Here is a 57,671-nt window from a genome sequence, read left to right as displayed (position 1 = left end):
ACAGTTCCGAAGTAGTTTCCCCCGTTCCCCAATTAGAAAAACTCATTATCGGATTAGCGGATGCTTTAATCAAAACATTGGTCCCTTCTTCATATTTCATCACAGCTCCCACTTCAGTACCTGCGGGAGTCGCAGTTACCATATACTCTTTACCACCGTTCACCGTCAGGTTAAGTGCATAGGTGTTTCTTACATTAAAAACTGCTTTTAGCGATGTATCAGCTGCTATGGCAAAGGTATAAGGATTGTCTGTCGATATTTGTTGACCAGCCGGGTTTTCCCAATGTGAAAAAGCATAACCAAAGTTTTTAGCAGCAGTAACTGTAATCGAAGTTCCTGCATCATGAATGCTGCCTACCGGAAGATTACTGACACTCCCTCCTGTTTCTGGAACAGCTGAGGTTGTTAAGGTATAAGTTGTTACAGCAGCAACACTTCCTTTAATAGTTCCATTGATTTTTATATTGGACAGACCAACTGATTTTCCGGAACCCAGACTATGTATATAGACCTCTAAAGTACATTCTTTTGTAGATGTTGGTAAAGCCAATGATGCTAAATCAATATTTACGGAGGTGGTATTATCTCCCGCTACTATAGCTCCATCACGTGCGGGTTTAATATTAGCCTGTATTAATGTTGAGGTTGTAGTAGTTCCGTCATTAGATTTCCAATACAAATCAATAAGACCGGAGCCAGTACCAAAACGCAGACAATTGAACGAAATCGAACTAGGTTTAAAATCTAATCCTGTTACCGGTGTAATACTATAAGCTAATAAATTTTCTGCTACTGCTCCTACGGGAGAGTTACCTGATGCTAAGGCACATTTTATATTTGTAAAAACCACGCCCGCTAAAGTGGGGTCGGCTGTTACAGTGGACGCATTGGGAGTGGTTGTACCGTTATAAACATAATTGCTTGCCAGTGTAACCAAAGCCGGTTTAAAATAACTCTCAGTTCCGGAACCATAAGTAGGAAGCTGGTTTGCCGTTCCTGAATTAAATGCCCAGCTGACTGTTGCCGTGGTATTTACCGATTGAGCAAAGGATTGACAATGCAACCCCAAAATCAGAAAGAGTATTCCGATTTTAAAAAAAGTAATGTTTTTTCCCATAATTGATTGAAAATAAACATAAGAGAATAGTAATAGCAGCCCGGGATACCGGGCTTATAAAAATAACTTTATAGCATAAAAAAAGTATTGAGCTATTACTATTCTCTTTTTGGTTGGTTAATGATGGTTTTTAGTTGGTCAAATTTTATAAAAAAATCTTAAAGTAGATTCATTTATAAACCATGTTTCGCTTTCCAATTGGTATATTCTGAACCAATTAAACCGGATGGCCAGTTACCGTACCAGGAATACCCTACCCTTCTCTCATTTTCAATTTCTGCCAATGTAGTTTTTGGAATTCCATCTCGACCGCAAAACATTGGTAAATTATTCGTTAAATCATAAAATCTTGCCCAGATTACATTGCCGGGTGCAGCAACCACCACAACATCCTGACCTGACGGCTGAGAAGAATCATTAATTTTTTCTGTCTTGATATCAAAAATTTTGGCTCCGTTAAACCAGTCAACGGCATCTTTCACCGCTTGTTTTACTGCTGCAGATGGTTGTTCTACAAGCATCAAAACACGTACAATAGCCACAGATTCTGAGCCACTAAAAGATGGCAGTTCATAGGATCTGGCTAATGCAGGCAGCAGTGTTACTTCATCATGTTGTGCACACCACACTGTTTTCTTGCCTTTATACGTAATTTGAGTTTTCAATATAATATCAATTCCTTTGTTAAAAGCGGTAGTTGCTTTCTCTTTATAAGCTGTATTTACCAGATCTAAATTGTTTTTCCCTTTTATAATATCCCACATCAAATTCATCACATTCGCAATAGCATTATCATTATAGGTTATCTGATGTCTGTAACCACTTTTGTCCGGATAGTATTGTGGCCAGCCACCATTAGCATATTGTGCTAAAAACAGCCAGTCGATTGCTTTCTCGGCAGCAGCCAAATAATTCGGGTTCTGAGTTGTTTTATAGTCGGCCAGTAACCATCTCAATTCCGTTACCACGTGTCCGTTATCGATGGTTGTATCGGTATTGTTTTTTGTAGCCAATGCAGTAGTTTTTTCCTGAGCTGTTGGTGCTACATTGTAATCATTTAAATCAGGAATAGCTTTTCCCCAGCCTCCATTACTTCTTTGCCATAACAAAATGCTTTCGCCTCTTACTGTCGTTTGGAACGAAACGCCCGAAATAGTTATATCAATTTGAGTACTTTTTCCACTTCCATCAGTAGTGGTTGCTGTTACAGTTACCGTACCATTGGTTTTAGGGGTCAATAATCCCGTAGCACTAATAGTTGCTATAGCCTGATTTGAAATAGTCCAGGTAAGCGTTTTGTTAGTCGCATTTGCAGGAGTAATCTGTGTTGTTAACTGTAATGGCTGACCGTTGGAGATTGTAGCTGCTGTAATCGTTATATTTTCTACAAATACTGTAGGTGTTGTTATACCCGAAACAGTATACGTTTTGCTTCCTTTAACCCCTGATCCGTCTGTAGCCTTGGCAGTAACCTCTACTGTTCCGTTTTTTATTCCGGTTAGTATTCCGGTTTCGGTAATTACTGCAACTTCAGAATCAGAAACGCTCCACTCTACTTCTTTTTGACTTGCATCTGTAGGAAGCACAGTCACTGTAAGCGGCTTAGGTGTACTGGTCAGTGCATTATTACCATTAATTACAATTGTTTTTACTTGTACTTCTTTATCCATATCGTCGTCTTTCGAACAGGAAAACAAAAACAAGAATACTAAACCTAATAAAGCTATACTTTTTTTCATATTTTTTATTATTAAATATTATTAAAATCAATTAATTGTATTGTCCTGAATTTACTGCGTCAACTAAGCTGTTAACATATACTTCTATATTATCATAAGCGGTACTGAGTTCCTTTCCGTTAGCATTAGCCTTTTTAGGATTAAGTTTCATTTTAACTTCCCATTCGTCCGGCATTCCGTCATTATCGCTATCTAACAAAGGAGTTGTACTTTTTAGTTCAGGCCATCCGCCTACATCCTTTTGAGAATCAATAGCGCCTTTAGTTCCTCCATTTGAACCTTCAAATGAATAAGTATTGTTTTTAACATTGTCTACAATACGTTTATCAACAGCATCCCGTACTAAATTAGCCCCACTATAGGCCAGCACTCTGTCGTAAGCAACAACAGCAGTATGGGTGGTCACATTATTTTTTATATCTAATGGCTGAGCTAATTTCATTGCTGTTTTATCTGCATCAGAAACAGTCCCATAACTGGAGTGAAATTGATTGTAGACTCCTAAATCCCAATTGTTTTCGGTTGTAGCCGGACTTCCATCCACATAATTTCCGCTGATATAAAATTTGCCCCAAATATTGTAGACTTCAGTTCCAGAAATTTTATTTTTATCAATGGATACAATACGTGTTGTTTTAGAAGTCATTGGACCGGGTTTGTAATAACAGTTGATGATGTTTACATTCATCGCTTCGCCTCCATAACAGCTGTTTCCTCCCCAATTGTAGATTACGTTATTTCTCAAATCGACTAAATCTGTCAAAGCAAATGCTTTGCCTGCTTCTTCGCCTAATCTTGGATTCCGGCTATCGTGATGTGCTAAAAGATTATGATGGAAAGACGCATTTCTACCTCCCCAAACGCCACCATAACCATGAGAACCCTTGACATGAAAGGAAGTTTTTAAACTTTCGGAAATAATACACCATTGAACACTGGTATTTTCATTGGCATAAAAAGAAACACATTCATCGGTACACCAGCTCATAGAACAATGATCTACAATGATATTTTTATGAAACCGTCCGCCTAATGCGTCACCTTCCTGCTGAGCTTCATCGCCCATTCGGAACCGTATATAGCGAATAATAACATTATCAGCAGCTACAGTAACAGGATAATCTTTAACACAGATTCCGTCACCCGGAGCTGATTGACCAGCTATAGTTATGTCGGGATTGTTAATTTTTAAGGCTGATTTAAGACTGATGTTTCCTGATACTTTAAAAAGTATAATACGTGCTCCGGTTGTTTCTACAGCGGCTCTTAGGCTCCCTGTACCGGAATCATTTAAATTAGTAACAAATAAAACTTTTCCACCTCTTCCTCCGGTTGTTTTTTGTCCGAATCCCTGAGCTCCCGGAAAAGCAAAAGCTTCTTCATTAGTTTGTACCGGCTTTTCTGTTACTTCCTCAATAACAGTTTCTTTTTCGGAGCCGGAGTCCTTGCTACAGTTAGTGGTTAAGAATACTAAAAAAATAAGGTTTATTAATTTCATCTTTTTAAGGTATTTAAATTATTTAAATTTGGGGCATACATAAAGAGGCATGCATATTAAATAAGCATGCCTCAATAAAAAAACTAACAAACTAATTATTGTTATTAATAGGTCTTTAAGATTTCTGCAATACTAGAAAGTATTGCAGAAACTAAGTAAATGATTTGTTTTAGAATTCACCTAAAAGTGATACAAACCAATAATTATAATTTCAATCTCCATCTAGGATCACCCGCAGTTATTCTTCCTATAAAAGATTTATCCTTAAAATTGAAATCATTATTTTGTGGATCTACCCATAAATCGCTTTGATTTTTAGAGTATGTTTTTGGAGTCAAATTAGGAACCTCTTTACTCCAGGTAATATCAGATGTAGTATAGCTGTTACTCACATCAAAACTGGTATTAGCTAAACCATTAACAATCCCTACAGTTGTCCAGGTCGTTGCTGCACCGGTTTCATCCCAGGCGTGACCAAAAATAGAATTTTTAATAGAAATTCCGTTAGTCACATTTTCATTACCCGCACCTCCAAGATAACGGAAATAGTTGGTTACATTAGCAAAAGTAGATCCTTCAATTGCTATGCTTTCGGAATTGTTTCTGGAAACAATCAAATAGGTAACTTTATTAAAAGTACTGTTTGTTAATTTAATATTCTTAACAGTAGCTGTTTGTGGAGTACCCGGATTAGTATCACAGGTTAATAAACCGTAACCTCCGATACTATCTACTACAGAATTTTTAATTTCATAAGTATTAATAAGCGCATTTGTACCTCTTAATCTTACTACCCCTCTTAATGTACCTATTTTACAATTGTCGAATGTTAATTCATTAATGACGGTATTCCCACTAGATGGATTAAAAACATAATTTCCAGCATAATTTTTACCTCTTATTTCCAAATCGATAAAACGAATATGATCAATATTAGTTCCGGATGCAATATTCATATTACCATCTTTGTATAATTTAGCTTTTTGTTCGCCAAAACCATAAGCCGCTCTAATAGTTACTGATTTATTCATTGCATAAGACGGCATATCATAAGTCATCCCTCTTTTTATTAATATAATTGCACCTTCCGGAGCCGTTGCTAAAGCATTATCTATCGCTGAAGGACTCGTATCTGCTCTAATATCAATAACTCCCGGACCATTAGGGTCTATATCAGCTACCTTGGTTTTATAATCAACCCAACCTCTAAGTGTCGTACCACTATAAATAGCAATCTGATAACTTGTTTCCGGAGATAATCCTTCAACAAATGAAACTCCGGCTAATTGTTCTTCAGAAGAAACAGATTTTTGAGGAAACAGAGGTGTCTTAAGTTTTAAATCGTCCCCTGCAAAAACTTTGATTCCTGTCACAGCCTCACCTGCTACTGTCCATGATACTCTGGCAGCGATATCAGTCACATCAAAAGTAGCCGGAATATTTAATATTGTTGGAAAACGTTCTGTTTTCACATTCCCTAGGTCAGAAACTTTACTATCATACTGAGGGTCTTGTGCATGAGCAGTTGCTCTAATCTGATACAAGGTGTTCCAAAATAATTCTTCACCAATAAGTTCCTCGTTAATTTCAATACGGCTTACTTCAGTATTTATAGTATAATCAATGGTTTTAAAAGTATCTCTACTCACTTCTACAGTATAACCAATTGCCTCTTTTAATTTTCCCATGTTAACAATTACAACATTACCTTCAGCAAATAAATCTTCTGAAAGAACTGGTCGAAACAAACGTGTCTTTGCAAATACTTCTTCGTCTGCCTGACAAGCATTAAAGACTATAACGCTTAAGCATAAAAACAGAATTATCTTTACACTTAAAATATTATTTATATTTTTCATCTTTATATTTTTATAACTGGTTATTTAAATTCGTACCCATCATTTTTGAGTGTACCATCACTATTTGCTATATTAATTGCAGGTATTGGAAAGATATATCTAGCTACACCTGGTTTCGGTCCATCTAAATAATATTTTGCATAATCCTTAGTAATCCACTCTTGATAAGTAGTTGTACTGTTATACAATTGTATTAAAAACGGCTGTCTTTTCCATGTATCATCAGGAGCAGTGGCAACTTTAGTATCTGGATTTAAAACTACAAAATCACCATTTTCATTCAACTTCCAATACATATAATCAGGTCCTGTACCTGTACCTGAATTTGCCTCATCTGCTAATTTCTTCAGACCTTCCACAGTTTCTTTCACTTTATCTGAATAAATACCCCATCTAATTAATTCATATTTACGTATCATTTCTCCACCAAATTCCCAAGCACGCTCATCAACAATTGCATCAAAAAAAGCTGCTTTAGATCCTGATACCTGAGCAACATATCCATCCACTTTAGTAATCCAATCCGTTTGATCAAAAGCTCTTTGACGTACTCTTTTAAGTGCATATTGAGCTTCAGCAGTAGGACCATTTAATTCATTTTCAGCTTCAGCATACATCAATAGAACGTCTGCATAACGCATCATAGGCCAGTTAATACCTGTACCTTTAGCAGATTGTTTCCCTGGAGGTGTATCTAAAAAGTGTCTGCTCCATTTTCCTTGAGCAATGTTATTTACATTGGAAATAAATTCCGGAACAAAATCTGTATTAATTTTATATAAAGCACAAGTAACTTCTCTACGTTTATCTTTACTATCAAAAGACAAATAATAAGTAACAGGGATTCCCATGTAGTTACCACCCGAACCATAATCATGTTTAGAAGTTGGTCCTCCATCTACTGTTATTCCGATATTCCATGCTACATCACCACTTCCTTTAGGAAATGGAACTTCCCATAAAATTTCTTCATTTAAAGGAGTTAAAAACTTACATTGATTCATGAATATCTTTCTAAAATCTGTAGGTAAGACTCTGTCCTTTAATGTAATTAATTTTTCAGTATAATCTTTTGCAATTTGATAATAATCTAAATAATCGCTATCTCTTACCATATTCAATTCCGGAGTCAAATAATATCCGCCTCTTTGTAATGATAGTCTGGCAATCATCCCTAAAGCATATTCGCGATTCACTTGTTCAATACCGTATGGAAGCTGGTCAGCCCATAACATACTCTCTTCTATATCAATTATATTTTGAATTTCCTGAGTTAAAATTTCATTTCTGTTTGATTTAGGAAGATTAAAATTCATCCCTGAGACAGGGGCTTGCGTCAAATAAGGTACATCTCCAAAATAATAGGCTAACATACTGTACCAATATGCTCTGAGTACATAACATTCCCCTAATAATTGATTAAAAGTTCTTTTTACACTTGCATCTGAAGATTCTAAATTACCGCTTTGCTTTATTCCGTCAATAGCTATATTAGCATCTCTGATAGCTCTATAGGCGTATGTCCATACAATATTTAAATCCCCATTTGTATCTAAAGCATTTAAATCCCAAATTTGGTATCTGTCTGCTGTACTATTCCATCCGGAATTTCTTTCAATATCAGTATTACCACACATATTATTTGATAGTCTGGATCTAAAGGCATCCTGTTGAAAATAAGAATACACTGCGTTAACGCCTTTTCTGGCATCATCAACATTAGAAAAGATATATTTATTATCAACAGTTGAAAGAGAATCTGGGTCTAAAAAATCTTTTTCACAGGAGGCTAATAGCAAAATTGCTAAAAGGGCCATTATATATTTTGTTTTCATATCTAAAATATTTTATTTAAAATGTTACGTTTAAACCAAGCGTGTAGGAACGGCTTTTAGGAAAAGAAGAATAATCAACACCTGGCGTAAGAGGATCTCTGGACTGTGAATTAACATCCGGATCATAACCGGAATATTTTGTCCAAATATGTAAATTTCTACCTGTACCAAATATTCTGAATTGTGATAAACCAACTTTTGAGATTAATTTTTTAGGTAAACTATATCCTAATGTTAAATTGTTTAATCTCAAAAAGGATCCGTCTTCAATAGCAAAATCACTAATAACAGCCTGAGCAATACCAAAACTACTATGCGACCATATATTCTTCCCTTCGTTCATTTCTGCTAATTGCGTCAGGTCAGTCACTATACCTCCAGGAGTTCCGGTATATTGACCGTCTATATCAACATAAGTAAATCTGTTATCTGAGCTCATTGTTGATAATAAATTACCAAAAGTAACTCTTCTGAATTGATTGTATTGAATCTTCCCTGTATTATAAACCTCATTACCAACCTGGTAGTCAAAAAATGTAGATAAATCAAAACCTTTATAACTTACATTAAAACCAAAACCACCCTGAAAATCTGGTGTAGCATTTCCTAAAACTTTTCTATCATTATCATTAATTTCTCCATCTCCGTTTAAATCTTTGATTTTCATGAAACCAGGTCTGATATTAGCATTCCCTACAAGAGCGCCACTATTTGGTACACCTTCTTTTAAAATGTATTTTCGAGTAGTTTCATCATAACTTTGAAAATCATCAGTTGAGTAAAATCCATCCGTTACAAATCCATAAAAATCTCCGATTTTACCACCTACTTTTACATAGAAATCATTAATGTTTTTTAAATCGGTACTTGCCCAATTGGATCTGATGTTATTCAATTCGGTTATTTTACCATCCAGTTTATCAATTTTAAAATCGTTTTTTCCAATATTAGCATTAATCGAAAAATTAAAATCATCTGAATCAACTACTATAGCATTAAGTGCAAGTTCAAAACCTCTGTTTGAAGTATTACCAATATTAGCATATTGTTTATCAAAACCAGAACTAAGAGGTATATCTACCTGATAAAGCAAATCCCTTGTTACATTTTTATAATAATCGATACTACCACTTAATCTTCTGTTAAAAAGTCCAAAATCCAAACCAACATTCGCAGTTGCAGTAGTTTCCCATATTAAATCAGGATTATATAAAATATTAGAAGGTGTATAATACAGATTATCCACATTTCCAAAACCAGGTCCTCTTAAGGTAGAACCGGTGAATAAAAATTGGGATCCTTCAGTTGAAATACCATCATTTCCTGTTTCTCCATAACTTAATCTCAACTTTAATTCATCTACGAAATCTACATCTTTCAAGAAATTTTCATTATTCATTTTCCAGGCAAATGCTAAAGCTGGAAAAAGCCCTAATCTGTTTTTTCCTCTAAACTTACTCGATTCGTCAGCTCTTCCCGTAAGTGTCAAGATATACTTATCATTTAGCTGAAAATCAAATCTCCCAAAAAAAGAATTTCTGTTAGCTGGAGTAGATTCACCACCTGCAATTCTATCTACTCTTCCAAATTGCATGTTTGCAAATAATTCCTCAGGGGTAATTGATAATCTATAATCTTCACCTCTCAAGAAATTATCTTTACCTGTTTTTGAGTAGATCTCATGCCCTACTAAAATATCTAATTTTAGCGCATCCCATTTTTTTCTATAATTCATGGTATTTACTAAACGTAAGGTCTGACCTTCAGCAATTGTTCTTTCCCCTAGTGGTAAACTTCCTCCATTATTAAAAGACTCCCCAGTAAGTGGTCCGTAGAATCTTAACTGTTCAGAATATGCTCTGGATGTAGTAACAGTTGACTTAGCATCCAAATCTTTTAAGATAGACCAAGTCAATCCAGCAGAAAAAACATATTCATTCGTCGTTCTTTTTCTCCAATCCTGTTTTATTAATTCGCTTGGATCTACTAAACTCAGGATAAATTGTTGAAAATCATCATCACTATTTAGCTGAGTAAGATCGATATCCAGATCATCAGCAATACCATTTATAGGTCTTGCCTGAACTGCATCTTTTATTTTTAATTGTGCATTTGTAGAGGTGCCTGCACCATCTATCACAGTATTAGTAATTCTTGCCGTAAAGTCAGCCTTAAGATTTTTAAATACCTGCTGATTTAATTTAAAGTTAATGGCTGTTCTTTCAAGTCCGGATCCATTTAATAAGCCCTCATCTTTATTATTTGTAAGACTTAAATTAGCTTTAGTAACTTCATTACCTCCTCCAATACTTAAATTATGAGATTGAGAAAGCCTGGAAGCTCCAAAAATTTTATCCTGCCAGTCCGTCGCTCTTTTTTGTTTATACAATTCTAAATCATCATACTTTCCATAGAATTTTTCAAAATTTTCTAACTGAGTCGTTCCCTGAATCGCTGCATACTCATAATTAGCCAATGCAAATTCATAAGGACTTAATACATCATATTTTCTGTTTTTAGGTAATTCACTAAATTGGAAAAAATTATTGTAAGATACATTTACCCTACCTGCTACAGGATCTTTAGTAGTTACTACAATTACCCCGTTAGAACCTTGCGCTCCGTAAATAGCCGTAGCCGCAGCATCTTTTAAAACATCAATACTGGCAATATCATTTACTGGAATATTATCGATACTTCCCACAATAAGTCCATCAACAATAAACAAAGGATCATTGTTTTGCGAAATCGAAGTCCCTCCACGAACTCTAATCCTGATACTTGCGCCTGGCTCACCATCCGCTGAAGTAACATTTACACCAGGTAATCTTCCTTTTAAAGCTTCGGCTGCATTAGTTACCGGTATTTTAGAAAGCTCTTTACTGGTAATACTCGCTGTAGCACCAGTCATATCAGCCTTTCTTACTTTTCCATAACCATAATTAACAACTATTTCATTTAATTCGCTAATATCTACCTGCATGGAAACATTGATAACAGTTCGGTTTTTTACTTCAACTACCTGGTCTTTATAACCAATATAAGAAAAAACCAAAGTAGCGTTTGGACTAATTGAATTAAGTTTAAAATTACCATCCATATCGGTACTTGTTGAAACAGAAGTACCTTTAACGACAACTCCTAAACCTGGCATTGGCATATTATTTTCATCTTTTACAACTCCAGATACCGAAATAGCATCCTGCTCATCAGCTGTTTTCACTACTGTATTCATTTTTACCGGAACGAGCTGCTCTTTCTTTTTTACTAATAATATCTGGCGATCATTGATAGTATATACAATGTCAGTTCCTTTAAATACTTTTTCTAAAATTTCAGTTATTTTCTTTTTTTCAACATTCAGGGAAACCTTTCTGTCTAAATCAATCAAACTGCTTTCAAATAAAAATCGATATTCTGAAACAGACTCTATTTTATTGAATAACTGTTCAACAGAAGTATTAGTCACATTCAATGTCAGCTTTGTGTTTTGTGAATAGGTACTGGCTTGGATTCTCACCAAAGACAATATCAACAATAGTGTGGTTAGTTTCATTTTCAGGCTAATTTTAGGCAAATACGGACAAAGCCATTCACCTTTAATTATTTTTTTCATAATTTTGGTTGTTTTTTAAATGATTTGATTTCTACACGTCGTTTGAAAGCACATTACTAAATCGGGAAATACTGGTACTATTTTCCGATTTTTTTTTATGTACTTCTTCTTTTAAAAAATTACACTCTCATTTCATAAATTAGTTTTAGTCGTTATTAATTAGTTAGTTTATTGTTATTTGTTTTCCTTCTTTGCTGAAACTAAAATTCTGAATCTTACTCATTGCCATCAGCACTTCATCAATACTTTCTATATTTTTATTAAAGCTGGCATTAAATTTCTTCTCGAAAAGATCTGTTTTCTGATTATTTATAGTAACATTATAACTTCGTTCCAGCTTTATAATAATGTCCTTAAATGCTGTTTTTCTAAAAACAATTTCACCTGTCATCCATTCAGTATAGTTTCGGGTATCTACTTTTTTAACTGCTATTTCTGTTTTCTGGCTATTCCAGGTTCCTTTTTCTCCAGGAACAAGCATTGTATTTTTGTCCGGCATACCAACATTCGATAAGCTAACTGATCCTTCAACCAATACCGCATTGATATCAGCATCTTCTTTATAGGAACTCACATTGAATTTTGTCCCTAAAACTTTAACATTCATTCCTCTTGTTTTCACTACAAAAGGATGCATTTTATCTTTGGTAACATCAAAAAAGGCTTCTCCTTCCAAAATAACTTCTCTGTTTTGACCTTTAATAAACTGAACCGGATATTTTAAAGACGAACCTGCATTCATAAATACCTGTGTACCATCAGACAATGTTATTTCAAAAGTTTTTCCATAAGGAATTTTTATTTCGTTATATACTAATTTATCTACAGAACCAGATGAGCGGTAACTAATCTTATTTTCTTTTTGAGAAGCAACAACAGCTCCGTTCTTTTTTATAATTTGCTGTACTCCATTAGGATTCAAAATCTGAATATCACCATTTTCTAAAACCAACTGGATGGCATCATCAGGAATTACTGTTTTCGTTTGCGTATCTGTTTTATACTGAAAGATATAAACCAGACTTAATAAACCAATAAAGATTGCTGCATACTGAAAAATATTTCTCCAGTTAATAAAAACAGGATTTTTCTTAACATTTATTTTTTCTTTTAATTCCTCCCAGTTTTCTTCAGCATTTAGTGATTCAACGTATACTAATGCTTCTTTCAACAAACCATTGTCCTGAATCTCTTTTATCAATTCCTGCTCTTCCTGAGACAACAATTCCATCCTAGCAGTATCAATACTGCCATTACTTACTATTTCTTTAAGAATATTAACCAAATTTGGGTCAGAGTCCATATATTTTTCTTGTATGTTAAAGTTATGTTAGGGAAATATTATTTTAGGGTGACAAGATTATTAAATATTTTTTATTTATTTTTACAGATAATGAAAAAAAACCAAGTTTTTATTTTACATTTGAATTAATGTAATCCATTACAATAAGAATAAACGCTATTTTCAGATGCCAAATCACAGAGATTTAAAAATATTTGAAGACTTATACAAAGAGCATTTTGCCTTTTTATCTTTAGTTTCTTTTAACATAACTAAAGATAAAGATGTCGCAAAAGACGTTGTACAGGATTTTTTTATTTATCTGTGGGAAAAAGAGGAAGCAATAAATTTCACTATTTCTTTTAAGGCCTATGCCTCAAGAGCAATTAAAAATTTAAGCTTGCAATATTTAGAAAAAAATAAAACAATCAGCTTAGAAACAAAAAAAATTGTCCTTCCAAAATCAGAAGAACAAGATGTTTTTGAAAAAGCAGAGGAAAGCAACAGTCCTAAAATACTTACACTAGTAAATCGAATCCCTCAGGCGAGAAGAGAAATCTTTATGTCACATATTGTAGAAGGCCACAGTTATGCAGAAATCGCAGAGATGTACAACATATCTGTTAATACAGTGAAGACACAAATGAAGAGAGCTTATGCTTTTTTAAGAGAATTTGAAAACACAAGTACATTAACGATAGTATTGTATTTTTTATTCCATAATTAACTAATCGTAAAAGATTATTTTACAGAGCTGGGAACTCCGATTTTATCACCAATTATAATTTCGTTTACACTAATATTTTGTGTATTGGTTAAAGTCATTCCGTTTTTAGCCGATTTAACAGTAATTGTATCTAAAACAATATTTTCGACTTTCTTTTCCGGAAAGCCTTCGATAACAATGGCAGCATTAGAAGCCGATTCACAACTGATATTAGAAATAGAAACATCCGAAATTTTAGAAGGATGTAAACCGCTACCTTCTCCATGATAATTTGCTGTCATGTAAATACAGTCTTCTACCTGACCGAATGCAATATTTGAAAAATACAAATCCCTCACATATCCACCTCTGTCCGAATTTGTTTTGATATAAATTCCTCTTTTTAAATATCCGCCTGCTTTGCAATTGTCAACAAACACATTGCGAACTCCGGCCGACATTTCGCTACCAATAACTACAGCATGCAACCCTTTGAATTCACAATTTCGAATAACAATATTTTCTGACGGGCTATTAGAATTTCCACGACCTTCATCATCGCGTCCGGCTTTTATAGCCACATTATCATCTCCATTATTAAACTGAATGTTTTCGATTAAGATATCACTGGAATATTCAGGATCGATTCCGTCATTATTGTTATTGTGGGCATCATATTTCAAACCTCTCAAGGTAATACTTTTTGACTTCAACAGATGTACACACCAGAACGGAGAATCCTCAATAGTTACACCTTCAATAAGTATATTCTCAGAATTTAAAAACTGAATTAATTGCGGTCTTAAGAAATGTCCTTTACCAAAAACACGCTCTTTTAAAGGCACATTCGTATGATTCATTTCTCTGCTTAACAACTTGTCTTTTTCTTCAAGGGGCTTCCATTTTATCCAGGTATTTTTAGCTTCACCATCAATAATTCCATTTCCTGTAATAGCTACATTTTCTACATTATTGCCATAAATCAACGGACTGTAATTATAAAGCATAGTACCTTCCCAGCTGGTTAAAACTAAAGGATAATCTTTTGGATTAGAACCAAAACGAATTTTAGCTCCCGTTTCTAAATGCAATTCTACGTTACTCACAAAATGGATAGGTCCATTGATGGTATAAACACCTTTAGGAACCACAATAGTTCCTCCATGGTTTTTAGAACAAGCTTTCATAGCTTTATCAAAAGCCGGTTTACAATTGGTTACCGAATCCCCCTTAGCACCAAAGTCGGTAACTTTAATTTTATAAGCTGGAATAACTGGCAACTGAATACGATTGACAATTCTTTCCATTTCAAGCTTTTTATCCACAATTTTAGTTTGCGAAAACAGCGCATTAAAACACAATAACAAGACGATACAGAAAGAATTGCTTTTCATAATCTAATACTTTATTTGATATGTTTTTTTAAATCTAAATCCGTTTTTTTCAATTCGGAAATGAACAATTTAGAAATTTCAGTTGCTCCTAATACTGACAAATGGGTATCGTCATGCTTTTCAGTTTTGTAAAAAGGACTTTCGCCTGCAGCAAAATGCAAATGCAGTTTTTTAGAACCTTCTACACCGTAGGACTCCTCTAACAATTCCGTTAAATACTGCAAATCAATAAAAGTCACTTTATAATCAGTAGCTACCAATCGGGTTTCTAATGGATAAAGTCCATGGGTATCTACCAAAGTTCCTTGTTCGTTAAAGTTTCTTCTGACAATAGAAGATAACAAGATAGGAGTTGCTCCTTTAGCTCTGGTTTCTGTCACAAATTTTATTAAATTCTGACGATAAGCCGTACGTGGATTGGTATACACACTAGGTTTATTTTCTTTCTGGTCATTATGTCCAAATTGAATCAAAACATAATCGCCTTTTTTCAGAGTTTTTAAAATGGAATCCCAACGTTTTTCGTTAATAAAACTACGCGTACTACGCCCATTCATCGCTCTGTTATCAACTACAACCTCATCATCAAAAAACTGCTGTAAAACCTGAGCCCATCCATTTTCAGGATTTTCTGCCGGATTGGATTTATTAGCCATTGTAGAATCACCAATACCATAAACTGTTATTTTTTGAGCAAAACAACTCGTGGCTATCAATAAAAAAAGCACTAATTTAATTCTCATCTTTTTTATTTATTTAAAATTTGAATACCAATTTCTATTTTCTTTCGCATTTGAATCTGCCAGAATTTTATCTAAAGTATATTCTTTAGCTTCTGATTTTTTAAGCTGATGTGACCAGCTCACTCTGTTTTGAGGCTGAAATCCCGGACCGGAACAATTGTATTCAGCATATAAAGAAGCTTTTTCAGCATCTGCTTTTGACCAGTTGTTCCAACCTTCTTTTCGAATATGACTTCCCATTTCACAATTCAGAAAAACTGTTTTAGCATAGATACGCCAAGGCCTGCCAAGATAAACCTCAGTAGCTTTTTCGTCAGCAGTCAATTTACAGTTCATAAAGACAAACCCATATTCAGAACTTTCAGCAGTGGAAGCCGCAGTTAAATAAGCATTGCTTTTAGCATGAATATTGCAATTATCGAATACTGCAGTTGCACCACCAAAAATAAAATCGACTGTCCCTGCAATAAAGCAATTTTTGAAATAGCTTTTAAAACCTTCACCAGAAGTATACAAAGTATCCTGATTACCCAATATATTACAATTAGAAACCACTACTCGGTCAGCAACAACAGACAAAGCAATTGCCTGCCCCACAGGACCTGCGCTGTTTTCTATTGTCAAATCAGAAACTACAAAATCATTTGCTTCCACTAATACTGTGGGTGTCATAAAAGTACTATTTCGGCCTAAATTGATTTTCCCGAAATAATCATCATAACTGATAATAGTTTTTTCTTTGCTTTCACCCACGAATGAAATTTTAGTATTCCATTCCGGAATACGTACTTTTTCATGATATACACCATTCTTAATTGTAATGGTTACTCTCTTATAAGGAAAAGAAGGTGAATTGTAAACTGCTTCCTGAATGCTTGTATAATCTCCGCTGCCGTCTTGTGCAACTATTACATTATACTCATCTTTAGCAGTATTCTTAACCACTTTAAGAGTGTGCTCTTTTTTCCATTTCGGATATTTTTTCAACACTTCTTTTGGTTCATTAGTATACCAGGAATACCCGTTTCTTCTCTCTTCACCTATTTCAGATAACGAATATTTTTTTATACCGTCTCGATCACAAAAAAACGGTCTGTTATTATCCAATTCCATAAAACGAGCCCAAATAGGAGGTGCATCCGCATCGACTACCATTTTTTTATCTGCTATTTTGCCGTTTATGACCGTACGCTCTTCTTTTAATCCTGTAACTTTCACTTTTTCAAACCAGCTAACCGCTGCATTAACAGCAGCAGTTACTTCTTTGGAAGGGTTTTTAATATCCATTAATAAAAGTACAATCTTAGCAGATTCTTTTCCGCTTAAGGAAGGCAACTCATAAGCACGGGCTTTTGCCGGCAACAGAGTATTCTCATCATGCTGAGCACACCATGCAGTCAAAATTCCATTTTGTCTGTATTGTGTTTTTATAATACAATCAATTCCTTTATCAAAAGCAATCTTACATTTTTCAACAATAGCTTCAGATGGTTCTATGGAGTAATACCCCGTTTTATCCTTAATCTCTTTTAGAATACTAAGAATTCTCACCATCGAATCGTCATTATAAGTAATATGTGTATAATATCCTTTTCTTAATGGATAAAACTGCGGCCATCCTCCATTGTCATATTGTGCTTTAAGCAAATAATCTACCCCTGAAAGAAATGCTTTTTTATACCTTTCATCCGGCTGCTGCTCATAAATTTTGGAAAGAAAAAGCATTTCCTGACTCGTTGCACCATTATCGGTTGTACAATGATCAGGATCATTCTTCAAAGCCAGAAGTTCTTTTTTTTCAGCATTCGAAAGCGGTTTCTGCATTTGGATATTTTTATTCCAGCCACCAATATTTCTTTGGTACAATAAGACATTCTCCGCAACAGCTTTAGCTTCTGCTGAGGCAAACCAGGCATCATTATCCATTTCGGTAATACTCTTCCATGATTTATCCAGAATTTGTGCCTGAACACTCATTACGAAAGTAAAACAAAGAAAAAGAGCTATTCTAATTTTCTTTAAAAAAGTCATACTATATTTTATTAAATCTGAACCAGTCAATCGCTACACTTCCTGCATCATTAATTTTTCCTTCCCTAAGGGCCGTAAATCCAACTTTTGCACCAATCCATTTTCCTTCACGGGATTTAAAATCTTCGCCTATGGATTGAAACTTTTTACCATCTAAACTGTAGGAGAAACTACAAATTCCTCCTTCTTTCACTTGTACCTGAAGATAAAATGATTTGCTTCCTAATTTCACAGCTTTACTTTCTGTCTCCACTCCTTTTTTATCGGCATTTTTACAAGTTGCCTGAGAGATAAACAATTCGCCATTTTGTTGTTTCACTTTTAGATGACTATAATCCAGCCCCATAATTACCAGACTTACGCTCTCACCGTCAAAACGAGAATTGAAAGTCATTTTGGCAGTAGCCTTAAACTCATTAGCGGGGAATTTTTGAGCTAAAATATTAGGAACATCAAATAAGTTTATTGCTTTTTCAGGCATTGGGCGACAAAATAAATTATAATACCCCATGGATGTTGGCATTCCCCAGTACACCTGCGCATTGGCATGCCATTGCCATTGGAGTCCTAATTTTGGTGTATTAAACTCATCTGAATCCGGCGGCGTCATTATTGGGTATGTTTTTCCAACATTCGGTTTTTTATAAACAGCCACTGGTTCTCCTGTTCCGTCTTTGTCTTTATCCATCCCGATAACAGGCCAGTCATTAATCCATTTCATAGGCTGTAAATGGACAATTCTTCCATAAGCACCTTTATCCTGAAAGTGAAAAAACCAGTCTTCACCAGTTTGTGTCTGTACCCAGGCTCCCTGATGAGGCCCATTAATAGCTGTTTTTCCCTGCTCTAAAACTTTTCGTTTTTCATACGGTCCAAAAACGTTTTTAGAACGTAAAACCGTTTGCCAGCCAGTAGGAACACCTCCTGCCGGAGCAAATATGTAATAATATCCGTTACGTTTATATAATTTTGGTCCTTCTACAGTGGCTTCATCAAGATGACCGTCAAGAACCATTACAGCATCATCATTAGCCACAGTTCCTTCAGGATTCATAGAACAAACAGCTAATAAACTTTTGGCTCCGGCACGGCTTCCTGCAAAAGCAAATCCTAAATAAGCCTTGCCGTCATCATCCCATAAAGGAGCCGGATCAATCAATCCTACTCCGGCTTTTACTAATACGGGTTCTGACCAAAGTCCTTTTGGATTTTTGGTTTTAACCATATAAATTCCGTAATCAGGATCCGGATAATAAATATAAAACTCTTCGTTGTGAAAGCGAATGCAAGGTGCCCAGACTCCGTTTCCGTGTTGTGGTTTATCAAAAACATCAAAAGGAGGTTGTTTTTGAAGCGCATAATTTACTAATTCCCAATTGACCATATCTTTAGAATGCAAAACCGGCAATCCCGGAATACAGTTAAAAGAAGAAGCAGTCATATAATAATCGTCACCGACTCTAATGGCATCCGGATCAGAATAATCAGCATGTATAATTGGATTTTTATAAGTTCCGTCGCCATTATCAGCAACCCAGACTTTAGAATATTCGGTTGTTTTTTGCGCTACGATTACTTGGCTGGAAATCACAACTAATCCTATTGCTACAGCATTATTTATAAACTTCATAACAGTAAAAAAGTGGTTGGTTAATATTTGTAACAGAAATTGTTTATCGGTTTAATTCGATAGCGGCTAAGATAAAAGGACCTGTTGCTTTAGGATCATTGTCTTTCTTTTTCTCATTTACATAATATTCATAAGAACCATCTCGGTATGGATTTCCTCCTAAACCTGCTACCTGACAACATTGCGTCAAGGTAATTCCGCCATCGGCATCAGTTCTGATTAATTTAGTTGTTAATCCGTCAAAAGCGTGATTCGCTACTTTTTTAAATTTAGCAGGCAAATATCCTTTGTTTACTCCTTTTGCCAAAGCATAAGCAAACATTGAAGAACCAGAAGCTTCGAGGTAATTCCCTTCTCTTCCACCCATATCAGTTACTTGATACCATAATCCAGTTTTAGGATCCTGTACTTTTTCTAAAGCAACAGCTAATTCATTTAAATAACCTACTAATTCTTTTTGTTTTGGATGATCTTTAGGGAAATTATCCAATACATCAACCAAAGCCATCGCATACCAGCCTAACGCACGTGACCAGAAATTAGGCGATTTACCGGTTACTTTATCCGCCCACGGCATTTTTCTGCTTTCATCCCAGGCATGATATAACAAGCCTGTTTTAGGATCTTTATCGTTTTTTTCCAGTAATTCAAATTGTTTTGCAACATCATCCAGTTTTTTTCCATTTTCAAAAGTGGTGGTGTATTGCGTATAGAAAGGCTGTCCCATATACAATCCGTCTAACCACATCTGGTTAGGATAAATTTGTTTATGCCAGAATCCCCCGCTTGGAGTTCTAGGCTGATCATCTAATTGCTTTCTGATGGTTTGCATAGCAATTAAATATTTTTTTTCTTTTGTCCTGTCATAAATATCAAATAAGATATTTGCTGCTACTACCATATCAATATTGTACTTATCCATATCATAAGTAGCAATTTTACCGTTTTCATCAATTAAAGCATCAGCATATCCTTTTGCATATTCATAATATCTTTCATCCCCAGTTTTTTTGTAAAGCTCCTGAATAGAACTCGCTACTAAACCGTGAACATAATCCCATTTAGGAGTAGTTCTGTCATCAATTTCATAAGCATTAGGGTGACGCTTCATTAAAGTTAAGGCCATTTTTTCTGACCATTTTAAATTCGGAGCACCTAACTGTTTTGGAGCCGAAGTAGCATTTGACTGTGACTTACAGCTTGTAAAACCAAACGCAGCCATTAAAATAAATGCGAAAATAAACTGATTTCTTTTCATTAATTTCATTCTGTTTTATTTTTAAATTGATTATGTTTTAATTTTTTTAAAAGTAAAATATTACTGAGGACTTTCTGCTTTTTTCCCATTAATATAAGTATTGACAAATTGAATGTTTTTTACGTTTTCTATTGAAAATGCTTCTTTGACTCTCTCTATAGTGACATTTTTTAAAGTGACATTTTCAATAGGCAATTCTGCATATCCTTTTGCTAATACTCCATATTTACCACCATCTTTAACAGTAATGTTTTCCAGCAACACGTTTTTTACCTGAGGTATAAAGTTACCTGTTTGATTTCCATACACATTATAGAACATGTTAATTCTCAAAACAGCTTCTTTAACCTGTCCTACCTCAATATTTCTGACAAAAACATTTTCTACAATACCACCTCTTCTGGAATTTGATTTGATACGAATAGCCCGGTCTAAATTAGGACTATCCATTTCACAATTTTCAACAAATACGTTTCTGATTCCTCCGGTCATTTCGCTTCCCATCACTACACCTCCGTGTCCGTCAAGCATCTTACAATTTTTTACAATTATATTTTCGCTTTTCATTGCTACGCGTCTACCGTCACCATCTTTTCCTGCTTTTATAGCAATACAGTCATCTCCGGTATTAAAAGTACAATTTTTAATAATTACGTTTTTAGAATATTCCGGATCACAACCATCATTGTTAGGTCCATGACTTTCAACAGTAACACCATCTACAGTTACATTCACAGATTTCATTGGATGAATAACCCAAAATGGAGCATTTATAATTTTTATATCTTTAATTAAAGCATCTGTACATTCAAAGAACTCTACAAAACTAGGTCTTAAATAAGATCCTTCGCCATAAATTCTTTCTTCTACAGGAACATTTTGTTCTCCTGATTCAATTAAGCGAACACGATTTTGGGGATCATTCTGATTTCCTTTACCTTCTGTCCAGCCGTATTTTTTAGCACCACACCAATACCACCAGTGTTCGTTATCTGCCTGACCATTTAAAATTCCTTTACCCGTAATAGCTATATTCTTTTTATTGTAAGCATAAACTAATGGCGAATGGTTCATACATTCTGTTCCTTCAAATGTAGTTTTCACTAATGGGTAATCTGAAGATTTAGTACTGAACAAAATTTCCGCTCCGTCCTCTAAGTGAAGATTTACATTATTATCTAAATGAATTGGGCCAGTCAAAAATTTACCTGCAGGAACCACAACTTTACCACCTCCATTTTTCGTACAGGCTTCAATAGCTTTTTTGAAAGCTTCAGAACTATTGTACGTACCACCGCTTTTAGCGCCATAATCAACAATATTATAAGTCTTATTAGCAAAGACCGGAACTACAACTGATTTTTCTATTTGTTCTTTTACTTTCCATGGGTTTGCCAAAACATCTGTAGCTTTTTGTGCAGAACAATTAACAAAAAAAGCTGACACCAAAGCGGTTGAAAAACAGAAAAGAGAATTATAAATTTTATTTTTCATTGATAAAAAATTAAAGAAGATTAAAAATCCGGAAAACAATTACTGTTTGAAACCGACTATTTTATGTAATCGATTACACAAAGCTATAGCAATTTTTCATATTAAACTATAAAATTCCACAAAAAAAACAGATTTACACAAAAAAAGAATATTTATTTTTATTTAATAAAAAAAGAATGCTTTTATTAGTAAAAAAATCTAAAAAAACCATCTTTGTATTAAAAAAATCAATTAATTTTCAAAACCTTATCAATATACATACCAAAGAGAAAAATAATATATTAAAAAATATATTATTTTTACCGAGACAGACTAATTATAATGAGTGAAAAAACAACAATTTATGACATTGCTAAAGAGCTGAATATAACAGCAGCAACTGTATCGAGAGCATTAAATAATAACCCGAAAATAAGTCAAAGCACTCGAACATTAGTCCTTGAAACGGCTAATAAAATGAATTACAAGCAAAATAAATTAGCATTAGCATTACGAAGTGGCAAGAGCAATAATGTGGGCGTAATTGTACCGCGTATTAATACCAATTTTTTTGCTTCAGTAATCAGAGGTATTGAAGAAGCCCTGCATCCTGAAGGATATCAAGTAATTATATGTCAGAGTCATGAAGACAAAACCAGAGAAATTGAAAACATTAACACTCTATTAAACGCTCAGGTTGACGGCATTTTGATGTCAATTTCCAATCTCCCAAAAGAAAACAACCATTATCTGGAACGTGTAATTCAAAAAAACATTCCTCTGATCTTTTTTGACAGAAAAAAAGAAATGGACAATGTGAGCTCCGTGATCATAGATGATTATCAGGCATCGTATCAAATCACCCGGCATCTTATTGAACAGGGTTGCGATAAAATCGCATTTTTATCGGGGGATCGTACTTTAGAAATTTACGAAGACCGGTTTCGGGGTTACCAACAGGCATTAACCGACCATAATATTGAAATAAATGAAGCTTATATTATTCCGATAAAAAGTAACGTTGTTGAAGGCCGCGACGCAGTAGATAAATTATTAGCGTTAGAAAATCCTCCAAATGCTATTTACTCTACGAGTGATTTTGCTGCACTAGGCGCCATTCAGAAACTAAAGGAACGTAATATAAAAATTCCGGAAGATTTTTGCGTTTTCGGTTTTGGAAACGAACCTTTTACTAAATTTATGGAATTAACAATTTCTACAGTTGACCAGGCACCTCTGGAAATGGGAAAAATAACCGCCCAGGTTTTTTTAGACAAAATAAACAGTGTAGAAATAAAAAAAACAGGGAAAACTGTCGTTTTAATGCCTAAATTATTCGTCAGGCAATCATCTACCAGAATAAGAGAATAAAAAAAGGGAGGCATTATAAAAAACACCTCCCTTTTTAACTAAAAACAAAATCTAAAAACAGTCTTTATAGCGATACTCCACGTTTCCAAGGAATAAAGTCATTTTGATTTAATATTGCAGCCTTAGTTTTCACTTCACCACTAGCTACTTTTATAATATATTCTAACATTTCGTCAGCTGTTTCTTCAATCGATTTGTCTCCAGTGATAATTCCACCGGTATTGAAATCGATAATATCTGACATTTTTTGAGCCAATTGTGTATTTGACGATACTTTTACAACCGGAGCAATTGGATTTCCTGTTGGAGTTCCTAAACCTGTTGTAAATAATACCATATTAGCACCTGATCCAACCATTGCTGTAGTACATTCCACATCATTACCCGGAGTACATAATAATGTAAATCCTGGCTCATTGATGTATTCACCGTAATCGTATACTCCTACAATTGGAGAAGTTCCTCCTTTTTTAGAAGCACCGGCTGATTTCATAGCATCTGTAATTAAACCGTCTTTTATGTTACCCGGAGAAGGATTCATGTCAAATCCGGAACCTGCATCAACAACAGTTTTTTCGTACCATTTCATCAGGTCTAAGAAACGTTGTCCGTCTTTATCATCGATACAACGGTTTACTAATTCCTGCTCCACACCACATAATTCCGGAAACTCAGAAAGAATAGTTGTTCCTCCAAGAGCTACTAATTTATCTGATAATACTCCTAATGTTGGGTTAGCAGAAATTCCAGAGAATCCATCTGAACCACCACACTCTAATCCAATTCTTAATTTAGATAATGGAGCCGGAGTTCTCTTAATTTCATTCGCTTTTTTGATAGCCTCAAACGAATCTTTCACTACACTGTTCAACATCGCTTCGATAGTACCGATAGATTGTTGATCGTAGATTAAAACCGGTTTTTGGTTATTAGGATTAATTGCTTCTAAAGCCTCTTTAAAAATTGAGATTTGCAGGTTTTGACAACCTAAACTCAATACAGTAGCTCCGGCAACGTTAGGATTATTCACATATCCAGCTAATAATTTGGCTAAACTATGAGCATCCTGACGAATTCCTCCACAACCACCCTGATGCGTGATAAATTTCACTTCTATATTATTGAATAATTCAGCATCATTTGAAGCGGCTTCATTACCAGCTCCTCCTGTTTCTGATTTCACTAAAGAACGCAGTAACAATTGATAATCGTTTTCTTTTGGCTTCATTAATTCTTTTTCAAAAATATCTTTTAAGATTTCGATATTTCTGTTTTCACAAAAAACCAAAGGAAAAAACAACCAAACATTTTCAGTACCTACCTGACCATCTGCACGATGATACCCCATGAAAGTTTTATCTTTCCATTTATCCACATTAGGAACTTCCCAACCAATAGTTTCTGTTTTACCAGTAACCTTAGCACTTTCGTGTTTCACATTAAGAGTCGTAATCACATCTCCTTTTGCAATTTTCTGGTTAGCTTTCCCTACGATAACACCGTACATATAAATTTTGTCTCCAGATTCAAAATCTTTCATCGCAATTTTATGCTTCATTTTAGTATCTGATAATACTAAAACATCTTCTCCTTCAAATGAAATAGTTTCTCCGGCAACCAGGTCAACCAGAGCTACAGCCACATTATCCGAAGGATCTACTTTTATTAATTTCTTTTGCATCTTACTTTACTTGATTTTTTTTTGTTTTTTGTCTTATTTTTTTTGAGAAAAATTGATATAGCCTTGTTCAATCCCATTGGCTTCAATTTCGTTTAAAGCAAGCACTAAAGCTTGTGATAGTCCGTCTACTTTATTTAAATCTTCATCCCAGAAATCAGTATTCGCCAAAACTGTAGTTACCACTGATTCTAAATTTCCTAATTCCCAAGCTTTTTTGAATGCTTCCACTAATTCCGGAGTATCTTTTACCGGCAGAGCCTCATTATTCCAATTTCCTTTATAAAACTGGATTAAACAAGCTAATGAAAAAGTCAAACTAGTTGGAAGTTCTTTTTTAGCATTATAATACCCTAATAAACTTGGCAATACTCTTACTTTAAATTTTGAAATAGAATTTAAAGCAATATCAGCTAAAGCATGTTTAATAAATGGATTTTTAAAACGGTCCATTACTTCTTCAGCATAAGCCGTAATTTCATTTTTATCCATCGGAAGTGTTTCGCTGATTTCACTGATTACGTTATCAACAAACGGTCCGGTAAAATCACCATTAACCGTTTCCATAACTAATTTGTTACCAAATAAAAGTGAAACAGGAACCATTGCTGTATGCGCACCATTTAAAATACGCACTTTGATCATTTTAAAAGGACGAATATCATCAACAATCTTCACATTCAAATCTGTTTTGTGGAATGGTAATTTTGCTTTCAAATCCTCACCACCTTCAATAGCCCAAAGGAAAAATGGCTCAGCAGCAACAATTAAATTATCCTGGTAATCCAATTTGTTGTTGTATTCTTCAATTTCAGCTCTTGGATAACCCGGAACAATTCGGTCAACCAAAGTACTGTGATATGTACAGTCTTCTGAAACCCATTTTACAAATGTCTCCTCTAATTTCCATAAATCACAATATTGTAAGATACATTTTTTCAAGGCTTCTGAATTGTAATCAATTAATTCACAAGGAATAATAGTTACTGCCTTAGAAGCATCACCGTTAAAATGTTTGAATCTTTCGTGTAATAAAACAGTTAACTTTGCAGGAAATGAAGCTGGTGGCTGCATATCCGGAGTATCAGTATTAAGGAATTCAATTCCGGCTTCAGTAGTATTAGAAACAATAAATTGTAATTCTTCTTCTTTTGCTAAAGCTAAAAAATCTGCAAAATTACTATAAGGATTTATAGCTTTTACCACATTATTAATTAGCTGAATATCTTGAATTTTCTCTCCTTTTTTGATTCCATTCATGAACAAGGTATACAATCCATCCTGATCGTTAATCATGTCTACCATACCAGCTGCCAAAGGCTGAACCATTGCAATACCGGCATTGAAATCAACTTCATTGTTTAATCTTTGAAAAACGTAATCCACAAAAGCTCTTAAGAAGTTACCTTCACCAAACTGAACTACTTTTATTGGGTTTAATTTTTCTAACCCTCTGTTTTTTCTATTTAATTTTTCCATTATCTCTTCTAAAATCTTATTGTACTTAATGTTATTTTTTGCGTAAATCAGCAATAATTGCTAACGTTTCTTTCACTTTCTGAGCTAAACCAGCATAATCTTTGCTTTGTAAAACAGAAGCAGAAATTAATTGAGATCCAATCCCCACACAAGTTGCACCAGCATCAAACCATGATTTCAGGTTATCTCTTTCAGTTGAAACACCACCAGTAGGCATGATATTAGTCCAAGGACATGGTCCTTTTACCCCTTTTATAAATTGTGGTCCGTAGATTTCTCCCGGAAACAATTTTACAATTTCACAACCTAATTCTTCAGCTCTTGCAATCTCAGATAAAGTACCACAACCCGGAGACCATAATACTTTTCTACGGTTACAGGCAATAGCAATATCTTCTCTAAAAACAGGAGTTACAATAAAATTAGCACCTATTTGCATGTACAATGAAGCAGCTGCAGCATCTGTTACTGAACCTACTCCCATGATCATTCCCGGTAATTCTTTGATAGCATATTTAGTCAATTCAGCAAAAACTTCGTGAGCGAAATCTCCTCTTGCTGTAAATTCCATCAAACGGGCGCCACCATCATAACAAGCTTTCAAAACATTTTTACTTACTTCAATATCATTATTAAAAAACAAAGGAATCATCCCTGTTTCTTTCATTGCTGTTGCAACTTCTATTCTTGTAAATTGAGCCATTTTATTTTCTTTTATCTTGAAACCTTACCTGTGAAATCACCATCCAGTAATTTTTCAATTTCATTTTTAGTAATTAAATTATAATCTCCGAAAATTGTGTGTTTTAAACAACAAGCAGCAACTGCAAAGTTTAATGCTCTTTCTTTATCCAAAGGTTCTTCGTTCAATCCGTAGATTAAACCACCCATGAAAGCATCTCCGCTACCTACTCTATCCACAACAGGAGTTACATCCTGAACAGCAGCTTTGAAAATTTCTTTTCCATCATAAAGGATTCCTCCAATGCGTTGGTGAGAAGCACTTACTGAATAACGCAAAGTAGTTGCCATGAATTTTAATTCAGGACACAATTTGAAAACAGTATCATATACAGCTGGTAAAGTTTCTGGCTTTTGATAATCAGGATCTACTTTATCCAAACCTAGCATGAAGTTAGCTGTATCAATATCCCCTAAGATAATATTGCTATACTTCAACATTTCCGGCATTACGTCTTTCGGTTGTTTGCCATAATTCCAGAGTTTGGAACGATAGTTTAAATCCGTAGAAATAGTCAAACCTAATTCGTGTGCCACTTTTATAGCTTCAAAACAAGCTTCGGCTGCAGTTTCAGAAAGTGCAGGAGTAATCCCACTCCAGTGAAACCAGGTTGCATCTTTCAGGATTTCCTTCCAGTCAAATTCTCCTTTTTTCAAAGTAGACATCGAACTGTTCGCTCTGTCATAAATTACATTACTGGCACGGGTACTGGTTCCTGTTTCAAGGAAATAAATCCCTAAACGATCTCCACCTTTCATTACGTTCTGACAATCTACATCCAGTTTGCGCATTTCGTGAACAGCACAATTCCCTAATTCATTATTAGGTACTTTAGTAACAAATTCTGCTTTCATCCCGTAATTTACAAGCGAAACAGCAACATTAAATTCTCCTCCTCCATAGGTTGCTTTATACGAATCGGCCTGAGCAAATCTCAAATGCCTTTCAGTAGATAAACGCAGTAGAATTTCTCCAAAAGTGACTACTTTTTTCAAGTGAACAATTTTTATAAATTATACGTTATTAATTTTTTAGCCTTTTACCGGAAATTTAAAATATTCCTTCGCATTGCCATAGCTAATGTCTGAAACCATTTTTCCAATCCATTCCATTTCAGAAGCAGGCAATTCACCTCTTTTGATTTCGTCTCCTAAAAGATTACAAAGAATACGTCTGAAATATTCGTGTCTTGGAAAAGACAAGAAACTTCTGGAATCCGTCAACATCCCCACAAAACAGCTAATCAAACTCATGTTAGACAATGCGTTTAATTGTTTTGTCATTCCGTCTTTTTGATCTAAAAACCACCATCCAGAACCAAATTGCACTTTACCTCTGACACTTCCGTCGTTAAAGTTACCAATCATAGTAGCCATCACTTCGTTGTCAGCAGGGTTAAGATTATAGATAATTGTTTTAGTCAATTTATCTTTACTATCCAATGCATTCAAGAACGCAGATAGTTTTTGAGCTTGCGGATAATCACCAATAGAATCCCATCCGGTGTCAGGACCTAAGATACGGTGCATACGGGCATTGTTATTTCTTAAAGCTCCTAAGTGAAATTGTTGAACCCATCCAAATTCATGGTAAGTTTCACATAAAAACACTAAGATAGCACTTTGAAACTTCAATGCTTCTTCATTACTGATAGCTTGGTTTTCTCTTTTCTTTTTGAAAATAGCGGCTACTTCAGTCTCTGTATAATTTTCAAAATAAATTTGATCTAATCCGTGGTCACAAAGCTGGCAACCATTCGCATTAAAATATTCAATTCTGTTTCTCAATGCCGCTTGTAAATCAGCATAAGTATTGATTTCAATAGATGCTTTTTGTCCTAAAACATTCAAATATTCGTTGTAACCATCATTAGCAATCAAAATCGCTTTATCAGGTCTGAAAGCTGTACTTACAGTAGTTTTAAAATCACTTTTAGCTAATTGCTCGTGAAAATCCAGACTATCAATCGGATCTTCAGTTGTACAAACTAATTCCGCATTTACTTTACGCAACAAGTTTCTTGTACTGTATTCAGCAGAATTTACTTTAGCCGAAGTTTCGTCGTAAATTCTTTCCGCTGATTTTTCGTTTAATAAATCAGTAATATCAAAATAACGAGCTAATTCCAGGTGTGTCCAGTGATACAAAGGATTACGCATGGTATAAGGAACTGTTTTTGCCCAGTTCAAAAACTTATCTTTATCAGAACCATTTCCTGTAACAAATTGCTCATTAATCCCTAATGTACGCATGGCGCGCCATTTGTAGTGATCTCCTTTAATCCACACATCAGTGATATTGTTAAAGATTTTATCTTCGGCAATAAACTGAGGATTCAGGTGATTATGGTAATCAATAATCGGTTGGTTTTTAGAATAATTATGGTATAATTCTTCTGCGAATTTATTTTCTAATAAAAAGTTATCGTTTATAAAAGTGCTCATTATAATTTACTTAAAATATTAATCTTCATTTGATGGTTTCCCAATGGTAGCCAAAATTCCACCATCAACATATAGAATATGTCCGTTTACAAAATCACTTGCTTTAGAGGACAAAAAGATAGCTGCTCCGGCTAAATCAGATGGATCACCCCATTTTGCCGCCGGTGTTCTGCTAATGATAAAATCGTTAAACGGGTGTCCGTCAACGCGAATTGGTTTTGTTTGTTCTGTAGCAAAATACCCAGGCCCAATTCCGTTTATTTGAACGTTATATTTCGCCCATTCGGTCGCCATATTTTTAGTCAGCATTTTCAAACCACCTTTGGCTGCAGCATAAGCCGAAACGGTATTACGGCCTAATTCACTCATCATAGAGCAAATATTGATGATTTTACCAGCTCTTCTTTCAATCATTCCCTTAGCAACATGCTTCGAAACAATAAACGGGCTTACTAAATCAATATCTACAACTTCTCTGAAATCAGCTACTTCCATATCAATTAATGGAATTCTTTTGATGATTCCGGCATTGTTGATTAAGATATCAATAGCACCAACTTCACTTTCAATTTTAGCAACTGCAGTTTTTACTTCCTGCTCATCGGTTACATTAAATTTATAACCTACCGCATTAATGCCTTCACTTTTAAGTGCCGCTACAGCATCATCAATTTTTTGTTGTGAGGAATTTCCATTTACAACAATTGTTGCTCCTGCTTCCCCTAAACCTTTTGCCATTGCCATTCCAAGTCCGTGTGTACTTCCTGTAATAAGGGCAACTTTTCCTTTTATATCAAATAAATTCATTGTATATTATCTTAAATCAGTGATTTTACATACATCCATATCGCCATAGTCTAAATTTTCACCTGCCATACCCCAAATAAAAGTATAATTTGAAGTTCCGGAACCAGAGTGAATAGACCAAGGCGGAGAAATTACTGCCTGATGATTGTTCATCCAGATATGTCTTGTTTCCTGCGGCTGTCCCATAAAATGACATACCGCCTGATTTTCAGGAATATCTAAGTAGAAATATACTTCCATACGACGATCATGAACGTGTGCAGGCATGGTATTCCAAACACTTCCCGGACGCAATTCAGTCATTCCCATCTGCAATTGGCAGGTAGTAACCACACTTCCAATAATCATTTGGTTAACTGTACGGTGATTAGCCGTTTCCATAGAGCCTAATTCCAATTTATTTGCTTCCGCTAAACTCACTTTAACTGTTGGATACGTTGTGTGAGCCGGAGCAGAATTAATATAAAATTTAGCCGGGTTTTTAGCATCTGCACTTTTAAAAATCACTTCTTTATTTCCGCTTCCGATGTATAAAGCGTCTTTAAAACCTAATTCATAAGAAGTCCCTTCAACAACTACTGAACCGTTTCCTCCTACATTAATAATCCCTATTTCTCTTCTTTCCAGAAAATAATCTGATTTAAGAGGGTCAATAGTTTCTAAAACTAAATCTTTAACTGGCACAGCTGAACCTGCAATGTAACGGTCATAATGAGAATAGGTTAATACAATCTCATTTTCTTCCATTAAATTATCAATTAAGAATTCATCTCTTAATTGTTTGGTATCATATTTCTTAACGGCATCAGGACTTGATGCATATCTTGAACTGTATTTTGTCATAATAGTATTTATTTTAATGTAATCGATTACAAAGGTATTAATTTAATTTATTTTATTGTATGCTTTTATGAAAACAAGTTTTTCATAAAAAGTTAAAAAAAAAGAAAAAAGCCCTCCGGCATTACACAGGAGAGCTTACATTTTTTTTTATAAATCTGTTATTGGTGCATATTTAGGTACTAAGGATTTCATAACCGTCCAGCCTATTAAATAACAAACTGCGCAAATGGAGAAGATGATAAAATAACCCGCTTCAATTCCATGGAAACCCATAAAATCCATTTCACTGTTCTTACTATAATCAAACAAAACTCCCGAGCCTTTATTAATAACTGTAGAACCAATTCCTCCTGCTAAACCACCAATACCGGTAATGGTAGCAATGGCTTTTTTAGGAAACATATCTCCAACTGTTGTAAAAATATTTGCGGACCATGCCTGATGCGCTGCACCTGCAATACCTATAATAATTACCGGCAACCAGTAACTAATATGACCTAATGGCTGAGCTACCAAGGCTAATAAAGGGAAAAATGCAAAAATCAACATGGCTTTCATTCTTCCTTCATATGGATTCATCCCTTTTTTATCTACAAAATAAGTTGGCAGCCAACCTCCAATAATAGACAACAATGTTATCATATATAATACAAACAGAGGAAACGCAGCTTCAGTAGAATCCATTCCGTAAACTGAACTCAAATAAGCAGGCGTCCAGAATAAGAAAAACCACCAAACACCATCCGTCATGAATTTTCCAAAAGCAAATGCCCAGGTTTGTTTGTATTTGAAACAATCTTTAAAGGTAACTCTTGTTGTCGTCTCAGGAACATAACCTGCTATCTTACTATCTGCAATAATATCCTGCTGAATATACTCTAATTCTGCCGGACTTACTCTTGGATGTTTTTCCGGTTTTTCATACATAAATACCCAAAAGCCCATCCAGATAAAACCTAAAGCTCCGATGATGATAAATGACATTTCCCAACCATAAGCTTCGGCGATAAAAGGAATGGTGATTGGCGCCGCTAAAGCTCCAACAGTAGCTCCAGCATTAAAAATACTGGTAGAAAAAGCTCTATCCTTTTTAGGGAAATATTCGGCAGTAGTTTTAATAGCTGCAGGAAAATTTCCAGCTTCCCCTAATGCCAAAACAAAGCGGGCAAAAATAAACAACGTAACACTTACATTAATTACCAAAGCCGTATCATCTACAGTTTCAATAATGTCTTTAGCTCCTTCAAATCCAACAAACCAGTTTCCGGTAATAATTCCTGAGGTTGCAATTCCGGCAAAAGCATGCAAACAAGCACCTACTGACCAAACTCCAATTGCCCAAAGAAATCCTTTTTTAGTATCCATCCAGTCCACAAACTTTCCTGCAAACAATAATGACACTGCATAGAAAATGGAAAATAAAGCAGTAATATTCCCATAATCATTATTTGTCCAGTGAAATTCAGGAGCTATAAAATCACTCCATGTTAAAGAAAGAACCTGTCTGTCTAAATAATTTATAGTTGTTGCGAAAAACAGTAAAGAACATATTGTCCAGCGATAGTTTCCAACAGCTTTGTTCGTTTGGTTCATAATTAAAATGTTTATAAATAAAGTTAAAGTTAAATATTCTTAAATTTTCAAAGTGATATTTGGTTTATAAAAAAACATTTCCAAAACGCTTTAAACAACCGTAAACCGCTAAATATCAACACATTAAATAGTAATCAACACAAAATAAATGTAATCGATTACACAAATATAATTCTTAATAAGGTAACCACAAAAAATTTGTACTAAATTTCAAAAAACTAACAAATTTAAATACTTTTTATAAAAAAAAGATTCTTAATTTAAATATTTGCTAATATATGTATTAAATAATAAAATAAGCCAACGAAAAAGGGCAAAATTATACCAAAGTCTGATTTTTATTGAATATTTGTTAAAAGTGAAAATGTACCAATAAAAATTTAAAGGCAACAGACAAATGCTTTGAAAATAATTAAAAATACTACTTAATCAATCGGCTTGGAGAATAGCCAAATTGCTTTTTGAAGCAGCGACTAAAGTATAAAGGATCATTAAACCCCACCTGATCAGCAACTTCAGAAACATTATGGGTTTTTAATTTTAATAACTGAGCCGCTTTTTTTAAGCGAACGGTTCTTATAAACTCATTAGGGGACAAATCTGTTAATTGTTTAATTTTTCGATATAATTTAGAAGAACTCATTCCTAATTCAGAGCACAAAAAGTTCGTGGTAAGTTCTGTATCACTGATATTTTGTTCAATTAAACCGGTAATTTTTGAAATCAGATCAATATCTAATTGAGAATGAGTCAATGTCGAAACATCCGTTTCAATCTCTCCCGAGAATTTTTGCTTTAACTCACTACGGGTCTTTATAATGTTGTCAATCCGGGTTTTTAATAAAGACGGATCAAAAGGTTTTACCATATATCCGTCTACCCCCAGACTGTATCCTTTCATTTTATCTTCATTTTCAGATAAAGCAGTTAACATTATAAGTGCCGTATGGCTAATGTTTTCATCGCTTTTTAAAGCTTCTACAAATTGAAAGCCTCCCATGACAGGCATCATTGCATCAACTACACAAAGTGCCGGTTTGATTTTTCTGCAAAGATTCAATCCTTCATCACCATTTTCAGCCTGATATACCTTATAAAATTCAGATAGGTAATCGGATATAAAATAACGAAGTTCTGCATTGTCTTCAATAATCAAAATAGGCTGCCTGAGCTCTGCACTTTGATTTGTTTTTTTTGTTTTATCAATTGCAGTATACGTTATTTCAGGCTCTTTGTACTCGATATCAAAAACTTCCGATTTTTTATAACTGCTTTTGTCTATTGGTAATTCCACTGTAAAAACACTCCCTTTAGCAGGAGCACTTTTCAGTCTCAATTGTCCTCGGTGCACTTCAATCAGAGAAATTACCAGCGACAAACCAATTCCTGAACCTGTATTATTTTTTTTACTCGTTTTAACCTGATAAAATCTGGAGAATATTTTTTCCTGACTTTCTACCGGAATTCCTACTCCATCATCGCTTACCTCAATAATTAATTGGGTGATTCCATTTTCTTCTTTGGTACCAATATACAAATCGACATTACCGTAGTTATTTGTAAATTTCAAAGCATTAGAAAGCAAATTGTATAAAATTTTATGGTATTTATCAATATCAATCCAACCTTCAAGACTTTCATTTTCACAATTAAAATGAAAATTAATATCTTTTTCCTGAGCTAATTGTGTAAAAGAATCAAATACAGTTTGAGTATTGGCTACAATTTCAGTTTTAGAAACCTTTAATTTCAATTCTCCTGATTGTGCTTTTCTGAAATCTAAAATCTGATTCACTAATAACAACAGTCTGGCGGCATTTTGATAAATCAGATAAAGTTTGGTTTTATCGTAATCCGAAGCTTCCTTTTGTTCTAATAATTGTTTGGAAGGTCCTAATATTAAGGTTAAAGGTGTTCTTAATTCATGCGAAATATTGGTGAAAAATTCTAATTTTTCGTTTGATAAACGTTCGTCACTATCCCGCTTTACTCTTTCTAACAACAGCGCTTGTCTTAGCTTAATCCGGGATTTGATTTCTTTTCTGATATAGTATGAAGAAACGGACAGTATCATAATCACTAAAAGAAAAATCTTAGTGTTCGTCCAGAAAGGAGGTAAGATAGTAATATTATAGGCTGTGGTTTTACTCCAGATTCCGTCACTGTTTTGTGCACGGATTTTAAATACATATTCTGCCGGGTTTAAGTTTGTATACTGAATGGTTCTTGCATCACTGGAAGTAGTAATCCATTCTTTATCAAAACCTTCCAGAATATACTGAAATTTATTAAGCCTCTCATTAGTATAAGAAGGAGCCGAAAACTGAACTGAAAAATTTCGGTTGTTGTAATTAAGTTCAATCTTTTTATCGGTATTGATATCTTTGGAAAAAGGAATTTGCCCGTTGATTTCTACTCCCGGAAACACCTCTTCATTCTGAACCTTAAACTCCGTAATAACCGGTGGTGGTGAAATTTTATTTTCTTTTATATTATCGGTAGAAAAATAAATAATGCCATTTTTTCCTCCCAGATAGATCGTCGAATGATTTAAACTATAAAATCCTTTGGAACTGAAAACATCTAATCTGTTGCCACTGTCTACATAATAAATGTTTATTTTTTTAGATTTTCTTTTATATCTGGCTACACTGTTATTATTAATATTTAGCCACAAATAGCCGTCATTATCCATTTCTAAATCAGTAATCCACTTACCATAAAGTTCTCTGGGTTCTAAAATGGGAATAAAATTATCTTTTTCAGCATCATAAATTCCTATTCCTTTTACGGTTGCTACCCAAATATCTCCATTTGTATCAATCAAAATATCACTGACGTGATTAGCAGGGAGACCTATTTTTTCATCATCACCTTTCAGATAAACTTTGACTGCTTTGGTTTTCAAATTATACTTTACAACTCCCGTTTCTGTTGCAAACCATAAATGGCCAAAACGGTCTTCCTTTATTTTATTAATTTGAAAATCCGGCAACAGTACACCTTTTGGAACTTTAATTTCTAATGTTTCTGAATCTAAAATCACAGCTCCTTCACCAAAAGATCCTACAACCAGCGAATTTTCATCAACTACTAAAAAAGAGATTATCGGGGAATTTTTAATACCAACATCGATTATTTTAGAACTATTCGACACATAATTATAAACCAGTACTTTTCCATTCCATAAACCACAATATACAATTTTTCCATCTGCTGAATAAACGCTGGCAATATCATTTTTACTATTATGCAAAGGGGCAAACGACTTATCTCTGGAAATAAAAAGCCCATTATATCTTGTAGCAGCAATGACATTTCCATCATAAGTTTTTGCAAATCCTCTCAGATTAGGTTTTTGATTGTCATTATACAATGAAATATCCTTGTTAATCTTAAACTGGTTACCATAAGGATTGTATTTATCCAGACCATCTTCGGTACCAACCCATAAAACACCTGATTTATCAAAATACAGAGAATTTACTATATTGCCAACTAATGAATTCTCATCAGTAAGTTTAGAAAAATAACGCTGAAATTTCCCTGTCGCTACGTCTTCTAACTGGTTACAGACCAACAACCCTCCTAAAGTACCCAGCCAGTATTTACCATCAGGAGCCTGAGCAATTGCAATAAAATAAGGTCCTAATTTATTTCTTAAAATGGCATCATTTATATATAAATTTTCAAATGTGTTTTTGGATTTATTCAGCTTATAAAGTCCTTCTCTGGTACCCACAAAAATATCCGACTTATCATCTTCATATATAAAATTGATGTAAGGATTTTTTTGATTCGAATTAGGAATTGACAACGTATATGCAGTGGTTTTTATGATCTCCCCTTTTGCTCCTAAGATAATTTTTGCTACCGAGCCTGTTCCAAAACTCCCAACCCAGATATTTCCTTTTTTGTCTTCAAAAATTTCTTTAATATAATTAAAACCTTTAAGATTAACTCTGGAAAAACGTTGCGTATTGGGATAATAAATAGCAAGACCCTGATTCATCGTACCCACCCAGACTTTTTTAAATTTATCTACCAGTACTGAACGGATTTCATCTTCAGGCAAACTGTTAAAATTATTTTTTTCATTAAAAAAAGTTCTGAAAACATTTTTATCCATCTGATAAAGCGTCAGTCCTTTTCTGGTTCCAATCCATAAATTGTTAGCGTCTTTGTCCAGTTCTAATGCGGTAATATCATCATTGTATATTTTGTTTTTACCAAATTCCGAACTCATGTAGGTTTTAAACTGGTAACCGTCAAAACGATTCAGCCCAAAAAAAGTACCCAGCCACATAAAACCATGCTCATCCTGAACAATATGCCGAACCGAGTTATACGAAAGACCATTATTTTCATTATAATGTTCAAATTTTATGTTCTGTCCCAAAACAGGCAGGCAGGTAAAGAGAATGAAAACTATAAATAATTTAAGTTTCATAAAAGAGTTTGTTTTGGACAACTTTTAATTGTGGATGGTATTTCTCCTCAAATTTATAATAAATTTATCTGATGGCGCACCATTTAAAGAACTTTTAAAAATAGAACAGAACTCAAAAAAAGAAGTTTCATTCGCTGACGGATTTGACAATCTGTTATAATTCTCAATAAACGAATCGATAATAATTTTATACTGACGAATTCTCTGTTCTCCTATGTCCTTTATTGCTAATTCATCAGCTGAACGCAATCGATGATAATCAAAAATCATATCAAAACCAGTCCATTTTTCATAGCTGTACTTTTCTTTTTTCGAATGAGACACTTTGGCGAAAGCCAGTAAATCATCAACAGATGCCTTTAGCATAAAATTTTTAAAAGCTACAGGCCAATCTTTATCCAGAAAACGTGTTCTTACTAATTCTTTAAGATGCCAATTGGCAAATTCCTGATAATTTTTAGATTTCAGGATTTCTTTATTCCAAATTTCAGAATTTTTATTACGCTGCAAGTATGCATATTCCTGTTCGTATAAAGGAAATAAGGTTTTAAAACCGGAAACAGAATCAATCACGACGGTCTCAATTTGCATCTTATTTCTATTGCGAATAGTCAGTATTTTATAACCCGGAATATAAGCTGCTAATGACGGAATCTGAATATTGAATATACCTTTTCCGTTTTTATATTTTCTAACTCCCGTGTCATTAATGTGCATATGTCCAGCAAAATGAAGTTGTACTCCCGCTTCCGCAAAAAGTTCACTCACTTCATTACTTGGCACCCGATACAATTGCATTTTGTCTTCTCCAAACAATTTTTTCATCATCGGTGTGGCATCATCATTAAAATCCACCATCGGATAATGACTAAAAGCGATTAAGGTTTTCCCTCTCTTTTTAGCCTCCTGAACTACTTTAGTAACCCAGGCAATCAGATGTTTTTTATGCGTTAAAACCTGATTGTATCCTACTCCGGGACTATTATAATTAACCGGATTTTCCGGATTATTTCTTGCCGCTTCTTTTGGAATATATACATTCCCATCAATAGCTAAAAGCCAAACGTCTTTTTGCGTTTCCACCAAATAACTCAAATCAGGAATTTGCGAATTGTAAGGCGGAATAGCATAATTTCTCTTCTCGATTGTGGATTGTCCCAATGCTTTTTCGAATGTATAATTCTCAGGATTATAGGAAGTAAAAGGCGTTTCCCAATACAAATTACTTTGTTGCGGGTAAAAACCTAAATCACCCAGTTCTTCTAAAACTTCGGCGTAACCCATTGTCCCAATATCTTTTGTAATTACTACAGGAAGTTCATCAGCATTTTTTGGAACATACATTCCTGCTTTGCTCATAATCACTTGTTCTTTTCCTCCTTCACCTAAAAAATCCTTTTTTCCGGCATCAGTCAAAAAAGGCTTTGCTACATCATGATTTCCGGTAGTGATTATAAAATGGATTCCATATTTATTCGAATATTCATTCAGAATCTTTTTTAATCCCCGAATGTTTATCGGCTGTCCGTCATCGCTGAAATCTCCCGGAAGAGCGACGGTTTTAATATTTCTTCTGACTACATCATCCAGCGCAGCTATAAACGCAAAGTAATTTTCATTAAATAAGCGTGTCGATTCTAACTGGGATTTCATCGTACGTAATAACGTATATTTCCCATCTGCCGGATTTCGAATTCCTTTATAATCCGAATCGGAAAATGTCCCATAAATATCCAATAAATGAACATCGGATAAAAAGGCAATTTGTGTGTGTTTTACTTTATCATTTTTAATTGAGGAGCAGGAAACAAAAGCTAAAACAGCAGTTACGCAAACAAATCCTTTTTTAAAATAGTTCATTCTTAAAATTATTTTCAAATTTACATCTTCGTTTCCGGTGGAAAAGCATAGGAATCTTTCCAGCCACCTAAATCAATTAAAACGCGGTCAATCATCACTCCCGGATCCACCATCCAGATTCTCAAGGTATGCTTTCCTGCTTTATTGATAATTTGGGATGCTGATTTTACAGCTGCATTTTTCAGTACATTTTGCAACCATTCGTCACTTCTCCCAAAAGTCTGAAAATCTAAAATCACTGGTTCCGCATCGTCAATAGCAACCGCACATCGCACTCCTTTTCCTTCATAAAAAGCATGAGTTGGAATCGCCTGAACTCTCACATTGGCCTGACCAAAATTAAAACTATAAAAATCATATTCCATTACCGGACTGTTATTTTTTATATTTTTTAAATCCACTTCAGAATTAGCCGTTCTTGGCAAAGCCACACTCACTTTTCCAGCATAACCAATACCTTCAAAAGTTTCCCATTGAGCTTCATTTCCTGCTTTTTTATTCGAATAATTTGCTGCGTCAATAGATACATATCCTTTGTCTTCCACAAAACCTCTAAAGTTTTCTAAAGCTTCATATTTAGGATTAAATACCGAAACCCCAATAGTAATTATTGTATCCTTGCTTACAAAATCAATTGCCGAATTGACTTTATAACTGGGCGGAATCAACTGGTAATCATGCCCTAGTGGTGCTTCTTTTTGGTTTTCTCCTTTTGGCACTTTTGTCCAGTCGATACTTACCCAAATGCGTTGCTGACTGTTTTTATTATTATCCAAAACACCTTTCTTTTCGGAAATTTTGATCCAATCGGCTTTTGGTTTTGCTTCCCACGAAACTTCGCCAGCACCTTTCATAAACACATCAATATAATATTGATTTTTTATGTAAGCGTTAAAAACAGGCAACACATCGGCATACGAATTCTCCGTTCTGTGATTGACTTCCATTTCATAACTCTCTAATGCCAATTTAAACTCAGGCTTTGTTCCTGAAACGGCAGTTACGGCAGTTGTCTGATCAAAAACTGGCAAATATCGCGGAGCCATACTCATGATATTTTTCCATTTTCCACCGGCCAATTCATTATTAAAATAATTGGTTTCTTTTTGAATTCGTTCAAAAGCTTCTGCTGATTTTTTTGCAAAAAATGCTGCACTTCCTCTTCCCTGTTCAGCTACAAATTTATTTTTATACGAATACAACCATTTATGATTGAGACTTGCTGCACCAATAACCGGATATTCAACCAATTCATAAAACGCATTTTTTCTGTTTTCAGGAATGCTGTTTTTTAATTCTTCGACCTTATCCATCAATTTTTGGTATTCGTCAATTCTTTTCGAAACCTCATCACCATAATGAATTTGAGTCAACGCTGTTGGTTTAGATTTGGTTTCCGGTTCTACCTGATTCCAAGCCATAAACTCAGGACGACGTTCAAACGCCAAACGATAATATTCGAAAAACAAATCAGTTATTTTAATAGCATTTTGAGTTCCAAATTCTCTCGAAGCCCAATTTTGCATGTGCGTTTTTACGCTTTGGCTTTTATCAAAAGGGTTCATATCCCAAGCCATATCCAGAAACAATTCGATATTATATTCATGTGGTTTGATATCGCCACAGTTCAAAATCCATAAATCACGGGATTGAAATTCGAATGCTTTTGACATTTCTTCCCACATCAAAACCGGATTTGTAGAATTCAGCCATAAATAATCATGCGGACGTCCCCAATACGAAGTATGGTAATAAATTCCGGCACCACCAATGCGTTTTTGTTCTTTAGGGTTACTCAATTGACGGATGTAACCGTAATTATCATCGGTCCAAACCAATTGTACATCATCCGGTAATTGCAATCCTTTTTGGTAATAATCCAATACTTCTTTGTACGGAATAAATGTCTGCGGAATTTTAGTAGCATCTTTTCCAGTCGCTTTTTTCAAAATCGCTCTTTGGTCGGTAATTAGCTGTTCCAGTAATTTAACCTGAGAATCTGAATCATCTTCACCAACAATCATCGGTGAATCATGTTCGCCACGCATTCCTACGGTATAAATATTTTCAAAAGGAGCGGTTTCTTTGGCTCTTTTTCTAAAAAAATCTTTGATTACCCCTGAGTTCGTATCATAACGATATTCCCCCATTGTGTTGTGATTCCACTCCGCATTAATGTTACTCAACATCGGTTCAGCATGCGAAGTTCCTACCACAATAGCATAATCATCAGCAACTTCTTTATTTTTTGGAAACGAATAAAAAGCCTTGGTGCTTTTGTGCATGGCTGGCCAAATGGTATTGGCTCTCAAACGCAACAATAATTCAAAAACTTTCGCATAAGTTTTAGGTCCGATATCACCTGTTTCCGGTTCGAAAGTTTTAGCTGCCCAAGGTTGTAATCCCCAATCTTCATCGTTTAGAAAAATCCCTCTGTATTTTACCGATGGCGAACCATAAACTTTAGTTTCAATATTTAAAACTAAATCCGTTTTTTTATCAGGCGTTACATCAGCCCACCATTCCCATGGTGAAACACCCATCATTCTGGAAATTTCCAGTAAGCCGTAAGCAGTTGCTCTTCTGTCAGACCCTACAATTACCAATGCTTTTTTTATTGCTAAAGTTGGATTTTCGACTACTTGAATTTTATAAGTTTCCAATTTTCCTTTTACGTCAGTAATAGTAATTTTTTGCTTCGAAACTAAAGCATCAATCCATTTACTTTGTCCAATAGTTCCCGCCATAATAGCTATTTGAGTATTATTTTTCGAAACATTCAATCGCTGATTGGTAATCGAAAAAACATCATCAGCCAATATTTTAGCAGCAATATGAACTACTTTTGGTTCTTTATCTTCAACTGAAATGCTCGCTTTTTGATTTCCTGAAACAATAGTAAAATTGCTATTTTGCGCCTTTATTGCGTTGGCAAAAAGAACAATCAAAACCAGAAAAATGGTATTACACTTATTTTTGAACATAATTATATATTTTAATTCTTTCAGAACTATCTCTATCGAAATAGCCTCATTAAATTTTAATGTAAATGCGTTTTTTATTCAACCACCAACCTAAAGACCAGCAAACTAACATAAATACAATAGCAGTGACAAAAGCACCAAAACTTCCCGGAAATATCATCTGAAAAATACGTTCGCTCACCCATTCGAAAACATCCATCTCCGAATTTACCGGAATGAGACGTAAAGTGATAAAAAACAACTCTGAAAATAAGTATATAAACAAAGGATTTTTACCAAAAATAGTTGTGAATTCTACTCCAAAATGCTTCTGTTTCAATTCGATAAAATAAATTAAAATAGCCATAATGGATAAATCAATTCCAACAGTATACAACACAAAAGAACCCGTCCACAATTTTTTAGAAATAGGCAAAACCAAATCCCACCAACGGGCTAAAGCCATTAAAAGAAAACCAACAATTAATAATTTGGCTATCCCTTCAAATGTTTTACCAATTCGTTGAATAAATGTTCCGGCTATAAAACCGGCTACTACATTGACAATGGATGGCAAAGTGCTTAAAATTCCTTCGGGATCAAACGGAATGCTATCGCGCTTGTAAATATGCCCTTCTCCTAAAACAAACAAATCAAAACGAGTTACGGCATTGGTAGCCATTTCTAATTCGGCTCCCGGTTGTCCAAATAAATATAAAATAGCCCAGTATCCCAGTAAAAAAAATGCCGATAAAATTATTGCTGTTCTCTGTGATAAATAGTAAAAAATAACTGCAGTAACAAAATAACACAAAGCAATACGTTGTAAAACCCCCATAATACGGGTTTCGGCAAATGGTTTTAATTCCAAAACACCATCAACACCCTGTCTGAAAAATGGAAACCAGTACATTAAAAATCCCAACAGAAAAATGATAACGCTACGTTTAATTACTTTTTTCCAAAACAAATTTGCTGGTGCTTCTTTCATTTTTCCCATCGAAAAACTCATGGCATTTCCCATTGCAAAAAGAAAGGAAGGAAATACCAAATCAGCTAAGGTAAATCCGAACCATTCCGCATGAGTCAAATAGTCATAGAAATGAGCTCCCGTACCCGGAGTATTGACCACAATCATTAAACAAATCGTGAGTCCCCTGAACATATCAAGGGACAAAAAACGATTGGAATTTGGGTTAGAAATTGCATTCATGTTTAGTAATCGTATTTAATTGGTGCCATTCGTTCCGTTACGGGAATAATGCGGGATCGGTATTTTTTATGTAATGCTTTGGCAATCTCATTTGGATTTCCTTTAGCTTTTACAGGAAAATCTTTTATCTCCGTTACCCATTTCCACTCCCATTCTTTTATTTTTTCGTCAAAATTATCCTGATTGAATTTTCCCCAATTGGCTTTTACATCTGTAAAAAATTGTTGCCAACGCGGTTTGTAAAAATCAGTAAACAGTCCGCTCCACTGACGGTTGCTGTATTCGTGCAATCTGTTATCAGCTCCACCCCAAAGCGTAATCAAATCACGAGCATTTTGCTCGTACAATGCTTTTTCTTTTTCATCAATTCCCCAACTTCTTGCATCGGCAATCCAAGGTCCTAAAAGGAAATCCTGACGTGTGGCTAATAACAAATCCATATCATCAATCAATTCTAAAAATTCCTTGCTGTATTTATCAAATGCTACTTTATCGTTATTTTGATACGCCTTTGTTATTTCTTGCTGCAAAGGCAAAGCATAATTCGCCAAAACTTGTCTGCTCACATCCACCAAATCATATTGAAAACCATCTGATTTTTGAGCAACAGGAATGGCTTTTATAAAAAGATCCCAGGCCGGAAGTAAATCTTTTGGTTCATAATTTAATTTAGTTCTCGCCCAACGACGATAGCCTTCAAAAGTAGGACGGGAAACAATAATCGATTCCGCACCATCACGAATTACTTGTCCGTTATAAACTGTTTTTACCAAAATATCCCAGGCTTTTGAAATATCAGCATTTGATTTTCCGTAGCGGTTTAAAGTATATTTATCCAACCAGGAATTCAATTCTATTGGGGTGTCCCGCCAGGTATTATCAGTCATCAACTCATACAAAACCGGATTTTGTTCGATGGCTTCCATCGTTAATCCAATTCCTTTTAATTTTCCTGATTTAGGATCTTTCAAAGCTTTTGCAGGCTCATTGGCTACGGTTTCTATTCGACCAAACATCGAAATATTTCCACCAAAATTGTGCAGCATATTCCAAATCCATTGTTTAGCATAAAAAGCTTCGGTACGTTTCCAAACGGGTTCAATTTCTGTAGCCAAATCCAGAATAATCATACGATCATCAGGAACTGCATCCAGCATTCCTTTGATTTGTGGCGCTTCCCAAAATTCTCTGTGGCTGTAAAAAAGCCAACCCTGCATTACCCAAACCGCATCTTTATCGGCTGATTTCATGCCTTCGAAAATCTTCTTACTCAATTCAGAAAGATAAGCAGGATCATTAGACGGTGGTGTATTTTCGTTAAAAGTATCTGCTGAATACAAATGATCCGTTCCGTAAACTTCAGATTGTTTTTCTAAAAATTTCTTGCCAATTTCGGCAAATAACGGATCATCAGAATCTAAGATGTACGTATCCTCAAAATCATTACCCCAGTTGGTTTGCTTTAATTTGGCATTTGGAAAAAACTTTTTAAAAGAAGCTGGAACGTGACCTGTAAAAGCAGGTAACACGGTTTTCATTCCTAATTCACGTTCTCTTTTTAAAATTTTTAATTGCAAATCGCGGTGCGTGTCTTTCCAGTTTTTTGATAAAGGTCCGCCCCAACCGTCCAAATTTCCCATCCAAAACCAAGAGAAATAAGCTGGTCCACTGAAAAAGGTACTTAAATCTTCATCGGTGAAACCATACGATTTATAAACTTCATCCCAAATATATTCTTCTCCTGTAATAGCCAGCGGCATATTGATTCCGTGCAAAGCCATCCAGTCGATTTCTTTTTCCCAACGCTCCCAATCCCACCAACTCATGCTGTAATTAAAAGTGCAATAATTCAAATAATAACGGTATTCATAAGGTGTTTTTTTATGGATTAATTGAGGAACTGCCGGTAATTTTTTAGGCAAATTTAAATTGGTCCCATTCCATGTGATTTGGCTGTTGGTAAAATTATTTAGATAATAATACAAAGCCGAAGCGACTGAAACCCCATTGTTCCCTCTTAAGAGAATTTTATCTCCTTTAGACACAATTTCAAACCAGTCTTCTTTATTGGAAGATTCGATTTCGACACTAAACTGCGAAGCATGATTCGGCACAATACGAGCAATGAGCTGGCTGGCAGTAGTAGCTATTTCTGTTTCCGGTTTTGTCGATTTACAGTTTCCTGCTTCAAAAACAAAAACAACAAACAATAGGATTAATTTTAGATTGGTTTTCATCTATTTTAAGATTATATTATAGAAAATCAGAAACTGGAAATACCAGTTGGTTTTATTTTTAGTATGTTGTGACTTGTATCAAAATTCAAACTATCAATACAAATTTGGCGTAAAACATATTCTTCCTTTTGCGGAAAAATGCGATGGTACAAAATATAATCTTGTCCTTTTTCATTAAAAACCGAATGATGACCCGGTCCATAAGTTGTACTATCCGCAGTAGTTTCCAGAATAGGACTATTCGCTGCTGTTTCAAATGGACCCAACGGAGAATTCCCTACCGCATATCCTACTTTGTAAGTGGCATCTATTGCTTTTCCTGACGAAAACATTAAATAGTATTTCCCGAAACGCTTAATCATGTATGGAGCTTCAAAATAATCTTTTGGCGTAACTGTTTTGGGTTTTTCATCAAATGAAATCATATCCGAATTCAGTTTGGCCGCCATACAAGTACCATTTACCCAATTAAATCCGGAACCCCAATATAAATAAGCCTGACCATCTTCATCAATAAAGCAATCGGCATCGATATTGTGTACCAAAGGATAATCTTTTGCTGAAATCAAAGGCGACTGGTCTTCTTTGGCATTTTTCCATGGCCCTAACGGAGCATCACTCACACCAGCCCAAATTTCGCTTCCAACAGAAACATACATATAATATTTTCCGTTAGCTGCTTTTTTAACCGAAGGTGCCCAGACCATTGAATCTTTAGAATTCGGGCTTGTACAGGCTTTTTTGGTTGGCCAGTTTAAATGATGGCGTTCGAATTTCAAGAAATCCTTTGTTGAAAATACCGCCAGTTCATCACCACCCCAAGGATCAATTGTGGCATAAATAAAAAAGGTATCCCCTTCTTTTACAATACAGGGATCAGCAAAATATCCTGGTATAACTGGATTTGCTATGCTTGGTTTTTGTTGTAGATTTTCCTTCTTCGCTGCTTGCTTACAAGAAATCAGCAAAATACTCATCAGCAAAATAAAAATGCCTGGTTTAAAATTCTTCATTACTACTTATTTTAATCATCAATAAAAATTACTATTCTTCAATTACTTCGTCTGATTTTGAAGGCGGAACTTGTTTTGTTCCCCAGGTTTTAGAAGGAGTTGCCGCCATTTCAAATTCTAACACACCACCTTTTACAATATCACTATGCTCGATAAAAGCATTTTCGAATGGTTTTCCGTTTAACAAAACCGATTTGATGTATTTATTTTTCTCAGAAAGATTTTTCGCTTTGATGGTGAAATCTTTTCCGTTTTCCTGATGAATCACCGTTTGTTTGAAATAAGGCGAATTAATCAAATAATACGATTGTCCTGCATTAGGATACAAGCCCATCATATGAAAAGCCAGCCAGGAAGACATGGCCCCTGAATCGTCATTTCCTGGAATTCCGTTTCTGGAACTGTTGTAATTTTTATCAATAATTTGATGAATGCGGTCGTTACTCAAATCAGGACGACCAATCCAGTGGTATAAATTCGGACTCAAAAACGAAGGTTCATTGGCAACATTATAAAATCCTTTGTCAAAAAGTGTATTTAAACGTTTTTTGAAAGCTTCATTTCCTCCTGTTTTTTTGATTAACATGGCCACATCATGAGGAACGGAAAGGGAATATTCCCAAGAACTGGCTTCGTAGAAAACACCACACCACCAGCAAACACAATTAGGCCAATCCTGTGCCAAAGGCGTGTAGGGAACATAAGAAATTTTTCCGTTGGTAGCAGCACACTGAATACTGTCCACCCATTTTTTATTGGAATCTTTCGGCATGATAAATCCACGGGAACCATTGTCTTCAATATCTCTCCATAGGTTTTGCCAGTTGTCTGATTGCTTGATAAAACGCCAGTATTCCCCTTTTCGTTTCGTCCCTTTGGCTACAATTGCCAGACAATAATCATTATACGAATATTCTAAAGTCCGGTTACCGGAACGCACATAATCGGTAGAAACATATCCTAAACGGTTGTAATCCACTAATCCGCCACGACCTTCTTTTTCTTCATTCCCACCAGGAGGAAATAAGGCATCTTTCATCATAGCTTCTAATCCTAACTTATAATTGATGCCTTCCAAACCTTTTACAAATGCATCGGCAATAACGACCTCAGCATTTGAACCACCCTGAGTACGTCCATTCGAATTTCCGCTTCTGGCTTCCGGTAAATAACCATCGCGTTTGTAGATTTGCAACATCGCATTGACAATATCAATTTCGCGTTTAGGATCTAAAAGCGTAAGGAGCGGACTTGAAGAACGGTAGGTATCCCAAATAGCATAAAAATCATCATAATAAGGTGAATCATTTTCCCAAAGCGGATTTTCTCCTGTACGATCTACCGGCATCAACATGGTATGATACAAACCGGTGTAAAACATAGTTTTCTTTTCTGTCGAAGCTTCTTTTTCCACCTCCACTCTTTGCAATAAATTATCCCATTTTTGTTGGGTTTCGGCAAGCTCTTGATTAAAATCCCAATGCGGAATTTCTTTATCGATATTTTCTCTGGCTTTTAAACTGCTGATAAACGAAATTCCAATTTTCATATTCAGCGTTTTATTAGCTAAACTTTCGAAAAATAACATCGCTCCGGTTTTCTTGCCGTTATCCACCTGATTTTTTTCATTAGGAAAAAACGTTGAGCCTTTCCAGGTTGAGAAAGAAGTAAATGGCTGATCGAAAACTGCTGAAAAATAAACGGTATAAGTTCCCCCGTTGTTCCAACCACCACGAACTTTTGTGTGTCCACGAACTTCAGTATCCGAAATCACTTCAACCTGAGAACCTACAAACTGTTGCGCTTCTCTTCCATCAGGAATAATGGACTCGTCCAGATACCTGCCTAAATCAATTTTAATGGCATTTTTAGCATTCGAATTAAAAAGAAATTTGTAAAAAGCAGCTCTGTCAGAAGTGGTTATTTCTGTTTGAATATTCCATTTTTTCAATAAAGCACCATAATAACCCAACGCTACTTTTTCGTTTTCACGGAGCGATTCCTGTTTGATTGTTTCAAAATCACCTGATATAGGCATTATTGACACATTTCCATATTTAGCTCCACCACCAGTTCCGCTTACATGCACCTGGCTAAAACCATAAATGGGTTTTGTCATATCAGTAGTAAAACCACTATTGGCATTTAAGTCGTTATCCGGTCCCGGTTTAATCATTCCGTAAGGACATGATGGTCCAATGAAAACATTTCCAAGACCTTCCGAACCAATCATTGGATCAACAAACTGATGGTTTTGAGTATGCGACTGACTGACTGTCAATAATGCTAAACAAATAAAAATTACATTCCGGCTCTTTGTCATAATTACTATTTTAATTATTCTGTTTAGATAATTATTTTTAATAAACCACACTCTTTTTTCAAAAAAAAGAACAAAAAAAGTGCACAGATGACACGGATGAATCATCTGTGCACTTCTTTTTTGTGTTTCAAAATTTTAAATCTTACAAAAAACAAGCGCCGTATGTATGCTTTATTTTATGTAAGCTTCTAACTTATCTAAGTCATTGATCTCTTTTTCTTTGGCACTGGCCGAAACAATTTCAGTTGTTAAATATTTAGCCGGTTTAGAGATTAATAAATACTGTGTTCCGTCATCGGTGTTTTTCACATAATCCTTTGGATTGTATTTTATTGCTGCTCCAATTCCAACTACCTCAGCTGCTACATCCTCAGGATGCGTTCCCCAAACTGCGATATAGTTTTTTCCTTTTTTAGTTTCAAAACCTTTAAAATAATTTACTCCCGTTACAAACTGCACTTTCTCTCCGTTTAAACTAAAAGCTTCCACTTTAGCCTCTCTCTTTCCTGAAAAAACAGTTACCCGAACTTTAATATCAACCTTTTTCCCTTTGTAAGGCACTCCCCTGGATATCATTTCCATATAAGAAGTATTTTCTGTTTTACCTACATGAGCCAAACGATTCGTTACCGGATTCAACGGCACTACTTTTTCTCCATCCCAAAGGCGTACACCTCCTAAACCAACAGTCGCAGCTACTTTATAATAATCAGCTCCCCATCCTTCTTTTTGTTGTTCAGCCGTAGGATACCAATGTGCTGCTTTCAACTCCAGACCTTTTTTTGCTTTATTGTAAACATCAATCGCTACTTTATCACTAAAATAGATTCGCAATGCCATCCATTCGTTTTCAACTGCCGGCCCGTGATGTCCAATTGTACTGTATAAATCCCCTGATTCAGAACCAATATCTGTCAGGTAACTTATTTTATCGGCTTTCATATACAAACTTGCATCTGTATTATTTTGCCCAAAACAAATACCTCCCAACAGCAAAGCAGCCATAAATGATAATTTCATAATTTCGATTTTATAGATTAAACTTAATTTTCGTAAAAATAAGTAAACTTTCTACAATGCCCGAAATTTTCCTTCATAATTAAGAAATTGTCATTTTATGATGGAAAGGCGTAAAACCAGTGATGTAAACGTGTACCCCATTTGTATGTAAAGTCCCCTGATGATAGGTATATGCTTCACTATCTAAATTATTTAGGTTTTGATGTTCCACTAATCCCGGACCTAATGCTATGCTATCATTACCCATATTTGCTTTCACAAACCCTGATTTCAGGAAATAATTTCCTTTTTCGTCCAATGTTGCACCTGCAATTTCAGTTCCTTCTTTAAAACACATTTCAATAGTTATTTCCACATTTGGAGGACCATCTACTTTAAAATCCAGACTGAGTTCTCCATTATTTTCTTCTACTTCAATTACTGTATTTTGTGTTTTCACATTACTTGCAACTCTATGTTCAAAATCCATTTTGTTCCAAAATCGTCCATCCTGAGATTCTGACAATTGATAATCGCCATCTGATTTAAGAAATTCCGGAGCTAATGGCTGATAATAATCCGCTTCTTTGGTTTCTTTCAAAATATATTTATTCCCTGTTTTTTCAATACCATCACTGCTGAAATACCCCATCCTGAAAAATGAAGAAGACAATCGCATGTATTTTAAAACTGCATCTCCTTTTCGATACATTAAAAAATTAGGATTTGATGATCTTCCGGAAACTATCATAACAGGTTTATCATTTCCTCCAAATAAAGTTATCGAAGTTTTTCCTCGTCGGATTCGAGCCAGGTTTGAGACAGCGAAAAACTGTTCAAAGTCATTTTCACTATTTGCTTGCACAGGAATTTGCTGCTGCAACACCGGGTTTTCCATAAAATCAATCAAAGCATGCGATAAAACAGAATGAATAAAATCAGCGCTCTTTTCAATCAAATTGACCATATCGATAAACTTAGGATTCGCTGTATGGATAGCCATAAAACGGTATTGCAAATAAAACTTGGACACCGTTAAATTCATAAACTGATCCTGTCTTTTAGAATCTACTGTAACCAAATCACCATTCGGTTCTGTGTAATAATAATACGTGATCAGGTTTTTTTGAACAATATCCAGCAATTCCGGTTTATTTAGTAATCTGGCTATAGTTATCAAAGCCTTATCAATAACTGCCGAATACACTCCGCTTCGTTCCGAATAATGTCCGTCCTCATTGAGATAAATCCCTTCCGCTAACCATTGATTGATTCTATTGATGTAACGAACATCAGGATAAAGCGAATTGATATGAGCCAAAGCCGCACAAACCACCCAGCGGTGATTAGGAGTATGCACACCACCTGTTATCATAGCTTCTCCGGCATTTTGAATAAACTTTTTAAGTTTGCTTCTAACCCCATCTAAATCCTTATTTTTATTGTTTTTTAAAACGGTAGCTGCGGAACAAATAGATTCCAAAACAAAAGCAGTATCCGGTGGCGATTGCCGGTTTCCTCCGGCATCAACAGTTCCGTCACTGTATTGCCCTTTTAATAATACATCAGCCGATTGATTCAAACGTTCGAAAACAATTTTAGACTTATAAAACTTAGACTCCCTATGAGAAACCGAAGCAACAAATATTGCGATAGTGCCTGCCAAAGAACGGTAACTACTCAAACGAACAGCGGAATCAACCCATTCTTTTTGAAGCAGCTGTTCTGCCATTTCATCATTATGTAAGAGTAATTTTTTCATTAAAAGAGCATCTTTTTTAGTTTCCGGGGCACTCAAAAAATGATCATTTGCCAAAACAGCATCGCTAACCAAAGCTCCAAGCAAGGAGAGACTTCCTAGTTTTAAAAATTTACCACGACTGATTGGATTCATACTCATTTTTTATTAGTTAGACAAAGAAAAAGGTCTGCTTTCTTTAGCAGTTCCCCAGGATTTATTCGGTTGGTTACCCATTTCAAAATCTAATGTTCCACCTTTCATAATTGAAAAATGATCCAAGTAGGTTTTATCATAAGCCTCTCCGTTAAAGCTGATTTTTTGAATATAATTGGCTCCAGATGAAGCGCCTTTAGCATTAATAATTAATTTTTTTCCTTTTTCTAAACTCAGTGTAATTTTATCAAAATGAGGTCCTGAAATCACATATTGCGGTACGGATGGCGCTACCGGATAAAATCCTAAAGCTGCAAAAACATACCAGGCCGACATTTGCCCGGCATCATCATTTCCACTCAATCCACCGACTGCATTGCTGTATTCAGTCTTCATAATCTGGCTAACTAATCCCTGAGTTTTCCAAGGCTGACCAGAATAATTATATAAAAACGGTATCTGGTGTCCCGGTTCATTTCCATGCCAGTATTGGTTGGCGGCATGGAAACGATCCAGGTTGGTATTGAACCCATCTTCTCCTCCCATTAAATTCATTAACCCTTTAATATCCTGAGGCACATACCAGGTGTATTGATAAGGCGTGCCTTCGGTTATGTATGATTTTCTAATAAACTTGTCAAAATCTTGGGTAAAAGTTCCGTCAGCATAACGACCTCTTACGCAGGAATCGGTTACGCTATAGACATTTTGATAATTCAAGGCTCTTTTTTTCAAGAGTCCGGCATGTAACGTATCTCCTCTTTTAGCTGCAATTTGAGAAAGCGCAAAATCATCAAAGGCATATTCTAAAGTTCTGGAAACCTGTTCTCCTTTATGAAAGGATTCTTTTACCTCATCTTCCAATGGAACATAACCATATTTCAAATAAGAAGTCAAACCGCGACGTCCTTTTCCATTTACATAATCCGCATGATTTGCTGGAGTTTTAAAAGCATTTTTCAATAAATAACCATATTCTTTATCTGAAATTTCAATGTTATCTTTCATATAAGCATCCGCTATTGCAGCTATCGCATGATCTCCTATCATCGCCGAAGTGTAACTATTCCAGCATGGAAAAATGGGCATCCATTCACCTTGTTCTGCCATAGCAAAAAGACTTTTCATCATTTGTCCGTTTGTTTTAGGCGTTAGCATATTAAACAACGGCAGCGACGATCTGTAGATATCCCACATCGAAAAATCAGTAAAATAATTTTCGTTACCACTATTCATTACCTCTTTTCCTCCATTAAAACTTAAATAAGTTCCATCAGCATCATTAAAGGTTCTGGGATGCAAATAACTGTGATACATGGCTGTATAAAACTTTACTTTATCGTCTTTATTTGTTCCTTCTACCTTTACTTTTGAAAGCAGATTTTCCCAAATATCTTTCAGATTTTCTTTTGCTTCGTCAAAATCCACTATTCTGGTTTCTGTTTCTAAATTTTTTCGGGCTTGTTCGATACTGGTAAATGAAGTTCCAATTTTAGCTTCGATAGTTTCTCCTTTTTCCACCACAAAAGAAATATAAGCTCCTATGTTTTCCTGATTAGCAATTTGTGTGTGTCCATTAAGTATTTTTTTTTCCTGATAAACACCAAAGTTTTCCGAATTTTTACTCAATTTTACCACAAAATATCCGCTAAAACCCGCTCTTTCGCCCGAACCCTGATAGATTTTATGCACCGGATTATATCCTGAAATTTCATTTTTATCAGCATTAATCTGGATAAATCCTTCTCCTTCGTCGCTGTTTGGATTCACAATGATGTGTGCTTCACCTGAATTCTCAAAAGTAAAACGAAACAATCCACAACGCTTAGTAGCTGTCATATTCACATCAATTTTATAATCCGCAAGATTAACTCTGTAACTGTATGGAGTTGTTTCTTCAGTATCATGAAAAAATTTAGAAGCTCTTTCGTCAGCCTGACATTTCAATTTTCCTGTAACAGGCATAATCGTCATACTTCCATAATCCTGAACACAGGAACCACTGAGCCAGTGGCTTCCTCTAAAACCCGAAATCTTAGTATCTGTATAATAATAAGGCGCTACACATTTGGTTTCCGTTGCTTTAGTTTGTGCTGTCCAGTTCGTCATTCCAAAAGGAACGGTAACATAAGGCACCACCTGAGCATTATTTTCTTTTTCATCTTCTCCATGCTGTAAAGCACTAATTGTAGTAGAAGGTGCCGTACCAATTAACGGATTAACAAAATCTACATACTTGCTCTCTGTCCGTTTAACGGAACAGGATAACAGGACTAATAAAACGATTATTGCTGTTAATTTATATTTTAATAAACGGTGTAAATCCATGTTTATCGGTTTGCTTTTTGCTGAAGGCCAATTGTTTTATAAGACTCTGAGACCTGTTCAACAGAAATAAATTTATATTCGGGGCTTTTTTACTATTGACTGCATGTAAAAAAATTGTATTCGGAAAAAACAGAATTCTGTCAAACCAATTGAAGGGATTAATCCGGTAAAGTTTTTTTCTTTTAAAACAGTTGAATTTCTTTTAATAAAAAAATTAAACTATTGAAATAAGCTAATACTCTGTATCTGATCAAAACAAAACTGATTCTGTGACGACTAGTCTATGATAACCGAATTATTATTTAGAAAAAGAAAAGAGAAGAAGAGCTAACTTCTTCTCTTTTTCAGGGTTAAATAAATCACCAACTTAAATTAACCAATCAACAATAAATAACTTAATCATTAATATAATCCGGATTTTGAACTAAAGCAGGGTTAAGTACCAATGCATTTGTTGGAATTGGAAAAAGACGACGTTTTACATCTGTATCTGTTTTGAAACCCCATTGTCCTTCAAATTTTCCAAATCGAATCATATCGTTTCTATGCCATGCTTCCCAGGCAAATTCACGGGACCTTTCTTTGTAAAGGTCTTCTAACGTTACAGCAGTCCATGGAGCAGAAGTGGTACGATTAGAACGTATAGTATTTACTAACGAAAGTGGTGTGTCGCCCAAAGTAGCCGTTCCGCCACGAAGAATAGCTTCCGCTTTCATTAAAAGAATATCTGAGTAGCGTAAAAATGCTACATCATTATTCTGATTTCTACTTGTTGAAGTAGCATCCGGATAAAATTTAATATTTCTATACCCGATATTCCAGGCTATTTCATCATTACCTAAATCAAGGCCTTTTACATTTGCCTGACTTCCTCTATAGGTGATTTCTTTGCTTAATTCTACCTGGTAAGTAAATGAAGCTCCACCATCTGCACCTGTATAATATTCGTCATAACCTTTTTTAGTTGTAGTAACTGTTACAGGGGTAACTCCATCAGCTAAAAATTGTTTTCCTGTCAACCATTGTCTGTTACGAATATCATTTGCATCATTTTCAAAATGAGCATAGAATTCCGGCAATGTACTTCTTGGTGCACTAGGAGTAAACGGAAGTCCAAATCTGGTTCTTAAAGAACGAGGTACATCATAACGGGCATGATACATCAATCCGCCACCACCAACAGCCGGGTCATAAGGAACTGCAAAAATAAATTCCTTCATCTGAGGACCATTATTTGGATAGAACATTTGTAAATAAGTATTTCTGCCTTCAATAGTATAAAGACCTGATTTAATTACTTCATCGCAAGCAGCAATACATTCGTTATTGCGTTGTGTCCCTGTATAAACCTGTGCGTTCAAATACATTTTAGCTAACAAAGCATTAGCTGTCTGTTTATTTGGTCGGCCATAAGTTGCTACTCCGGATGCCGGATTCAAATTAGGAATTGCTTTTTTCAATTCTTTTTCAACAAAATTAAAAACTTCTATTCTGCTTGATTTAGCACGAGAAGAAAAGTCACCATAAACAGTATCCAATGGTACTGCTCCAAAATTATCCATCATTATAAAATAAGAAATCGCACGCATGGTTTTTAATTCAGAAATCAAAGTAGCTTTTTCTGCACCGGCAGGCATAGCTTCTTCTAAAATCGAAATAGCCTGATTACTTCTTCCTATAACTCCGGAAGACCAGTTCCATAAACTTCCTACGATACCATTATCTATTGTCCAATCATGGAAATGCATCGCAATGTAGTTTCTGTTGTCAAACCAGTTTCCTCCTCTTGCAGGCAAAATTGCTTCATCGGTAGTTAGTGATTGTGACCACCACCAGGAGAATGAAAAATCGCCTCGAAAAGCTACATAAACAGGTCCTGTAGTCTGAATAAACTGCGTGGAATTTTGAGGAAAAACCTCCGGTGTCAGTTGTGTCGTAATTGGCACATCTAAATTTTCGCAGGACCCGAATAAACCAATAGCCAGTATTGGAAGCCCAAAATATTTTATTATTTTTTTCATAATATTTACAATTATTACAATTATTATTTTCTTAGAATACCACGTTAAAACCTAATAAGAATGATCTGGTTTTTGGATAAAAATTATTTGAATCTACCCCTGGTGCCGTACCACCCTGTTCTACCTCAGGATCAATACCACTGTATTTTGTAATCACAAATAAATTATTTACAGTGGTGTACATACGTAAACTTTTAACGAACTTGTTAATGTTTTTAAAGTTGTATCCAAGTGTTGCATTATCTAATCTGATATAACTGCCATCTTCTATAAAACGGGAAGAATAGCGATATGAATTAAAATCTTCCGGAGATTCATTTTGCGCATCTACCAAAATATTTGTAGTCATAGCTGTAGAAGGTCTGAATAAATCGGCGCGGGTAGCATTGAAAATTTTATTACCAAATACTCCTCTGAAGAAAACACTTAAGTCAAAATTCTTGTATTGGAAATTATTGGACCATCCTAATAGCACTTTTGGTTGTGCATTCCCTACATAATGATAATCAACACCATTTAATGGACTTGTGGTCAGGTTACGGTCTTTATCGTAATACTGAGAAACACCATCAGCATTCTTTCCGGCATAATCAAGAGTAAAAAATTGCCCAAGAGGTTTGCCTTCTTTGAAAATTTGCAAAGTAGCTCCCGTTTGCCCTCCTCCGTCAGGTTGTACTCTTCGGATAGAATCTCCTCCGATAAAGAATGGATTTGTTAATTTTACTATTTTATTTTTGTTACTCGCAATATTTAAATTAGTAGACCAGGTAAAATTAGTCGTCTTAACCGGTGTAGCACCTAAAGCAATTTCGATACCTTTATTAGACATAATACCTCCATTGGCCACAATTGATCCTACAGGAACCAATACTGGGTTCACCTGATAGTTAAAAATCATGTCAGTAGTTTTCTTGTCGTAAACATCAACCGAAGCTGTAATTGTACCTTGTAATAACGAAACATCAAGTCCCAGGTTAGTTGTTGCTGTCTTTTCCCATTTCAAATCCGGGTTAGCAGCCTGTATTGGACCATAAGCTCCTATTTGTTGACCGTTATAATAGAATGTTCCGGCACTTCCTGAGATAAATTGAGCAGTGTAGGCATTAAATCCGGAAGAATTACCGGTAACACCATAACTGGCGCGCAATTTTAAATCGCTGAAAACATTCTGGTTTTGCATGAAGTTTTCTTTATCAATTCTCCAGGCACCACCCACAGAAGGAAAATATCCC

General features: G+C 35.0%; 35 protein-coding genes (2 of these 35 only partly in view). 2 read left to right on the top strand and 33 right to left on the bottom strand.

The genetic code is table 11. The features are described from left to right. From ACSV4D_RS01740 to ACSV4D_RS01710, 7 genes are all read right to left on the bottom strand, one after another. A protein-coding gene (locus ACSV4D_RS01740) for a pectinesterase family protein (protein ID WP_439226890.1) crosses the window boundary here: on the bottom strand, positions 1 to 1,117 show its 5' end (the start). Its footprint begins 3,101 nt before the window's first position; the window shows 1,117 of its 4,218 coding nt (coding positions 1-1,117); the start codon lies at positions 1,115 to 1,117; the stop codon falls past the left edge of the window. Positions 1,118 to 1,290: 173 nt separating this feature from the next. Beyond that, positions 1,291 to 2,856 (bottom strand): pectate lyase, encoded by a 1,566-nt coding sequence (pelA, locus tag ACSV4D_RS01735; protein ID WP_439226889.1) that lies wholly within the window; start codon positions 2,854 to 2,856, stop codon positions 1,291 to 1,293. Positions 2,857 to 2,887: 31 nt separating this feature from the next. Continuing rightward, entirely contained in the window at positions 2,888 to 4,354 is a 1,467-nt protein-coding gene (locus ACSV4D_RS01730; RefSeq protein WP_439226888.1) for a pectate lyase family protein, read from the bottom strand. A 203-nt stretch (positions 4,355 to 4,557) separates the two neighbouring features. Next, positions 4,558 to 6,213: a DUF4957 domain-containing protein gene (locus tag ACSV4D_RS01725; RefSeq protein WP_439226887.1), complete on the bottom strand. Its 1,656-nt coding sequence runs from the start codon at positions 6,211 to 6,213 to the stop codon at positions 4,558 to 4,560. 20 nt (positions 6,214 to 6,233) lie between these two features. Then, the gene (locus ACSV4D_RS01720; protein WP_408081098.1) at positions 6,234 to 8,048 is read right to left on the bottom strand and encodes a RagB/SusD family nutrient uptake outer membrane protein; all 1,815 of its coding nucleotides are present in this window, start codon (positions 8,046 to 8,048) and stop codon (positions 6,234 to 6,236) included. A gap of 16 nt (positions 8,049 to 8,064) precedes the next feature. Then, positions 8,065 to 11,664 carry a TonB-dependent receptor gene (locus tag ACSV4D_RS01715; protein WP_439226886.1) on the bottom strand — a complete coding sequence of 1,200 codons (3,600 nt, stop codon included), beginning with the start codon at positions 11,662 to 11,664 and terminating at the stop codon, positions 8,065 to 8,067. Positions 11,665 to 11,827: 163 nt separating this feature from the next. Beyond that, positions 11,828 to 12,967 (bottom strand): FecR family protein, encoded by a 1,140-nt coding sequence (locus tag ACSV4D_RS01710; RefSeq protein WP_439226885.1) that lies wholly within the window; start codon positions 12,965 to 12,967, stop codon positions 11,828 to 11,830. A gap of 166 nt (positions 12,968 to 13,133) precedes the next feature. On the opposite strand from ACSV4D_RS01710, the gene ACSV4D_RS01705 reads away from it, so the two are divergent. Further along, positions 13,134 to 13,673: an RNA polymerase sigma factor gene (locus tag ACSV4D_RS01705; protein ID WP_439226884.1), complete on the top strand. Its 540-nt coding sequence runs from the start codon at positions 13,134 to 13,136 to the stop codon at positions 13,671 to 13,673. Between the two features lie 14 nt (positions 13,674 to 13,687). On the opposite strand, the gene ACSV4D_RS01700 is transcribed toward ACSV4D_RS01705, so the two are convergent. From ACSV4D_RS01700 to ACSV4D_RS01675, 6 genes are read right to left on the bottom strand one after another with little or no spacing between them, the layout of a single operon-like run. Beyond that, the gene (locus ACSV4D_RS01700; protein WP_439226883.1) at positions 13,688 to 15,046 is read right to left on the bottom strand and encodes a glycoside hydrolase family 28 protein; all 1,359 of its coding nucleotides are present in this window, start codon (positions 15,044 to 15,046) and stop codon (positions 13,688 to 13,690) included. A gap of 11 nt (positions 15,047 to 15,057) precedes the next feature. Next, the gene (locus ACSV4D_RS01695) at positions 15,058 to 15,789 is read right to left on the bottom strand and encodes a rhamnogalacturonan acetylesterase (protein WP_439226882.1); all 732 of its coding nucleotides are present in this window, start codon (positions 15,787 to 15,789) and stop codon (positions 15,058 to 15,060) included. A 9-nt stretch (positions 15,790 to 15,798) separates the two neighbouring features. Next, positions 15,799 to 17,820 carry a pectate lyase gene (pelA, locus tag ACSV4D_RS01690; protein WP_439226881.1) on the bottom strand — a complete coding sequence of 674 codons (2,022 nt, stop codon included), beginning with the start codon at positions 17,818 to 17,820 and terminating at the stop codon, positions 15,799 to 15,801. 1 nt (position 17,821) lies between these two features. Beyond that, the gene (locus ACSV4D_RS01685; RefSeq protein ID WP_439226880.1) at positions 17,822 to 19,450 is read right to left on the bottom strand and encodes a glycoside hydrolase family 43 protein; all 1,629 of its coding nucleotides are present in this window, start codon (positions 19,448 to 19,450) and stop codon (positions 17,822 to 17,824) included. 43 nt (positions 19,451 to 19,493) lie between these two features. Next, positions 19,494 to 20,708, bottom strand: a complete 1,215-nt coding sequence (locus ACSV4D_RS01680) for a glycoside hydrolase family 88/105 protein (RefSeq protein WP_439226962.1) — start codon at positions 20,706 to 20,708, stop codon at positions 19,494 to 19,496. 60 nt (positions 20,709 to 20,768) lie between these two features. Next, entirely contained in the window at positions 20,769 to 22,202 is a 1,434-nt protein-coding gene (locus tag ACSV4D_RS01675) for a glycoside hydrolase family 28 protein (RefSeq protein WP_439226879.1), read from the bottom strand. A gap of 321 nt (positions 22,203 to 22,523) precedes the next feature. Here ACSV4D_RS01675 and ACSV4D_RS01670 point away from each other — a divergent pair, with 321 nt between their 5' ends. Then, positions 22,524 to 23,552: a LacI family DNA-binding transcriptional regulator gene (locus tag ACSV4D_RS01670; protein WP_439226878.1), complete on the top strand. Its 1,029-nt coding sequence runs from the start codon at positions 22,524 to 22,526 to the stop codon at positions 23,550 to 23,552. 64 nt (positions 23,553 to 23,616) lie between these two features. Here the strand turns inward: ACSV4D_RS01670 and ACSV4D_RS01665 are convergent, their stop codons facing one another. From ACSV4D_RS01665 to ACSV4D_RS01570, 20 genes are all read right to left on the bottom strand, one after another. Further along, positions 23,617 to 25,233: a UxaA family hydrolase gene (locus ACSV4D_RS01665; protein ID WP_408081088.1), complete on the bottom strand. Its 1,617-nt coding sequence runs from the start codon at positions 25,231 to 25,233 to the stop codon at positions 23,617 to 23,619. A gap of 33 nt (positions 25,234 to 25,266) precedes the next feature. Further along, complete coding sequence (locus ACSV4D_RS01660; RefSeq protein ID WP_439226877.1) at positions 25,267 to 26,709, bottom strand: tagaturonate reductase; 1,443 nt, start codon at positions 26,707 to 26,709, stop codon at positions 25,267 to 25,269. Positions 26,710 to 26,740: 31 nt separating this feature from the next. Next, on the bottom strand, positions 26,741 to 27,412 hold the full coding sequence (locus tag ACSV4D_RS01655; RefSeq protein WP_408081086.1) for a bifunctional 4-hydroxy-2-oxoglutarate aldolase/2-dehydro-3-deoxy-phosphogluconate aldolase: 672 nt from the start codon (positions 27,410 to 27,412) through the stop codon (positions 26,741 to 26,743). Between the two features lie 11 nt (positions 27,413 to 27,423). Next, positions 27,424 to 28,446: a PfkB family carbohydrate kinase gene (locus tag ACSV4D_RS01650; protein WP_408081085.1), complete on the bottom strand. Its 1,023-nt coding sequence runs from the start codon at positions 28,444 to 28,446 to the stop codon at positions 27,424 to 27,426. 36 nt (positions 28,447 to 28,482) lie between these two features. Then, positions 28,483 to 29,895 (bottom strand): glucuronate isomerase, encoded by a 1,413-nt coding sequence (uxaC, locus tag ACSV4D_RS01645; protein WP_408081084.1) that lies wholly within the window; start codon positions 29,893 to 29,895, stop codon positions 28,483 to 28,485. A gap of 18 nt (positions 29,896 to 29,913) precedes the next feature. After that, positions 29,914 to 30,702: a gluconate 5-dehydrogenase gene (locus ACSV4D_RS01640; RefSeq protein WP_408081083.1), complete on the bottom strand. Its 789-nt coding sequence runs from the start codon at positions 30,700 to 30,702 to the stop codon at positions 29,914 to 29,916. A 6-nt stretch (positions 30,703 to 30,708) separates the two neighbouring features. Beyond that, positions 30,709 to 31,545 (bottom strand): 5-dehydro-4-deoxy-D-glucuronate isomerase, encoded by an 837-nt coding sequence (gene kduI, locus ACSV4D_RS01635; protein ID WP_408081082.1) that lies wholly within the window; start codon positions 31,543 to 31,545, stop codon positions 30,709 to 30,711. A gap of 147 nt (positions 31,546 to 31,692) precedes the next feature. Next, entirely contained in the window at positions 31,693 to 33,138 is a 1,446-nt protein-coding gene (locus ACSV4D_RS01630; RefSeq protein ID WP_408081081.1) for an MFS transporter, read from the bottom strand. Positions 33,139 to 33,559: 421 nt separating this feature from the next. Beyond that, positions 33,560 to 37,588, bottom strand: coding sequence for a hybrid sensor histidine kinase/response regulator transcription factor (locus ACSV4D_RS01625; protein ID WP_439226876.1), 4,029 nt, complete (start codon positions 37,586 to 37,588; stop codon positions 33,560 to 33,562). 24 nt (positions 37,589 to 37,612) lie between these two features. Then, a complete protein-coding gene (locus ACSV4D_RS01620) occupies positions 37,613 to 39,448 on the bottom strand; it encodes a metallophosphoesterase family protein (protein ID WP_408081079.1) in 1,836 nt (611 codons plus the stop codon). A 20-nt stretch (positions 39,449 to 39,468) separates the two neighbouring features. Beyond that, on the bottom strand, positions 39,469 to 42,432 hold the full coding sequence (locus tag ACSV4D_RS01615) for a glycosyl hydrolase 115 family protein (RefSeq protein WP_408081078.1): 2,964 nt from the start codon (positions 42,430 to 42,432) through the stop codon (positions 39,469 to 39,471). Positions 42,433 to 42,481: 49 nt separating this feature from the next. Continuing rightward, positions 42,482 to 43,624 carry an acyltransferase family protein gene (locus tag ACSV4D_RS01610; RefSeq protein WP_408081077.1) on the bottom strand — a complete coding sequence of 381 codons (1,143 nt, stop codon included), beginning with the start codon at positions 43,622 to 43,624 and terminating at the stop codon, positions 42,482 to 42,484. A 2-nt stretch (positions 43,625 to 43,626) separates the two neighbouring features. Continuing rightward, entirely contained in the window at positions 43,627 to 45,861 is a 2,235-nt protein-coding gene (locus ACSV4D_RS01605; protein ID WP_439226875.1) for an alpha-N-acetylglucosaminidase, read from the bottom strand. Between the two features lie 26 nt (positions 45,862 to 45,887). Continuing rightward, positions 45,888 to 46,874, bottom strand: a complete 987-nt coding sequence (locus ACSV4D_RS01600) for a family 43 glycosylhydrolase (RefSeq protein WP_439226874.1) — start codon at positions 46,872 to 46,874, stop codon at positions 45,888 to 45,890. Between the two features lie 31 nt (positions 46,875 to 46,905). After that, positions 46,906 to 49,197, bottom strand: coding sequence for a GH92 family glycosyl hydrolase (locus tag ACSV4D_RS01595; RefSeq protein ID WP_439226873.1), 2,292 nt, complete (start codon positions 49,195 to 49,197; stop codon positions 46,906 to 46,908). 171 nt (positions 49,198 to 49,368) lie between these two features. Then, on the bottom strand, positions 49,369 to 50,217 hold the full coding sequence (locus tag ACSV4D_RS01590; protein ID WP_408081073.1) for a DUF4861 family protein: 849 nt from the start codon (positions 50,215 to 50,217) through the stop codon (positions 49,369 to 49,371). Between the two features lie 79 nt (positions 50,218 to 50,296). Continuing rightward, the gene (locus tag ACSV4D_RS01585; RefSeq protein WP_439226872.1) at positions 50,297 to 52,096 is read right to left on the bottom strand and encodes a hypothetical protein; all 1,800 of its coding nucleotides are present in this window, start codon (positions 52,094 to 52,096) and stop codon (positions 50,297 to 50,299) included. 6 nt (positions 52,097 to 52,102) lie between these two features. Further along, positions 52,103 to 54,418: a GH92 family glycosyl hydrolase gene (locus ACSV4D_RS01580; RefSeq protein ID WP_439226871.1), complete on the bottom strand. Its 2,316-nt coding sequence runs from the start codon at positions 54,416 to 54,418 to the stop codon at positions 52,103 to 52,105. A 395-nt stretch (positions 54,419 to 54,813) separates the two neighbouring features. After that, complete coding sequence (locus tag ACSV4D_RS01575) at positions 54,814 to 56,439, bottom strand: RagB/SusD family nutrient uptake outer membrane protein (RefSeq protein WP_408081070.1); 1,626 nt, start codon at positions 56,437 to 56,439, stop codon at positions 54,814 to 54,816. Between the two features lie 31 nt (positions 56,440 to 56,470). Further along, positions 56,471 to 57,671 carry the 3' portion of a SusC/RagA family TonB-linked outer membrane protein gene (locus ACSV4D_RS01570; protein ID WP_439226870.1) on the bottom strand. Its footprint extends 1,814 nt past the window's final position, so only the last 1,201 of its 3,015 coding nucleotides appear in the window; the start codon falls outside the window, past its right edge; its stop codon occupies positions 56,471 to 56,473.

Source organism: Flavobacterium sp. ARAG 55.4 (assembly GCF_051846875.1).
Classification (GTDB): Bacteria; Bacteroidota; Bacteroidia; order Flavobacteriales; family Flavobacteriaceae; genus Flavobacterium; species Flavobacterium plantiphilum.
Note: the sequence above shows the minus strand (reverse complement) of the source record. Positions and strands in the feature narration are given on the sequence as shown.

Excerpts from the sequence above, each read along its gene's own strand:
- pelA (WP_439226889.1), bottom strand. The coding sequence starts at position 2,856 with ATGAAAAAAAGTATAGCTTTATTAGGTTTAGTATTCTTGTTTTTGTTT.
- ACSV4D_RS01730 (WP_439226888.1), bottom strand. The coding sequence starts at position 4,354 with ATGAAATTAATAAACCTTATTTTTTTAGTATTCTTAACCACTAACTGT.
- ACSV4D_RS01725 (WP_439226887.1), bottom strand. The coding sequence starts at position 6,213 with ATGAAAAATATAAATAATATTTTAAGTGTAAAGATAATTCTGTTTTTA.
- ACSV4D_RS01720 (WP_408081098.1), bottom strand. The coding sequence starts at position 8,048 with ATGAAAACAAAATATATAATGGCCCTTTTAGCAATTTTGCTATTAGCC.
- ACSV4D_RS01715 (WP_439226886.1), bottom strand. The coding sequence starts at position 11,664 with ATGAAAAAAATAATTAAAGGTGAATGGCTTTGTCCGTATTTGCCTAAA.
- ACSV4D_RS01710 (WP_439226885.1), bottom strand. The coding sequence starts at position 12,967 with ATGGACTCTGACCCAAATTTGGTTAATATTCTTAAAGAAATAGTAAGT.
- ACSV4D_RS01705 (WP_439226884.1), top strand. The coding sequence starts at position 13,134 with ATGCCAAATCACAGAGATTTAAAAATATTTGAAGACTTATACAAAGAG.
- ACSV4D_RS01700 (WP_439226883.1), bottom strand. The coding sequence starts at position 15,046 with ATGAAAAGCAATTCTTTCTGTATCGTCTTGTTATTGTGTTTTAATGCG.
- ACSV4D_RS01695 (WP_439226882.1), bottom strand. The coding sequence starts at position 15,789 with ATGAGAATTAAATTAGTGCTTTTTTTATTGATAGCCACGAGTTGTTTT.
- pelA (WP_439226881.1), bottom strand. The coding sequence starts at position 17,820 with ATGACTTTTTTAAAGAAAATTAGAATAGCTCTTTTTCTTTGTTTTACT.
- ACSV4D_RS01685 (WP_439226880.1), bottom strand. The coding sequence starts at position 19,450 with ATGAAGTTTATAAATAATGCTGTAGCAATAGGATTAGTTGTGATTTCC.
- ACSV4D_RS01680 (WP_439226962.1), bottom strand. The coding sequence starts at position 20,708 with ATGAAAAGAAATCAGTTTATTTTCGCATTTATTTTAATGGCTGCGTTT.
- ACSV4D_RS01675 (WP_439226879.1), bottom strand. The coding sequence starts at position 22,202 with ATGAAAAATAAAATTTATAATTCTCTTTTCTGTTTTTCAACCGCTTTG.
- ACSV4D_RS01670 (WP_439226878.1), top strand. The coding sequence starts at position 22,524 with ATGAGTGAAAAAACAACAATTTATGACATTGCTAAAGAGCTGAATATA.
- ACSV4D_RS01665 (WP_408081088.1), bottom strand. The coding sequence starts at position 25,233 with ATGCAAAAGAAATTAATAAAAGTAGATCCTTCGGATAATGTGGCTGTA.
- ACSV4D_RS01660 (WP_439226877.1), bottom strand. The coding sequence starts at position 26,709 with ATGGAAAAATTAAATAGAAAAAACAGAGGGTTAGAAAAATTAAACCCA.
- ACSV4D_RS01655 (WP_408081086.1), bottom strand. The coding sequence starts at position 27,412 with ATGGCTCAATTTACAAGAATAGAAGTTGCAACAGCAATGAAAGAAACA.
- uxaC (WP_408081084.1), bottom strand. The coding sequence starts at position 29,895 with ATGAGCACTTTTATAAACGATAACTTTTTATTAGAAAATAAATTCGCA.
- ACSV4D_RS01640 (WP_408081083.1), bottom strand. The coding sequence starts at position 30,702 with ATGAATTTATTTGATATAAAAGGAAAAGTTGCCCTTATTACAGGAAGT.
- kduI (WP_408081082.1), bottom strand. The coding sequence starts at position 31,545 with ATGACAAAATACAGTTCAAGATATGCATCAAGTCCTGATGCCGTTAAG.
- ACSV4D_RS01630 (WP_408081081.1), bottom strand. The coding sequence starts at position 33,138 with ATGAACCAAACGAACAAAGCTGTTGGAAACTATCGCTGGACAATATGT.
- ACSV4D_RS01625 (WP_439226876.1), bottom strand. The coding sequence starts at position 37,588 with ATGAAACTTAAATTATTTATAGTTTTCATTCTCTTTACCTGCCTGCCT.
- ACSV4D_RS01620 (WP_408081079.1), bottom strand. The coding sequence starts at position 39,448 with ATGAACTATTTTAAAAAAGGATTTGTTTGCGTAACTGCTGTTTTAGCT.
- ACSV4D_RS01615 (WP_408081078.1), bottom strand. The coding sequence starts at position 42,432 with ATGTTCAAAAATAAGTGTAATACCATTTTTCTGGTTTTGATTGTTCTT.
- ACSV4D_RS01610 (WP_408081077.1), bottom strand. The coding sequence starts at position 43,624 with ATGAATGCAATTTCTAACCCAAATTCCAATCGTTTTTTGTCCCTTGAT.
- ACSV4D_RS01605 (WP_439226875.1), bottom strand. The coding sequence starts at position 45,861 with ATGAAAACCAATCTAAAATTAATCCTATTGTTTGTTGTTTTTGTTTTT.
- ACSV4D_RS01600 (WP_439226874.1), bottom strand. The coding sequence starts at position 46,874 with ATGAAGAATTTTAAACCAGGCATTTTTATTTTGCTGATGAGTATTTTG.
- ACSV4D_RS01595 (WP_439226873.1), bottom strand. The coding sequence starts at position 49,197 with ATGACAAAGAGCCGGAATGTAATTTTTATTTGTTTAGCATTATTGACA.
- ACSV4D_RS01590 (WP_408081073.1), bottom strand. The coding sequence starts at position 50,217 with ATGAAATTATCATTTATGGCTGCTTTGCTGTTGGGAGGTATTTGTTTT.
- ACSV4D_RS01585 (WP_439226872.1), bottom strand. The coding sequence starts at position 52,096 with ATGAGTATGAATCCAATCAGTCGTGGTAAATTTTTAAAACTAGGAAGT.
- ACSV4D_RS01580 (WP_439226871.1), bottom strand. The coding sequence starts at position 54,418 with ATGGATTTACACCGTTTATTAAAATATAAATTAACAGCAATAATCGTT.
- ACSV4D_RS01575 (WP_408081070.1), bottom strand. The coding sequence starts at position 56,439 with ATGAAAAAAATAATAAAATATTTTGGGCTTCCAATACTGGCTATTGGT.